41 protein-coding genes (2 of these 41 cut by a window edge) are annotated in these 57,671 nt (G+C 71.9%); 19 read left to right on the top strand and 22 right to left on the bottom strand.

What is annotated here, in order from left to right; translation table 11 throughout:
- Nucleotides 1-150: the end of an acyltransferase family protein gene (locus tag J421_RS00635; RefSeq protein WP_201773071.1), read on the top strand. It extends 1,023 nt beyond the left edge of the window; 150 of the gene's 1,173 nt are visible here — the last part of the coding sequence; its start codon lies beyond the left edge, outside the window; the stop codon is at nt 148-150.
- A gap of 81 nt (nt 151-231) precedes the next feature.
- Here the strand turns inward: J421_RS00635 and J421_RS00630 are convergent, their stop codons facing one another.
- Complete coding sequence (locus J421_RS00630) at nt 232-1,497, bottom strand: glycosyltransferase (protein WP_025409222.1); 1,266 nt, start codon at nt 1,495-1,497, stop codon at nt 232-234.
- Between the two features lie 47 nt (nt 1,498-1,544).
- Nucleotides 1,545-2,792: a glycosyltransferase family 4 protein gene (locus J421_RS00625; RefSeq protein ID WP_201773070.1), complete on the bottom strand. Its 1,248-nt coding sequence runs from the start codon at nt 2,790-2,792 to the stop codon at nt 1,545-1,547.
- Nucleotides 2,793-3,237: 445 nt separating this feature from the next.
- Between J421_RS00625 and J421_RS31905 the strand changes: the two genes are divergently transcribed.
- Genes J421_RS31905 through epsD form a run of 3 tightly spaced genes read left to right on the top strand, consistent with a single transcriptional unit; the run spans nt 3,238 to nt 6,712 of the window.
- A complete protein-coding gene (locus tag J421_RS31905; RefSeq protein WP_148306078.1) occupies nt 3,238-4,935 on the top strand; it encodes an O-antigen ligase family protein in 1,698 nt (565 codons plus the stop codon).
- 17 nt (nt 4,936-4,952) lie between these two features.
- Nucleotides 4,953-5,648 carry an acyltransferase gene (locus tag J421_RS34465; protein WP_312845228.1) on the top strand — a complete coding sequence of 232 codons (696 nt, stop codon included), beginning with the start codon at nt 4,953-4,955 and terminating at the stop codon, nt 5,646-5,648.
- Entirely contained in the window at nt 5,645-6,712 is a 1,068-nt protein-coding gene (epsD, locus tag J421_RS00615; RefSeq protein ID WP_025409218.1) for an exopolysaccharide biosynthesis glycosyltransferase EpsD, read from the top strand. The genes J421_RS34465 and epsD overlap by 4 nt, the downstream gene beginning before the upstream one ends.
- A 25-nt stretch (nt 6,713-6,737) precedes the next feature.
- On the opposite strand, the gene J421_RS00610 is transcribed toward epsD, so the two are convergent.
- The 6 genes from J421_RS00610 to J421_RS00585 form a co-directional block, all read right to left on the bottom strand.
- A complete protein-coding gene (locus J421_RS00610) occupies nt 6,738-8,498 on the bottom strand; it encodes a glycoside hydrolase family 44 protein (RefSeq protein WP_104022092.1) in 1,761 nt (586 codons plus the stop codon).
- 128 nt (nt 8,499-8,626) lie between these two features.
- Nucleotides 8,627-9,817, bottom strand: coding sequence for a glycoside hydrolase family 18 protein (locus J421_RS00605; protein ID WP_158508617.1), 1,191 nt, complete (start codon nt 9,815-9,817; stop codon nt 8,627-8,629).
- A 48-nt stretch (nt 9,818-9,865) separates the two neighbouring features.
- Nucleotides 9,866-11,653: a glycosyl hydrolase family 18 protein gene (locus J421_RS00600; protein ID WP_025409215.1), complete on the bottom strand. Its 1,788-nt coding sequence runs from the start codon at nt 11,651-11,653 to the stop codon at nt 9,866-9,868.
- A gap of 344 nt (nt 11,654-11,997) precedes the next feature.
- Nucleotides 11,998-13,794, bottom strand: coding sequence for a glycosyl hydrolase family 18 protein (locus tag J421_RS00595; protein WP_025409214.1), 1,797 nt, complete (start codon nt 13,792-13,794; stop codon nt 11,998-12,000).
- Between the two features lie 467 nt (nt 13,795-14,261).
- Nucleotides 14,262-16,043 carry a glycosyl hydrolase family 18 protein gene (locus tag J421_RS00590; protein ID WP_025409213.1) on the bottom strand — a complete coding sequence of 594 codons (1,782 nt, stop codon included), beginning with the start codon at nt 16,041-16,043 and terminating at the stop codon, nt 14,262-14,264.
- A 341-nt stretch (nt 16,044-16,384) separates the two neighbouring features.
- Entirely contained in the window at nt 16,385-18,166 is a 1,782-nt protein-coding gene (locus J421_RS00585) for a glycosyl hydrolase family 18 protein (RefSeq protein ID WP_104022089.1), read from the bottom strand.
- Nucleotides 18,167-18,349: 183 nt separating this feature from the next.
- Between J421_RS00585 and J421_RS00580 the strand changes: the two genes are divergently transcribed.
- The gene (locus tag J421_RS00580) at nt 18,350-18,874 is read left to right on the top strand and encodes a MarR family winged helix-turn-helix transcriptional regulator (protein WP_025409211.1); all 525 of its coding nucleotides are present in this window, start codon (nt 18,350-18,352) and stop codon (nt 18,872-18,874) included.
- Between the two features lie 9 nt (nt 18,875-18,883).
- On the opposite strand, the gene J421_RS00575 is transcribed toward J421_RS00580, so the two are convergent.
- The 3 genes from J421_RS00575 to J421_RS00565 all read right to left on the bottom strand — a co-directional run bounded on the left by J421_RS00575 (nt 18,884) and on the right by J421_RS00565 (nt 22,198).
- The gene (locus tag J421_RS00575; protein ID WP_025409210.1) at nt 18,884-19,540 is read right to left on the bottom strand and encodes a response regulator; all 657 of its coding nucleotides are present in this window, start codon (nt 19,538-19,540) and stop codon (nt 18,884-18,886) included.
- Nucleotides 19,537-21,267 carry a GAF domain-containing sensor histidine kinase gene (locus J421_RS00570; protein ID WP_025409209.1) on the bottom strand — a complete coding sequence of 577 codons (1,731 nt, stop codon included), beginning with the start codon at nt 21,265-21,267 and terminating at the stop codon, nt 19,537-19,539. Before J421_RS00570 ends, J421_RS00575 begins: the two co-directional genes overlap by 4 nt.
- Before the next feature lie 76 nt (nt 21,268-21,343).
- On the bottom strand, nt 21,344-22,198 hold the full coding sequence (locus tag J421_RS00565; protein ID WP_104022088.1) for a PEP-CTERM sorting domain-containing protein: 855 nt from the start codon (nt 22,196-22,198) through the stop codon (nt 21,344-21,346).
- A 152-nt stretch (nt 22,199-22,350) separates the two neighbouring features.
- On the opposite strand from J421_RS00565, the gene J421_RS00560 reads away from it, so the two are divergent.
- Together J421_RS00560 and J421_RS00555 are read left to right on the top strand one after the other, a co-directional pair.
- Nucleotides 22,351-22,605, top strand: coding sequence for a hypothetical protein (locus tag J421_RS00560; protein WP_025409207.1), 255 nt, complete (start codon nt 22,351-22,353; stop codon nt 22,603-22,605).
- Complete coding sequence (locus J421_RS00555; protein ID WP_025409206.1) at nt 22,598-23,632, top strand: prohibitin family protein; 1,035 nt, start codon at nt 22,598-22,600, stop codon at nt 23,630-23,632. The genes J421_RS00560 and J421_RS00555 overlap by 8 nt, the downstream gene beginning before the upstream one ends.
- Before the next feature lie 42 nt (nt 23,633-23,674).
- On the opposite strand, the gene J421_RS00550 is transcribed toward J421_RS00555, so the two are convergent.
- From J421_RS00550 to J421_RS00535, 4 genes are all read right to left on the bottom strand, one after another.
- The gene (locus J421_RS00550) at nt 23,675-24,862 is read right to left on the bottom strand and encodes a sensor histidine kinase (protein ID WP_025409205.1); all 1,188 of its coding nucleotides are present in this window, start codon (nt 24,860-24,862) and stop codon (nt 23,675-23,677) included.
- Nucleotides 24,863-25,080: 218 nt separating this feature from the next.
- Nucleotides 25,081-25,839 carry an AcvB/VirJ family lysyl-phosphatidylglycerol hydrolase gene (locus J421_RS00545; RefSeq protein WP_025409204.1) on the bottom strand — a complete coding sequence of 253 codons (759 nt, stop codon included), beginning with the start codon at nt 25,837-25,839 and terminating at the stop codon, nt 25,081-25,083.
- Between the two features lie 19 nt (nt 25,840-25,858).
- A complete protein-coding gene (gene mprF, locus J421_RS00540; protein WP_025409203.1) occupies nt 25,859-28,717 on the bottom strand; it encodes a bifunctional lysylphosphatidylglycerol flippase/synthetase MprF in 2,859 nt (952 codons plus the stop codon).
- The gene (locus J421_RS00535; RefSeq protein ID WP_025409202.1) at nt 28,714-32,262 is read right to left on the bottom strand and encodes a trifunctional glycoside hydrolase family 18/polysaccharide deacetylase/glycosyltransferase family 2 protein; all 3,549 of its coding nucleotides are present in this window, start codon (nt 32,260-32,262) and stop codon (nt 28,714-28,716) included. Before J421_RS00535 ends, mprF begins: the two co-directional genes overlap by 4 nt.
- 105 nt (nt 32,263-32,367) lie before the next feature.
- Here J421_RS00535 and J421_RS00530 point away from each other — a divergent pair, with 105 nt between their 5' ends.
- The 3 genes from J421_RS00530 to J421_RS00520 all read left to right on the top strand — a co-directional run bounded on the left by J421_RS00530 (nt 32,368) and on the right by J421_RS00520 (nt 34,764).
- Nucleotides 32,368-32,727 (top strand): DMT family protein, encoded by a 360-nt coding sequence (locus J421_RS00530; RefSeq protein ID WP_025409201.1) that lies wholly within the window; start codon nt 32,368-32,370, stop codon nt 32,725-32,727.
- Between the two features lie 367 nt (nt 32,728-33,094).
- A complete protein-coding gene (locus tag J421_RS34460; protein WP_025409200.1) occupies nt 33,095-33,586 on the top strand; it encodes a hypothetical protein in 492 nt (163 codons plus the stop codon).
- A 59-nt stretch (nt 33,587-33,645) separates the two neighbouring features.
- On the top strand, nt 33,646-34,764 hold the full coding sequence (locus J421_RS00520; protein WP_148306077.1) for an acyltransferase family protein: 1,119 nt from the start codon (nt 33,646-33,648) through the stop codon (nt 34,762-34,764).
- 61 nt (nt 34,765-34,825) lie between these two features.
- On the opposite strand, the gene J421_RS00515 is transcribed toward J421_RS00520, so the two are convergent.
- From J421_RS00515 to J421_RS00505, 3 genes are all read right to left on the bottom strand, one after another.
- Nucleotides 34,826-35,914 (bottom strand): glycosyltransferase family 4 protein, encoded by a 1,089-nt coding sequence (locus J421_RS00515; protein ID WP_025409198.1) that lies wholly within the window; start codon nt 35,912-35,914, stop codon nt 34,826-34,828.
- Between the two features lie 25 nt (nt 35,915-35,939).
- Entirely contained in the window at nt 35,940-37,106 is a 1,167-nt protein-coding gene (locus tag J421_RS00510; protein WP_025409197.1) for a hypothetical protein, read from the bottom strand.
- Between the two features lie 232 nt (nt 37,107-37,338).
- Complete coding sequence (locus tag J421_RS00505) at nt 37,339-38,598, bottom strand: VanZ family protein (protein ID WP_025409196.1); 1,260 nt, start codon at nt 38,596-38,598, stop codon at nt 37,339-37,341.
- 97 nt (nt 38,599-38,695) lie between these two features.
- Here J421_RS00505 and J421_RS00500 point away from each other — a divergent pair, with 97 nt between their 5' ends.
- A complete protein-coding gene (locus tag J421_RS00500; RefSeq protein WP_201773069.1) occupies nt 38,696-38,950 on the top strand; it encodes a hypothetical protein in 255 nt (84 codons plus the stop codon).
- Between the two features lie 145 nt (nt 38,951-39,095).
- The gene (locus J421_RS00495) at nt 39,096-40,862 is read left to right on the top strand and encodes an acyl-CoA dehydrogenase C-terminal domain-containing protein (RefSeq protein WP_025409194.1); all 1,767 of its coding nucleotides are present in this window, start codon (nt 39,096-39,098) and stop codon (nt 40,860-40,862) included.
- Nucleotides 40,863-40,908: 46 nt separating this feature from the next.
- On the opposite strand, the gene J421_RS00490 is transcribed toward J421_RS00495, so the two are convergent.
- Nucleotides 40,909-41,130, bottom strand: a complete 222-nt coding sequence (locus J421_RS00490; protein WP_148306076.1) for a hypothetical protein — start codon at nt 41,128-41,130, stop codon at nt 40,909-40,911.
- A 148-nt stretch (nt 41,131-41,278) separates the two neighbouring features.
- Between J421_RS00490 and J421_RS00485 the strand changes: the two genes are divergently transcribed.
- Together J421_RS00485 and J421_RS00480 are read left to right on the top strand one after the other, a co-directional pair.
- On the top strand, nt 41,279-41,701 hold the full coding sequence (locus J421_RS00485; RefSeq protein ID WP_025409192.1) for a hypothetical protein: 423 nt from the start codon (nt 41,279-41,281) through the stop codon (nt 41,699-41,701).
- On the top strand, nt 41,638-42,270 hold the full coding sequence (locus tag J421_RS00480) for a hypothetical protein (RefSeq protein WP_025409191.1): 633 nt from the start codon (nt 41,638-41,640) through the stop codon (nt 42,268-42,270). Before J421_RS00485 ends, J421_RS00480 begins: the two co-directional genes overlap by 64 nt.
- A 56-nt stretch (nt 42,271-42,326) precedes the next feature.
- Here the strand turns inward: J421_RS00480 and J421_RS00475 are convergent, their stop codons facing one another.
- Nucleotides 42,327-42,932 (bottom strand): YigZ family protein, encoded by a 606-nt coding sequence (locus J421_RS00475; RefSeq protein WP_025409190.1) that lies wholly within the window; start codon nt 42,930-42,932, stop codon nt 42,327-42,329.
- 159 nt (nt 42,933-43,091) lie between these two features.
- Between J421_RS00475 and J421_RS00470 the strand changes: the two genes are divergently transcribed.
- Entirely contained in the window at nt 43,092-44,384 is a 1,293-nt protein-coding gene (locus J421_RS00470) for an aminotransferase class V-fold PLP-dependent enzyme (RefSeq protein ID WP_025409189.1), read from the top strand.
- A gap of 80 nt (nt 44,385-44,464) precedes the next feature.
- On the opposite strand, the gene J421_RS00465 is transcribed toward J421_RS00470, so the two are convergent.
- Both J421_RS00465 and J421_RS00460 read right to left on the bottom strand, forming a co-directional pair.
- Entirely contained in the window at nt 44,465-45,475 is a 1,011-nt protein-coding gene (locus tag J421_RS00465) for a Vgb family protein (protein ID WP_025409188.1), read from the bottom strand.
- Nucleotides 45,476-45,576: 101 nt separating this feature from the next.
- The gene (locus J421_RS00460) at nt 45,577-47,481 is read right to left on the bottom strand and encodes a M2 family metallopeptidase (RefSeq protein WP_025409187.1); all 1,905 of its coding nucleotides are present in this window, start codon (nt 47,479-47,481) and stop codon (nt 45,577-45,579) included.
- Nucleotides 47,482-47,616: 135 nt separating this feature from the next.
- On the opposite strand from J421_RS00460, the gene J421_RS00455 reads away from it, so the two are divergent.
- The 4 genes from J421_RS00455 to J421_RS00440 all read left to right on the top strand — a co-directional run.
- On the top strand, nt 47,617-47,991 hold the full coding sequence (locus tag J421_RS00455; RefSeq protein WP_025409186.1) for a hypothetical protein: 375 nt from the start codon (nt 47,617-47,619) through the stop codon (nt 47,989-47,991).
- A gap of 115 nt (nt 47,992-48,106) precedes the next feature.
- A complete protein-coding gene (locus J421_RS00450) occupies nt 48,107-51,682 on the top strand; it encodes an FG-GAP repeat domain-containing protein (RefSeq protein WP_148306074.1) in 3,576 nt (1,191 codons plus the stop codon).
- A gap of 91 nt (nt 51,683-51,773) precedes the next feature.
- The gene (locus J421_RS00445) at nt 51,774-55,277 is read left to right on the top strand and encodes an FG-GAP repeat domain-containing protein (RefSeq protein ID WP_025409184.1); all 3,504 of its coding nucleotides are present in this window, start codon (nt 51,774-51,776) and stop codon (nt 55,275-55,277) included.
- Nucleotides 55,278-55,509: 232 nt separating this feature from the next.
- On the top strand, nt 55,510-57,671 hold the 5' portion of the coding sequence (locus J421_RS00440; protein ID WP_025409183.1) for an FG-GAP repeat domain-containing protein. Its footprint extends 208 nt past the window's final position; only the first 2,162 of its 2,370 coding nucleotides appear in the window; it begins with the start codon at nt 55,510-55,512; its stop codon lies beyond the right edge, outside the window.

Genomic DNA, 57,671 nt, shown 5'->3' with positions numbered 1-57,671 from the left:
CTCTCGTTAGGCCTCGCGCTCGTGAGCTGGAACCTGTTCGAGAAGCACTTCCTACGTCTCAAGGACCACTTCCCGTACGGGAAGGCGAGCGCAGCTGGCCCCGCCGCCGCCCCGATCGCCGCGACGCTCCAGTCGCCGGAGCCGGCCTGAGATCGGGCCACCGTCTCGGCCCATGAAGGAATCCGGTCGCCCCGTGCCACGGCACGGGCGACCGTTGTCGTGGGCCGGCGCTCAGGAGGCGAGGGACGGCTGCAACGCCGCGGCCCGATCGGGGACCGGATCGACGCGCTCCGGCGGCAGCAGACGCACCGCAGCGTGGCGCTCGATGAACCGCGCCACCCGGATAGTGGCGTCGCGAACCCCGAACTGCCGGACGGCGCGCGCCCGCGCAGCCGCACCCATACGACGCCGCAGGTCGGTGTCGCGAGCAAGGCGGCAGACCGCCTCCTCGATCGCGCGTTCATCGCCCTGTGCGGTGAGCACCCCTTCCGCGCCGTCGTCCACCATCACGGGTGTCGAGCCGATGATCGACGAGACCACGGGAAGGCCGCACGCCATCGCCTCCATGAGCGAGACCGGCGCGGCCTCGCCGAATCCGACGCTCGGCAGCACGAAGACGTCGGCGTCGTGCAGCACCTCGAGCACGCGTGATTCGCCGCACGTGCCGAGCAGCTCGACGCGGCCTTCCAGATCGAGGCGTCGCACCAGCGCCTCGATCTCGGCGCGTTCGGGCCCCTCGCCCACGAGCGTGTAGCGCACGTCCACTCCGCGCTCGACGGCGCGCGCCATGGCGGCGAGTGCATGTCGATGGCCCTTGCACGCGTCCAGCCGCGCCACGGTCACCATGTGCAGGCGGCCGGCGTCGAACGCGCGGCGCGCGGCATCGTGGAAATGATCGGTGTCGAGCCCCATCCACGTGGGCATGACTCGATCGGCGGGAAGGCCGACACGCTCCACGATCTGCGTCTTCAGGTGAGGGCCCGCGCAGGTCACGCACGACGCCTCCGCCATCTTGCTCGCGTGGTCGGTGCCGTAGACCGGTAGGTCGCCGTGCAGCGTGAGGCTGTACGTCGGTCCGCCGAGCAACCGGCAGAGCGCAACGACGTGCGCAGCATCGGCGCAGGAGTGCGCGTGGATGTGCCGGATCTCGTCTGCCGTCACGACCGCGAGGAGGTCCGCGGCGCAGGGGATCAGCCCGAGGTACTTCATCCGCTTGCGCAGCGGCGTCTCGCGCAATCCGAGGATGTACCGCACGCCGGCGAGCGTGCGCAGCGGGCGCGCGGCAAGTGTCGCCGCAGCGCGTGCCCACCGCGGGGGAAAGACGTAATGCGTCTCCGCCGTCGCGTCCGACGCGAAGGCGTGGCGACACGCGTCCGTTGCGGGCCGCCGCGTCGACAGCACGCGAACGGGCACACCCAGTCGACGGAACTCCGAGATCTCCCGCCAGAAGAAGATGTGCGTCTGCGTCGGGAACTCGGGGATCAGGATGCCGAGCATGATGCGTCCGGTGGAAGGAATCGTGGGGTGGCCTCGGCTCCCGAGGGTCAGTCGGGGTCGGGTAGCGGCATGCCGAAGTCGGGCTTCTCGCGCTGGCCGAGCACCCAGCGGTAGACCTCGACCGTCTGCGTCGCCTTCGCGTCCCACGTGAAGTGATGGAAGACGCGCTCGCGCGCGCGCCTTCCCATCGGCCGGATGCGTTCGGGGTCGGCGACCAGCTCGTCGAGCGTGGCCCGCAGCCGCGCGACGATCTCCGCGCGTCGACCGATCGGAAGCGCGTAGCCGGTGCGTTCGCTCACGAGCTCTCCGGGGCCGCCGTAGTTCACCACGATCGGCACGAGGCCGAGCGCCATCGCCTCGAGCACCACCGCGCCGCCGAACTCGCGGATGCTCGGGAACGCGAACACATGCGACTGCGAGAGGCGCTGCTTCAGCTCCGTGTGCTTCACCCAGCCCGCGAAGCTGCTCTCCGGCACCCCCTCGCGAGCGGCGAGCGCGCGCAGTTCCGGTGCCTGCGGGCCGTCGCCGATCAGGTCGAGCGTGAGCTTGCCGGCTCGCACCAGCGGGGCCGCCGCCTCGATCAGCATGTCGCAGCCCTTGTAGATCGTGAACCGACCGACGAACGCGACGCGCAGCGGAAGCTCCACCTCGCCGCTCACCGTGACGTCGAAGCGCGCCGGGTCGATCGCGTTCTCGGGGATGTAGACCGTCTTGTCCTGGTACGCCGGCGCGATCTGGGCGCGCGTGGCCATGGACCCGCAGATGATCGCCGCCGCGTGCCGGCGCGTGCCGCGGTAGCCTGGCAGCAGCTTGTACGCGTCGCGCACGTACGTGAGCCACTCGCGCTCCTTGAGCCGTGCGTGGTCGAAGCCGGGCGGCCATGGCAGGCCGCCGTTGAGCGGGCCGAGCACGAACGGCACGCCGGCCCGCGCGCACTTCGCCGCGAGGACGCTCGGCGTCGTCGGGGAGAGCGGTGTGAGTCGGTGGACGAGATCGAACTCACCGGCCTGGATGCGCGGCCCGAACTCCCGCCACAGCGCGCGCTCGAACGCGTAGTACGGGACCGCGCTGAACGCGGTGAGCGTGGTGAGTCCGCCTTGTCCGCCGGGACGCAGGAGCGCGGCTGCCCGGTCCATCATCCGTTCCACCGGCCGGGTGTCGATCGTCGTCAGTCGGCGCTCCGGGACGCCCTTCCGGAGGATCTGCTCCCGATTCCGGATCTGCGTCACGAGGTGGGCGTCGGTCCGACGTGACAGCGCCTCCCAGTGATTCCACCCCTCGAGCGGCACGGACACCCACTCGGGGTTTGCCAGCTCCGCGACGATCAGCGCCCGGATCTTCCGGTCGGGAGAGGTGGCAAAAAAGCGTTTGTCTCGCTGGACGCGGGAGACTACTTTGGCCGGCAAGATCGATACGGCTCGGGGCGGGGCTCGCACGGACGCCCTACGGCGCCAAGCGGTGGTCGCGATGGGGCGCAGACGTGAGCGCGGCGACCGGGCGGAAGGACCAGCTGGAGTCAATTAGTGCGTAAGCTGATTCTTATGTCAATACTGTTGGTGAGCGTCGGCCTCCCCATGGTCGCCGCTCGGGACCGCATGGCGCTGCGCGGGCTTCGTCGTACGGTCGTGGGCTTCGCCGCCTTCGTGGCGATTTACGTGTTCCTGCTCGTGCTCGTCCTACCGCGGCTGTAGCCGCGTCCAGCGGCGCCCGCCGCGCGCATCTCCCCTCAGACAGCACCCGATGCACACGACGCTGCCGCCTGTCGGTTCGACGGGCGATGGCTGGTCGACCCCGCCCGCCGTCCCCGCCCGTCGGCTGTTCGGCGGCCGCCGGCGCCCGGCACCCGCGGCGGGCGGGCGCGCGTCGCGGGCTCGTTGGGTCGTGGCCGCCGTGGCGGTGGCATCCGCGCTCGCCCTGCTCGCCACCGACAACCCGGCGGCGGCGGCCGGCCCCGCCGTGCTGGCCATGGTCGCGTACGCGCTGTGGACGCTCCCGCTGCGGTACGTCGTGTTCACGCTGCTGGTGCCCACGGCGGTGGCCTTCACGCCGCCTCGAAGCGTCACCGAGCAATACGAGATCCAAGCGAGCGGCATCCTGTACGAGCATTTCCTGAAGCCGCTCGAAGAGCTGTTGAATGGATACCTCAGTCGCGTCACGGGCGTCGGCGCGCTCGCGATCAGCGGCACCGAGATGCTCTACGTGGTGCTCATCGGCCTGGCGGCGCTGCGTGCGCTGCGCGGTCAGCGGATCGACACGGAAGGGTGGGCGCCGAGCGTGCGCATTCTGCTCGTGTCCGGGATCGCATCGCTCGTGGTCCTCGCGGTGCTCGAGGTGTCCGGGGTGTTGCGCGGAGGCGACGCGCGCTCGTCGCTGTTCCAGATCCGCCACCTCGCGCTGATGCCCCTGCAACTGGCGCTGTTCACGTACGCATTCCGCGACCGGCGCGACTTCGTGATCGCGGCGCTGCTCGTGACGGCGGGCGCGTGCCTGAAGATCTTCTTCGGCTCGTACTTCCTCCTCCACGATGCATGGCCGCGCGGCATCGAGCCCGAGGCGATGACCGACCACGAGGACTCGGTGCTGTATGTCGTCGTGATGTTCATGTGGTGTGCGGCGTGGATCCACCGGCCGCGGCGCCGTCTGGTCCTGCCGACGCTCGCCATCGTCGCGTGGACCTTCACCGGCATCGTCCTCAACGACCGGCGTATCGCGTACGTGAGTGTGGCTGCGAGCTTCGGCCTGCTCTATGTGTTGCTGCGCGGGCCGATCAAGCGCCGGATGACGCGCGGGGCCGTCGCGATGCTGCCGCTGCTCGCCGCCTATCTCGTGATCGCCAAGTCGCACGAGGGCGGCATCTTCAAGCCGGGGCACGAGTTCATGTCCGTGAGCGACGTGAACGACCCGTCGAACATGTGGCGCGAGATGGAGAACTTCAATCTGCTCGCGACGCTGAAGGTGAACCCGGTCATTGGGTCGGGGTGGGGACACGAGTACCTCGAGATCGTGAAGGCGGCCGACATCTCCGTCTACATGCCGCAGTACCGCCTCACGGCGCACAACAGTCTGCTCTGGCTGCTCGGCGTCAGCGGCATCGTTGGTTTCACTTTCATATGGATGCCGATTCCCATCGGCGTCTTCCTCGCCGCACGCAGCTATCGAAACGCGCGCGATCCGGTCGATCGCACTATCGCGGTCACGGTGCTCGCTGTCATCGTGTCGTACATCAATCTCGCCTGGGGCGACATGGGCACGCAGGCGAGCTACGCCACCACGCTGCTGGCGCTCGCACTCGCGGCGAGCGGCAAGCTCGCGCGCGCCACTGGCGCGTGGCCGGCCTCCGCGCGGCTGCTCGGTGCCCAGCATGTCGCGCGCCGCGCCCCGGCCGACGACCGCCTAACGGCAGGCGCGCCCGCGTCCGCCGGCGAGCCCCCGCTGTGAGCCCCACCGTGCACTCGATGTCGACCTCGCGGCTGGCCGGGCCATCCGCGCCCCCGGCGGCGCCTGTCGACCGCGACGCTGCGCGCGCGGTGCCCGGCCGGTGGGCCCGCGTGCGGCAGTACCTCGCCGCGCAGCGCGAGGAGCTGCACCCGCGCCTCGCGCTCGCCCGCGTGCTCGAGCGTCGGATCCCGTTCGGCGCGTTCAACGTCGTCCGTGGCACGCTGTACCGCCTCGCGGGCTTCGACGTCGCGCCACGTGTGCGCGTCGCCGGGCCGCTCACGCTCTGGGGCACGGGGAACATCTACGAGCGCCTCTCCGTCGGCACGCGCACGTTCATCAACTCGCCCGCACACATCGAGCTGAACGCGCCGGTCCGCATCGGCGCGCACTGCGCGTTGGGCCACCACGTCGTCATCATCACGACGAACCACGAGATGGGGCCGAGCACCCAGCGCGCGGGCGACATCTATCACGCGCCGGTAACCATCGGCGACGGCGTCTGGATCGGCGCGTGCGCGACGATCCTGCCGGGCGTCACCATCGGCGACGGCGCGTTCGTCGGCGCCGGCGCCGTGGTCACGCGCGACGTGCCGCCTAACGCGCGCGTGGCCGGCCCGCGGGGCGAGGTCATCGGCATCATGGGCGAAGACGCGCCGCCGCGCCGTCGGCACGACCGTCTCCGCGACCCCGCCAGCCAATCTCCGGCGACATGACCACCGCCCCCACGCCGGCGGTGAGCGTCGTCATCGCGACGTACAACCGCGCCGACTCCGTCGCACGCCTCCTCGGCGAGCTCGCGACGCAGACGATCGGGCCCGACCGCTTCGAGGTCGTCGTCGTCGACGACGGATCCGCGGAGCCGGTCGCGCTGCAGCTCGAGGCGCTCGGGCTGCCGTACGTGCTGCGAGCGCTCACGCAGCCTAACGCGGGGCCGGCGGCGGCTCGCCACCGCGCGTTGGGGCAGGCGCGGGGCGATCTCGTCGTGATCGTCGACGACGACATGCATGTCGCACCGACGTTCCTCGCCGAACACCTCGCGGCCCATCCCCCCGGCACGCGGCGCGTGGTCCTCGGCCGCATCCGCATCGAGTCGGCGGAGACGCAGCCGCTGTTCGAGCGCTGCCACATGTACCTGTTCGAGAAGCTCGAGCGGAACGTGCGCGCCGGCCGCGTCGCGCTGCGCGGCACGAACCTCTATACCGGCAACGTCTCGTTCGCGCGCGCCGAGTACTTCGCCGTCGGCGGCTTCGACCCGGCGTTCCGGCTCTCCGAGGACGCGGAGCTCGGTGTGCGCCTCGACCTCGCCGGCTGCGAGCTCGCGTTCGCCGATGGCGCGACCGCGCTGAGCGCCTCGGACCACCGCAGCACGAGCGCGTGGATGCGCCGTTCCGCGGCGTACGGCGTGGCCGACATGCGCGTCTGGCAGAAGCACCCGCAGGCGACGTGGGCGAACCCGTGGCGCTTCCTGTTCCTCATGAATCCCGCGTCGCGCCCGATGCTGCTCGCCAGCGCGCTCGCGCCGCGCTTCGGGCGCGCGCTCGCGTGGCTCGCCATGGGCGCCTCGCTCGCCCTTGCCACACTCGGCGCGGAACGCGTGGCGATCGCGGGCGCCACGTTCGTCTACGGGCTCCAGTACTTCTCCGGCGTCGGTACGCACGCGGGGTCGTTGGGCGGCCGCGTGCGCTCGCTCGCGCGCTACGTGCGGGCACGGCGGGCGGAGCGCGATGCGTCGCGCGTGATGGCGGCGCGCCCGGAGCTGCGATCCGCGTCGCGCTGAGCCGCGACGCGGAGCATCGCGCGCGTCAGCGACGCAGCACGAGCGTGCTCACGCTCAGCGGCGGCATCGTGTAGGGCACCGCGCTGCCGCCGTCGAGCGGCACGACCGCGGCCCGTTGTGGGCCGGGCGCGTCGGCCGTCAACGTGTAGACCTCCATCGTGCGCCAGCCGCTGACGCCGGCGACCTCGATCACAGCGGGCCGCGGCCGCGCGAGCTTGTTGATCGCGACCAGCACCACACGCGACGCGTCGCCGTCGTCGGTGCTCGCGTAGACCGACGTCGTGCGCGGCGTGGACGTGTGCGCCGCGAGCCCCACGCCGCCGAACCCGCCGCCGCGGCCGTCGTAGTCGCGGTACATCCGGAACGCGCCCACGATGTAGCGGTAGGCGCGGTCCGCGTTGCCGCCGTACGGCACCGCCGCCGTGTTCGCGGTCGGCCAGAGCGTCGCGGCGAACACACCCTCGCGCCCGAAGATGCCTAACACGTCGGCCTGCGCGATGCCGCCGGAGATGTCGCCCCCGCGGCCGTAGAAGTACTCCGAGATGGCGATCTTCGTCCCCGGGTAGTGGGCCGCGATCTTCTCGCGCAGCAGCGGCAGCAGCCGGATCGGCCCGCCCCGCACGCCGCTCACCCAGCTCTTCTCGTCGTACGTCGAGTCCCATAGCGACCGCGGCGCCTGCAGGCGCGCCTGCACCATGGCGGGCGTCTGCGTCGCCATGTCGTCGTCGATCTTCGAGCCGTCGACCTGGATCTCGGGATACCAGTGGAGGTCGAGCACGTCGAGCAGGCGCCGGCCGCCGGCGCGCTCCGCGTCGCGCATGCGGTCGAGGTACACGTCGAGGAAGTCCTGCCGACCGTACTTCGGGTCCGGGGTGGGGTAGCGAGCGAACGTCGTTGCGCCGGTCCACGTCGCGGTGCCGGGCCCGAACACGAGCGCGTCGGGGGCGACCGCCTTGACGGCGCGCGCGTACGAGATCGTCCGATCGATGAACTCGTCGTACGTCAGCGTCGCCATCTTGCCGCCGACCTTCGGCATGATCTCCTCGTGCGTCGCGCCCCACACGTCCGGCTCGTTGTCGAGCGCGAAGAACAGCGGGGTCGTATCGCTGCGCGCCACGCGCGGCGCGCGGTGGGTGAGCCAGTACACGAACTCGTCCTGGTACACCGCGCTGTCGTCCACGTCGGGCGCGAGCGCGAGCGTCCCACGCTTGCTCGGGAGGCTCCGGACGAACCGCGCCGCGAGGCGCGCATGTAGCGTTGTGGGGTCGGTGCCCACGCTCGTCTCGTCCATGTCGCGCGCCACGTAGCCGATCATCGGCACCGTGACGATCGTGCCCGCACCGCGTGCCGCCGCGCCGTCCACACGCACGCGCACCGCCTCGCCAGGCGTCGTGCCGCCGCCGAGGTAGTCGTCGTTCTGGTAGTTCCAGTCGCGCCCCGCGTTGCTCGCGTTGTTCTCCCAGTTGTACGCGGTCAGCCGGTTGCCGCCGAAGCGGCTCAGCGTCACACCACTCGGCCACTCCGGCGCGCTGGAGTCGTGTGGTGCACCGTAGCCGTTGATCCCGTAGATGTACCGCGAGATCGGGAAGCGCGTCGACGCGTCGATCGCGAAGCGCGCGGGCTGCGAGTCGGCGGCGGTCTCACGGAGGGTGCCGTCGCTCCGTTCCTCCGCGTCGCCCACGCGGCACGCCGCGATCGCGGCGGCGGCGACGACCAAGGCGAGGGGGACGATGCGCCGCGCGAGCGCACGACGGGTACGGCGGGGGGAGGGGGACTGCTGACGCATCTTCGGCGAACGGCGTGGCCGGCGCGCGGGGTCCGAGATGTCCAACGGGACCCGGGCGGCAGAGAAGGGAGGGCGGACCGAATATAGGATCCGCCTACCGTCCGCGCAGCATTCGGTTGCGTCCTGCGCTACGGGAAGAGTGCGCCGTACGCGGCGCGCAGCAGCGGATCCTGCTGCCCGCTCGCCGCCGATGGGACGTGCTGCTCGTTGATCGTCCACATCATCACGCCGCCGAGGCCCTGGCTCCGCACGTACGCCGCCTTGTCGGCCACCGAGCGGGGGTCCTCGTAGGAGATCATCGTGCACCGCGCGGGCCCCGTCGCCGTGGCGTAGCTCAGATAGCTCGCGTGCGCCGTGCTGTCCCACCGATACGCGGTCGCGTTGTAGTAGCTCCCGACGATGTGCGCGTACGAGATGTCGTTGTCTCCGGCGACGACCCCCGCGCGGGTGCCGTCGAGCGGCTGCAGCATGGTGGAGACGCCCTGCCAGCAGGAGCCGTACGCGCCGACACCGACGCCGAGCTTCGCGGCGGGCACGCCGATGCGCCGATAGGCGGCCACCGTACCGGCGATGGAGCTCGGGCGGTTGCCGGCCTCGCCGGAGAGCGCCGCGAAGTGCCAGCTCACCCAGCCGCCCCAGTTGTCGGCCATCTCGTACGTCATGAGGTTGAACTGGTCGACGAGCGGCGCGAGCTGCGCATACCACGCGTCGGCGCCGAAGTTCGTGTTCACCCATCCCGCCGGGAACGTGATCACCATCCCCGGCTTCGCGGCGCGCAGATCCTTCAGGAACTGCAGCACCACCGGCTTGTCCGCGTCGTCCACCGGCTCCCAGTCGACGTCGACCCCGTCGAAGCCGAGGGTGTTCATGGTCTGCACGAGGTTCGCGACGAAGCGCGCGCGGTTCGCAGTCGACGCCGCGCTCGCGAGCTGGTCGTGGAACCCGTCGCCGCCGATCATGACGATGGCCTTGCGGCCCGCCGCGTGCGCGCGGGCCGTGAGCGCCTTCGCCATCACCGGCCCGTTCACGTCGTCGATGAAGAAATGGGTCTCCACGCCGCCCGCGGGCGTCGGGATCGCCGCGCCGACCACGATGTGCGTGAGATTCGTGAAGTCGACGGCGGTCTCCGGGTACAGCTCGCGCTGGTAGCCGACGTAGTAGCCGGTGACCCAGCGCTCGCCCGCCGACACCGGGCCCGGGGGCGACGGCTCCTCGGGCCCGACGGCGGCGGACGAGTGGTCGGACAGACACCCCTGCGCCCCGAGGAGGAGCAGCGTCGCCGCGGCGCGCACCGCGGCCGACGAGGCGCGAAGAGACACGAAACTACCCTCGACTCTGATGGACGGTGGGCGCCGACGATGCCCGGCTCACTGCATGGCGGTGTACGCCGCGCGGAGGAGGGGGTCGCGCTGGCCGGCGGCGGCGTTCGGCAGGTACTGCTGATTGATCGTCCACATCATCGCGCCGCCGACACCCTGGCTCTTCACGTACGCGCCCTTGGCGGCAACGGATTGCGGATCGTCGTAGGACACCATTGTACAACGGTCCGGCCCCGTTGGCGACGAGAAGCTGAGGTACCCGACCTGCGCGGTCGCGTCCCACCGATACGCGCTCGCCTTGTAGTACAGCGTCATGATGTTCGTGAAGCTCATGTCGTTGTCGCTCGCCACGACCGTCGCCGGCGTGTTGTCGATGTTCGTGAGCATGGTGCTCACCCCCTGCCAGCACGAGCCGTACGCCCCGATCCCCGCTCCGAGCTTCGAGAGCGGGATGCCGAGCCCGTGGTACATGGCGATCGTGCTGGAGACCGAGCTCGGTCGGTTGCCCGCGCTGCCGAACAGCGCGCTGGAGTGCCAGCTCACCCAGCCGCCCCAGTTGTCGGCCATCTCGTAGCTCATCACGTTCATCTGGTCGACGAGCGGGGCGACCTGGGCGTACCAGGGGTCGGCGTCGCCGGGGAAGTTCGTGTTGAGCCACCCCACCGGGAACGTGATGATCGCGTTCGGCTTCGCCGCGCGGATGTCCCTCAGCAGCTGCAGCACGCGCGGCTTGTCCGCCGCGTCGATCGGCTCCCAGTCGACGTCCACGCCGTCGAAGCCGAGGGCGTTCATCGCGGCGACGAGGTTCGTGATGAACTTCGTGCGGTTCGCGCTCGACGTCGCGCTCACGAGCTGCGCGTGCCAGCCGTCGCCGCCGATCATCATGATCGCCTTACGCCCCGCCGCGTGCGCGCGCGTCGTGAGCGCCTTCGCCATGATCGGCCCGTTCACCGGGTCGACGTAGAAGTGCGTGTCCAACCCGCCGCTGAAGTTCGGCTGTGCCGCTGCGACGATGAGGTGCGTGATGTACGAGAAGTCGACGTTCGCCACCGGGTACTCCGCCTGCTGGTAGCCGGCGTAGTAGCCGGTCATCCACCGCCCGCTCGGCGGCGGGGGCGGCGGTGGCGCGGCGGTGATCGTGATCGACCGCGTCGCGGTGGCCGTCGCGCCCTTCGAGTCGGTGGCAGTCAGCGTGATCGTATGCGCGCCCACGGTGAGCGTCGTCTTCGTGAGCGACGCACCGGTGCCGAGCTGGCCGTCCCGGGAGCTGGTCCACACGAGCGACGCGCCCGACAGCACGCCGTCTTCGGGGTCCGCCCCGGCGCCCGTGAACGTCACGGTCGAGCCCTGCGCGAACGTGGCGTTGTTCGCCGGCGCGGAGATCGCGGCCGTCGGCGGCTGATTCGTCGGCGCGGCCACGCCGACGGGCACCTGCTTCGACACGGACCCGGTCAGTCCCTTCGCGTCCGTCACGGTGAGCGTCACCGTGTACACGCCGGTGCTCGGCCATGTGTTCTTCGTCGTCGGCACTTGCTTCGTCTCGGAGCGACCGTCGCCCCAGGTCCACGTGTACGAGACGATCGCGACGCCCGTCGCGCTCGCGGTGCTCGTGCTCCCGTCGAACGCGCACTGGCGCGGCTTGAGCCCGGCGGCGGTGCACGTCCAGGTGAAGGCCGCCCCGGGCGTCGCGCTGGCCGCCACTCCCTGGGTCAGACTGGCGCGCTCGCGCGGCGACGTGACGGCGGGCCCGCCGTCGGGCGAGCAGGCGAGCGCGCCGAGGAGCAGCAGCAGCGCGGATGCGGCGCGAGCGGGTCCGGCCCATGCGCGATGGGGCACGACGTTCCTCCTGTGCGTGGTGACGGTCGCCGCGGGAAGGAGGCCGACCGCGCCGGTGGCAGCGGCGGTGCGGCGGGGGACCGGGCGGCGGCCGGCCGGTGCAGCGGTGGACGACGGCGTCGGCGGACGTCGACTGCAGAGGCGCTCGTGCGGCTCGCGGCCGGCGCCGGCGAGGGCACACGGCGGACCGAACAATGGCGGGAAAGGCGGGCGAAGTATGTCACGACGCCCCCGCTCTGTCACCAGGCCGAATCGCGCCGGCCGGTGATCCCGGGCACAGAAACGCGACGGACGCCGCGAGGCCTCGCGGCGTCCGTCGCTGTCATGTCACGGCCGAGCGTCGGTCACTGCATCGCGCCGAACAGCGCCTGCAGCAACGGGTCCTGCTGACCACTTGCCGCGCTCGGGAGATGCCCCTCGCCGATCGTCCACACGATCGCGCCGCCGAGTCCCGCGCTCTTCACGTAGGCGCCCTTCGCGGCGACCGAGCGCGCGTCCTCGTACGAGATCATCGTGCACTGATTCGGGCCCGTCGGCGACGCGAAGCTGAGGTAGCCCGCCTGCGCGGTCGCGTCCCATCGGTATGCGGCCGAGTTGTAGTACAGGCTCATGATGTTCGCGAAGCTCATGTCGTTGTCGTTCGCCGTCACGGTCGCCGGCGTGCCGTCGATGGACGCGAGCATGGAGCTCACGCCCTGCCAGCAGGAGCCGTAGGAGCCGACGCCGACGCCGATCTTCGCCGCGGGCACGCCGGCCTGGATGTACGCCTTCGCCGACCCGGCGATGGAGCTCGGATGGTTGCCCGCCTCGCCCGACAGCGCGGCCTGGTGCCAGCTCGTCCAGCCGCCCCAGTTATCGGCCATGCCGTACGTCATCATGTTGAACTGGTCGACGAGCGGCGCGAGCTGCGCGTACCACGGGTCGGCGCCGAAGTTCGTGTTCACCCAGCCGACCGGGAACGTGAGGATGATCCCGGGCTTCGCCGCGCGGAGGTCCTTCAGGAACTGCAGCACGGCCGGCTTGTCCACGTCGTCCACCGGCTCCCAGTCCACGTCGATGCCGTCGAAGCCGAGCGTGTTCACGACCTTCACGAGGTTCGCGACGAACGTGGCCCGGTACGTCGACGACGTGGCGCTCACGAGCTGGCTGTGGAAGCCGTCGCCGCCGAGCATCATGATCGCCTTGCGACCGTACTGGTGGGCACGCGCCGTGAGGTTCCGCGCCATCTTCGGCCCGTTCACGTTGTCGACGAAGAACGCGGTGTCCACGCCGCCCGCCGACTTGGGCAGCGCAGCGCCGACGATGACGTGCGTCATGTACGTGAAGTCGACGCTCGTCTCGGGGTAGAGATCGCGCTGGTACCCGGTGTAGTAGCCGCTGACCCACCGGCTGCTCGGCGCCGGCGCCGGCGCGGTGGTGGTCGGCGCGACGACCGTGATGGAGCGCGTCGTCGTGACGCTCGCACCCTTCGAGTCGGTCGCCTTCAGCGTGATGGTGTGCGTGCCCGCCGAGAGCGTCGTGGTGCTGAACGACGCGCCGGTGCCGATCTGCCCGTTGATGGAGCTCGTCCAGACGAGCGACGCACCGGAGAGCGTGCCGTCCTCCGGATCCGTGCCGGCGCCGGTGAACGTCACGCTCGCGCCCTGCGCGACGCTCGCGCCGCTGGTCGGCGCGCTGATCGTCGCCGTCGGCGCGGCGTTAGGCACCGTCAGGGCCTTCGGCGTCACGGCGTTCGAGCGCGACGACGCGGGCCCGCTGCCCGACGCGTTGGTCGCGACGACGGTGAACGTGTACTTGGTGCCGTTCGTCAGCCCCGTGACGGTGGCGGCGGTCGTCGGCGCCGTCACGGTGACCTTGATGCCGCCTGGCGACGACGTCACGGTGTAGCTCGCGAGCGCGCTCGTGCCGCTGCTCGTCGGCGGCTGCCACGCGACCGTGGCCTGCGCGTCCCCCGCCGTCGCCTGCACGCTCTGCGGTGCGGACGGCAGCACGCGCGACGCCTTCTCGGCGCTCGCCGACGTGGTGGGCGCGGTGAGCGTGTGGCCGTCCGGGCCGCACGCGGCCAGGGCGACGAGCGCGGTGAGCGCGACGGCGTGCGCAGATGTGCGAACGACGGCTGCTGCGACTCGACGATGAGGCACGACGATCCTCCGATGTTGCGACGTGCCGCGATCGGTGACGTTGGTCTCGACCGATCGAGCGCCCGATGGCGCCGGCCCGACGAGGGCCGCGAGGCGACACGCATGACCAGGCGTCCTGCGGCGCCGGACCGTTCCGGGCGCCGCCGAGACGCTGCCTGTTCCTGCCGTACGACGTACTGCACGACAACGGCTGCGTCGGGGCGCCGAGCGCGTGCGTCAACGCTCGATCGCTTCCCCCCACCGGTCGACTCGGTGGCGCCGTTATGACGCCCCGGTCATTCGCGCGGTAACAACGCGAGCACGTGTGGCGCGCGTGCGACACGTGCGCTCCCGTGTCGGCGCTGCGCCACGCCGAGCCGCCTGCCTAACGATCGATAGATGCCTAACGCGACGCGGGCGCCCCGGCAGTCCCGGAGCGCCCGCGTCGCGCCATATCGCGCGATGTCGCGCGATGTCGCGCGAACGACCTACTGCATCGACGTGTACAGCGCCTGCAGCAGCGGATCCTGCTGGCCGGCCGCGGCGGTCGGCACGTGCCCCTGCTGCACGGTCCACACGATCGCGCCGCCCAGCCCCTGGCTCTTCACGTACGACCCCTTCGCCGTCAGCGAGCGCGGATCCTCGTACGAGACCAGCGTGCACTGCTGCGGCCCCGTCGGCACCGCGAAGCTGAGGTACCCAGCCTGGGCCGCGGCATCCCACTTGTACGCCGTGGAGTTGTAGTACGAGCTCATGATGTTCGCGTAGCTCATCGCGTTGTCGCTCGCGGTCACCGACGCCGGCGTGTTGTCGATCGTCGCGTACATCGTGCTCACGCCCTGCCAGCACGAGCCGTAGGTGCCCGCCCCGATGCCGATCTTCGACGCCGGCACGCCGGCGCTGACGTACGCGCTCGCCGACCCGGCGATGGAGCTCGGGTGGTTGCCGGCGTGGCCCGTCAGCGCGCCCTGGTGCCAGCTCACCCAGCCGCCCCAGTTGTCGGCCATCTGGTACGTCATGAGGTTGAACTGGTCGACCAGCGGCGCCACCTGCGCGTACCACGCGTCGGCGCCGAAGTTCGTGTTCACCCAGCCCGCGGGGAACGTGATGATGAGCCCGGGCTTCGCCGCGCGCAGATCCTTCAGGAACTGCAGCACGACGGGCTTGTCGGCGGTGTTGATCGGCTCCCAGTCGACGTCGATGCCGTCGAAGCCGAACGCGTTCATCGCCTTCACGAGGTTCGACACGAACGCCGCGCGGTACGTCGAGTTCGTCGCGGTGACGAGCTGATTGTGCCAGCCCGCGCCGCCGAGCATCATGATCGCCTTGCGGCCGAAGGAGTGCGCGCGCGCCGTGAGATTGCGGGCCATGCGCGGGCCGTTGACGTTGTCGATGAAGAACGCCGTGTCGAGCCCCGCGCCCGTTCCGGTCGGCAGCGCCGCGCCCACGACGATGTGCGTCATGTACGTGAAGTCGACGCTCGTCTCGGGATACAGCGAGCGCTGATAGCCGACGTAGTAGCCCGTCAGCCAGCGCGAGCTCGTGGTCGGCGGCGGCGTCGGCGCGTTGATCGTGATCGAGCGCGTGACCGTCCCCTTCGCGCCCTTCGAGTCGGTCGCGGTGAGCGTGATGGTGTGCGTGCCGGCGGAGAGCGTCGTGGTGCTGAACGACGTGCCGGTGCCGATCTGGCCGTTGATGGAGCTCGTCCAGACGAGCGACGCACCGGAGAGCGCGCCGTCCTCCGGATCCGTGCCGGCGCCGGTGAACGTCACGCTCGCGCCCTGCGTGTATGTCGCGCCGCTCGTCGGCGCCGAGATCGATGCGGTGGGCGCCTGGTTCGTCGTCGTCGTGCCCGGCGGCGTCACCGCGTTCGACGGCGCCGAGGCGGGGCTCCAGTAGCGGGTGCCGGCGGCGTCGTGGACCGTGACCGCGTACACGACGAACGTGTACGTCGTGCCGTTGGTCAGCCCCGTCATCGTCGTCTTGAGCTGCGACGCCGCGACGAACAGCGCCTTGCCGCTCGGCGACGCCACGACGCGGTAGTACTCGATGGCGTACGTGCCCGAGCTCGCGGGCGCCTGCCACGTCACCGTGGCCGACGTGTTGCCGGCCGTCGCCGTCACGCTCTGCGGCGCCGACGGCGCCTGAACGGTGCCGGTCGCGAGACGCGGCGACGACGGCTCGAGCACGCGCGACGCGTCCGTATCGCTGCTGCACGCCAGCGCCGCGAGAACGAGCGCCGAGGAGATGGTGGTGACGATCGCACGCACGGCTACGGCTGCTCTGCTGATACGGTGATGCACGCCTTTCCTCCGGGGGTTCGACGCGGTCGACTGTCGACAGACTCCGGAGGAGCCGGCGACCGCAGGCGGCTCGCGTGCGGCGCCTTGGCGACGCACGTGCCATCGTGACGGGTGGGTCACGAAGTCTTACCCGATCGCGGCCTTGATTGTCATGCGAGCTCCCGCGGTGTGTGGCCCAGGTCACGCACGCGCGAGATTCGTCGCGTTAGGGGCCTAACACGCCCGCCGGCGGACGCGGACGACGCCGATCGCTCCGGGTCGTCCACGCCCGCCGGCGGGCGCCGGCGTGTGCCGCGAGACGCGGCGCGCTACTGCATGGCGCCGTACAGCGCTTGCAGGAGCGGGTCCTGCTGACCGGCCGCGGCCGTAGTCAGGTGCCCCTGGCCGATCGTCCAGACGATGGCGCCGCCGAGGCCCTGGCTCTTCGCATAGGCGCCCTTCGCGCTCACCGACTGCGGATCCTCGTAGGAGACCATCGTGCACCCCTGCGGCCCGGTCGCCGACGCGAAGCTCAGGTAGCCCATCTGTGCCGTCGCGTCCCACTTGTAGGCCGTCGACGAGTAGTACGAGCTCATGATGTTCGCGTAGCTCATCACGTTGTCGCTCGCCACGACACCGGCGGTCGAGCCGAGCGTCTGCAGCACCGCGTTCGTGCCGCTCCAGCACGAGCCGTACGCGCCGATGCCCACGCCGAGCTTCGCCGCCGGCACGCCGACAGCGACGTACGCGCGCACGCTGCTCGACACGGAGCTCGGGTGGTTGGCGGCCTCGCCGTACAGCGCCGCGGAGTGCCAGCTCAGCCAGCCGCCCCAGTTGTCGGCCATCTGATACGACATGACGTTGATCTGATCGACGTACGGCGCGATCTGCGCAGCGAAGGTGTCGGACAGACCGAAGTTCGCGTTCACCCAGCCGACGGGGAACGTGATGATGATCCCCGGCTTCGCCGCGCGCAGATCCTTCAGGAACTGCAGGGCCTGCGGCTCGTCGGCGCTGTTCACCGGCTCCCAGTCGACGTCGATGCCGTCGAAGCCGAACGCGTTCATCGCCTTCACGAGGTTCGACACGAACGCCGCGCGGTACGTCGAGTTCGTCGCGGTGACGAGCTGATTGTGCCAGCCCGCGCCGCCGAGCATCATGATTGCCTTGCGGCCGAAGGAGTGCGCCCGTGCGGTGAGGTTGCGCGCCATCTTCGGGCCGTTCGTGTTGTCGATGAAGAACGTCGTGTCGAGCCCCGCGCCGCTCCCCGTCGGCTCCGCGGCGCCGACGATGACGTGCGTCATGTACGTGAAGTCGACGCTCGTCTCGGGGTACAGCGACCGCTGATAGCCGACGTAGTACCCGCTCACCCAACGCGCGCTCGGCGCCGGCGCCGACGCGGTCACCGTGATGGTCACGGTCGCGCTCCCTTTCGCGCCCTTCGAGTCGGTCGCGGTGAGCGTGATGGTGTGCGTGCCCGCCGAGAGCGTCGTCGTGCTGAACGACGTGCCGGTGCCGATCTGCCCGTTGATGGAGCTCGTCCAGACGAGCGACGCACCGGAGAGCGCGCCGTCCTCCGGATCGCTGCCGGCGCCGGTGAACGTCACGCTCGCGCCCTGCGCGACGCTCGCGCCGCTCGTCGGCGCGCTGATCGTCGCCGTCGGCGACGCGTTAGGCGCGGTCGCGGCCTTCGGCGTCACCGCATTCGACGGGCTCGACGCGGGACCAGAGCCGGACGCGTTCGTCGCGACCACGGTGAACGTGTACGTCGTGCCGTTCGTGAGCCCCGCGACGGTGGCAGTGGTCGCCGACGCGGCCACGGTCGCCGTGATGCCGCCCGGCGACGACGTCACGGTGTAGCTCACGAGCGCGCTCGTGCCGGTGCTTCTCGGCGGCTGCCACGCGACCGTGGCCTGCGCATCGCCCGCCGTCGCCTGCACGCTCTGCGGCGCGGACGGGAGGTTCCTCTTGTTCTTGTCGAGCCGAGCGGCGTCCGACGGCGCGGTGATCGAGCGCTGGTCGGTCGAGCACGCGAGCGCCCCGGCGAGCAGCACCAGCGGAACGAAACGAACGACGGTGGCGACTGCGGCAGCTCTTGCACGATGACTCACGACGGTCCTCCTGAAATGTCGACGCGGTCGTCTGGTCGATCAGTTCGGGAGCCGGTGACCGCCCGCGGCTCGCGGGACGGCGCGCTTGGCGACCCTCGTGCCATCGCGACGCCGACGACGGGGGCTTTCGGTGACGCGGGTCACTCGTGCCGGAGTCTCGGCGGTGAGCTATCTTTCGACACGATGACCGCCACCCCTCGACGCCTCTCCGAGCCCGACGTCGGCGCCCACGAGCGCGACGCGCTGAAGCTGTGGGTCGTGCTCTCGCGCGCGCACGCCGCGATCACCGACCGCGCGAGCGAGCACATCGCCCAGTACGGGATGACCCTCGCCGAGTTCGGCGTGCTCGAGGCGCTCTACCACAAAGGCCCGCTGCTCCTCGGCGAGGTGCAGCGCAAGCTGCTCGTCTCGAGCGGCGGCGTGACGTACCTGGTCGACCGACTCGAGCGCCGCGGCTTCGTGCGCCGCGACGCCTGCCTGGAGGACCGGCGGGCCCGCTACGCCGTGCTCACCGACGAGGGTACCGCGTTCGTCCGCCGCGTATTCCCCGAGCACGCCGCGGCCATCCGCGAGGCGGTCGCGGGCCTCGACGGCGAGGAGCAGCTCGTCGCCACGCGTCTCATCCGCAAGCTGGGCCTCGCCGCGGCGGGGCGCGCCGACGGCTACGCCACCGAGGGCACGAACGCCGGCGACGCGACGGAAGGCTGACGCGTCGCGTCAGGACGCGAGGCCGTTCCGCACCGCCCACAGCACCGCCTGCGCGCGGTCGCGCGCGCCAATCTTCTCGTACGCGGCGCTGACGTAGCCCTTCACGGTCCCCTCGCTCAGCCCGAGCGTGCCGGCGATGCGCTTGTTGCTCTCCCCGGACGCGACGAGCGCCAGCACCTCGCGCTCGCGACGCGTGAGCGTGGGCATCGGCGCGCGCTTCGCCTCGGGCGGACGGCGGCCGAGGCGGTCGCGCCGGAGCTGCTCGCGCGCCACGGGGTGCAGCGTCGCGCGGCCCACGGCGGCGTCGCGCACGGCCTGCAGCAGCTCGCGGCGCGCCACGTCCTTCAGCAGGTAGCCCACCGCGCCGGCCCGCACGGCGTCGGCCGCGCGCTCCTCCTCGCCGTAGCTCGTGAGGATCACGACGCGGCACGGCGCGCCCGCGCTGCGGAGTCGCCGCGTGGCCTCGATGCCGTCGAGCGCGGGCATGCGCAGGTCCATGAGCACCACGTCGGGGCGCAGCGCGAGCGCGAGACGCACGGCCTCCGCGCCGTCGGCCGCCTCGCCGACGACCTGCACCTCGCGCTCGGTGAGGAACGTGCGCAGCCCCTCGCGCACGAGCGGATGGTCGTCGGCCACGACGACGCGGATGCGGTCGACGGGGCTCACGTCCGCACGAACGCGCTGACCACCGTGCCGCCCCCCCGCGCGCGCTGCACGCGCACGCGGCCGCCGAGCCGCTCGGCGCGCTCGCGCATCGACAGCAGGCCGAACCCGCGGCGCACGTCGCCCGGCGTGAAGCCCGCGCCGTCGTCGGTCACGGTCAGGCGCACGCCGCGGCGCGATCGGCCGAGCCGCACCGTCAGGCGTTCCGCGCTCGCGTGCTTCACAACGTTCGCCGTCGCTTCCTGCGCGATGCGGAACAGCGCCTCCTCCACCGGGGCGGGGGCCCGCCGCGCGCCGTAGCGCGCGGTGTCGAGCGAAGTCTCCAGCGCCGGCCGGTCGCGGCGCAGCTCCGCGAGATGGTGCGCGAGCGCCGCCGCGAGTCCCTCGCGCGCGACGCGGGCGAGCGGCGGCTCGCCGCCGCCTAACGGATCCGAGACGCGCACCTCCGGCCGCAGCTCCACGAGCAGCGCGCGCATCTCGGCGAGCGCGGAGCCGCTCAGCTCCAGCAGCCGGCCGCACCGGCGCGCGCCCTCCGCCGCGTCGCGCCGCCACGCGCTCTCCAGCGACTCGGCGATCAGCGTGAGGCTGAACAGCGTCTGCGTCACCGAGTCGTGCAGGTCGCGCGCGATGCGCTGCCGCTCCTCGAGCGCGGCGGCGCGCTGCGCGGCCTCGTAGAGGCGCGCGTTCTCCACCGCGGCCGCCAGCTGGTCGGCGACGATCGTGAGCGTCGCCGCGTCCTCGTCGTCGAACGGCCCGCTCCCCTCCACGTTCACGAGCCCCGCCACGCGGCCGCCGGCGAGGATCGGCACCGCGAGCTCCGCGGTGATCCCGGTCGACCGCGACATGGGGACGTAGCGCGGGTCGCACCTGGCGTCGTTCACGAGCACCGCGCGCGCCTCGCGTGCCGCGGCGCCCATGACGCCCATCGTCACCGGCTGTCGATGCTCGCCGGCGAGCATCGCCTTGTAGTCCCCGCCGAACGCGCGCACGACGAGCGTCGGCGGATCGCCCGGCTCGAGCAGCGGGATCGCGACGTTCGGGTAGCCGAGGATCTCGTGGATCGCGTCGGCGGCGCGCTGCAGCACGTCGTCGAGCCGCACGCCGGCGGCGACGATGCGCCCCACGCGCGCGACGAGCGCGAACCGCTCGGTGCGCTGCTGCTCGCGCGCGTAGCGGCGCGCGTTCTCGATCGCGATCGCCGCGTGGCGGGCGAAGATCTCGAGCGTCGCCACGTCGCGCCGCGACAGCCGGTCGTTAGGCACCGGCGGCTGCACGCCGATGCCGAACACGCCGATCATCTCGCCACGGCGCACGATCGGCACGCCGATCACGACGTCGTCCGCGAGCGCGGGCTGCGGGGGGTCGGGCAGGTCGCCGTAGCGCGACAGCACCGCCTGCCGGTCGCGCAGCACCGCACCGGCGAGCCCGATGCCGGCCGCCGCCTCGGCGCCCACCTCGTCGGGCGGCATGTTGTGCGCCGCCTCCGTGCGCACCACGCCGCGCGCCGGGTCGAACAGGCCGATCGTGCCGCGATCGGCGCCGATGAGATCGCACGCCCGCACGAGGAGCTGCGTGAGCAGCGGCCGCAGATCCAGCTCGCCGCTGATCTCTTCCACGATCGCCCGCAGCGTCTCGAGCGTCTGCGCTTCTCGCGAGCCACGCCGCACGCCCGACGGTGTGGCCGGGTCGCGCCGACGCTGAACCGGAAGGGCCGACGCGGGCACGGGCATGAGAGAGGGCCGGGTGAGCGTGCCCTAACGTCCGCTCTCCCGGCCCCCGGCACAAGTCCTCGTCCGTCCTCGCCGATCACACCATCCGCCGTCTCCTGCGATGCGTGCCGCCGACGAGCGCGAGGAAGCCGCCGCCGACGAGCGCGAGCGTCGCCGGCTCCGGGACCACCGACCTCGCGTCGACCGGCTCGCCGTAGAGGAAGTCGTCCATCACCACGAGGTCGACGGGGTTCCCGTTCTGGTCGAGCACCCCCGCGCCGAGGGCTGCGTTGCCGTTCGTGATGCGCACGCGGCTCACGATCGGCGTCGCCCACGACACGCCGAGGAACGAGAACGATTGGCTCCCCACGAGGCTCGGCGCGTAGAACGTCCCGAGCGACACGCTCCCCGGCCCGAAGAACTGGATCGAGGTCGTGTTCGCGAGATCGACGTCGGAGAAGATCGCGCCGAAGCCGCGCACGAGCGCCGCCGTGCTCGTCCCCGCGACGAAGAAGTTCACGTCGACCACGTTGCTGCCGAGCGCGGTGAACAGCCGCTGCGGGCTGAACGCCTGGAACGTGCTCGAGTACGACGGGTCGATGTTGTCGAACGCGATCGGCGCTACGCCGGCGTTCGCGCTGAGCTGGAAGCCGGTACCGGCGGTGGCGAACACCGCGCCGCGCGGCGAGTTCGCGTTGAAGAAGTTCGCCGGCAGGTTGTTCGGGGCGGAGAACGCGTCGGGGACGGCGTCCCAGTTGATCTCGCGTCGGATCCCGCCGAACGAGCCGTTGGCCCCGGCGACGGTGCCGCCGCCGAGGTCCGCGCGGAAGGCGTCGCGGATGGCGGTGACGTCGGCGAGCGTGCCGGCGCCCGAGCGAACGACCTGGGCGTGCGCGGCCAGCGGCGCGAGGCCGACGGCGCAGAGCGACAGCATAGCGATGGAACGGTGCATGGGTGGATCTCCGGGAGGGAGGTGCGCACCAGGATCTCTGGTCCCGGCCGGCCGCACCACCCGGGAAAAGGTTGGGGCACCCGAACCCTGGATGCGTTCGGGCGGGCGAGGGTCGCAACCTTCCGGGCCCCGCACTCGTATGTTCCGGTACGATGGCCGGCATACTCATCGAGGGCGTCCTCTTCATCGCACTGGTTGCGGTGGCGGCCGCCCTCGTCGCATATGGGGTGTGGACGCTGACTCCACTCGGTCGGTGGGCGCGGCAACGCGCGAACCGCCAGCGTCTGGAGCGGCTCGCCGCCCTAACCTGTCCCATCCACGGCTATCACCCCGAGCGCGACATGGTGCGCCTGCCGAATGGCAGCGTGACCTGTCCCGAGTGCTACGCGGAGGCTTTCCGTGAGTGACCGTACCGACGACCGATCGACCGACCCCCTGCAGGCGCTGAACGACATGCGCGCGAGCCTCGGCGCGAAGCTCTCCCCGGAGAGCGACGCGCGCCGGCGGCGCGGGGCGGCATTCGACCCGATGGGAGGTGGGGGTGGGCGCTCGCGCGAGGAGAAGCTCGGCGCGGTGAAGCGCGGGCTCATGATCGTCGCCGCGCTGTTCGCGGTGCTCGTCCTCGCCCCGACCGCGTTCACCTACATCAACCCCGGCCACGTCGGCATCGTGATCCACCGCGCCGGCGGCGGTGTCGACCGCACGCCGTTAGGCCCGGGCATCCATATGCGCAACCCGCTCTTCACGCAGATCGAGGAGTACCCGACGTACATGCAGACGCTCGTCCTCACGAAGTCGACCGGCGAGGGCTCGACGAACAACGACGAGATCAACGTCAACTCGGTGGAGGGGCAGCCGCTGTCGCTCGACGTGTCGATGTCGTTCGAGCTCGACCCGTCGAAGGTGCCGCAGCTCTACCAGACGTTCCGCACGGACATCGCGGCGATCCAGCACAACTACGTCAAGCAGTCGATCCGCCAGTCGCTGCAGGAGGTGGTGGGTCAGGAGCCGATCGCCGACGTCATCGGGCCGAAAAAGGCGGAAGTCGTGAATCGCACCCAGCAGGGCATCGCGAAACGGCTCGAGCCCTACGGCATTCAGGTGAAGCAGTTCACGATCAACGAGCTCCGTGCGCCGCCGGCCGTGATCGAGGCGATCAACACGAAGAACGTGATGCAGCAGCAGGCGCTCACTGCGCAGAACGAGCTGCAGAAGAACACGTTCCAGGCGCAGGGCGACAGCATCAAGGCGGCCGGCCGCGCGAAGGCGATCACCGCGGAGGCCGAGGCGCAGGCGAAGGCGAACCAGCTCCTGTCCGCGAGCATCACGCCGACGCTCGTGCAGTACGAGATGATGAAGAAGTGGAACGGCCAGCTCCCGCAGGTGTCGGGCGGCGGCATCCCGATGATCCAGCTCCCCGGCGCGAAGCCGTGAGGCGAGCGCAGGAGGGCAGGAGGGCAGGAGGGCCGGAGCGGCCTAGTCGATCTCCTGCCCTCCTGCCCTCCTGCCCTCCTGCCCTCGCCGTTCCGGCAGCGCGAACGCGAACTCCGTCCCCACCTCCGGGAACGTCGCCCAGGCGCGGCCGCCTAACGCGCGCACGGTCTCCAGCACGATGCTGAGCCCGAGCCCCGTGCCCTCGACGTACTGCGCGCTGTGCTCGTGGGCGCGGAAGAAGCGGCCGAAGAGCCCCGCGCGCTGATCCGGCGGCACGCCGAGGCCGTTGTCGCGCACGTGGACCACGACCTCCTGCCGGCCGTCCGCGTCGACGGCGAGCTCGCCGCTCACCTCCACCCAGCGCGACGGCTTCGCGGGGTCGGAGTACTTCACGCCGTTCGCGATGAAGTTCGTGAGGCACAGCTCCACCGCGGCGGCGTTCACGTCCACGTCGGGGAGCGGCGCGAGGCGCACCTCCACGCCGTGCGCGCGCGCGAGGTCGCGCAGCTGCCGCGCCGCCTCCGCCGCCACCCTCGGCAGCCGCACGTGCCGCTGCTGCCGCACGTCCGAGGTGTCGACGCGCGAGAGCTCCAGCAGGTGCTCGAGCGTCGTGCGCATCGAGCCGACGTTGCGCGCGACGACGCCCGACATCGTCTTGCGCTCCTCGTCGCCCAGCTCCACCGACTCGAGCAGCTCGGCCGCGCCGGCCGCCGCGCCGATGCGGTTGCGCAGCTCGTGGGCGAGCGTGCGATGGAAGGAGCGCAGCCGCGCGTCGCGCTCGGAGAGCTTCTCGGTCACGCGACGCAGGTACTCCGTCGTCGTCGCCTGCTGCACGAGCGCGATCGCGTGATACACGCGGTGCGCGCAGCCGAACAGCTCCGCGCGCGAGCACCCGAGCGGGATCTCGTCCACGGTGCCGGCGAGGTACGTGAACAGGATCCCGCCGAGGATCTCGTACTCCTTCAGCACCTGGTAGGCGTCGAAGCCCTGGGCGTGGCGTAGCGCACCGAGCTCCATGGCCTTCGCGACGACCGCCGAGTCGGCGGTGATGGTGTTCGACCGGTCCTCGAGGTGGTCGGCGATGCCGTCGATGAGGATCGGGACGTGGTCGAGCAGCTCCTCGGTGGGGAAGACGTGGTTCGCGTCGATCGCCACGCGTTGCGCGATCCGGTCGAGCCAGCGGTGCGTCAGCTCGGTACTCGCGCCGCGCAGCCGGCGGGCGAGTGCCACTCCCAGCGGGCACGGTGCGCCGTCGTCCGCGGCGCGCGGTGGGCCGGGCACGCGCCCGGCGGCGGTAACGGGTGGCTCGGACATGGAAGCAGCGAGGGTACACCGCCTCCTAGTGCAACAGGGTTGCCAGCGCGCGCGCGCCTCGTTACCGCCGGTCCGGCGCGCGTGACTTCCGTCACCCGGTCGAGTCCGGTGCCGCGGGCGGCGTCACTGCCGCGTCAGCGCCGGCCGAGCCCCCGCAGCACGAGCGCGGCGAGCGCCGCGTAGTCCTTGTCGAAGTGATGCGCGCCGCCGCGCTCCACCCGCTCGATCAGCGACGCGTCCGCGAGGCGGCACGCGGAATCCTTCTCGTCGCTCCCGTACACGCACAGCATCGGCGTGCCGCGCAGCCGCGCCAGCTCCGGCGCGACGGCGAGGTCCGACGGCCGGTGCGTGTCGCGCACGATGTCCGACCAGTGGAACTCGAAGCTCGCCCACTGCTCCATGCCGAACATGCCGAGCAGCGCGACGCGTGCGCGCAGGTCGGCCGGCAGCCGGTTCGCCACGAACGGCACGAAGTCGGCGCCGCGCGAGTAGCCGAGCAGCACCACGCGGTCGCGCCCCCACAGCGGCAGGTAGTGCCGCAGCACGCGCTCCACGTCGCGCGCGAGCACGTCGGGGGAGCGCGGCTTCGCCTGCAGGTAGGTGCGCGACTTGAGCCCGACGACCGCCGCCCCCGCCGCCGAGAGCCCCTCGGCGATGCCCTTGTCGATGTCCGCCCAGTCGCCGTCGCCGGTCATGAGCACGACGAGCGTGCTGTCCGCCGCCGTGCGCGCGCGACCGGCCGCCGCGGTCGGCGGCAGCAGCTCGACGAGCGGGAGGTCGCGCACGTCGTAGTGCACCAGCGCCGGCGGCGGTGCCGCGCGCACCGGCGATGGAGCCTGCGCGGCGAGCAGCGACGGGACGAGCGCGAGAGCGAGCGGCAGCCGCAGCGACATGAGACGGATCGTTAGGCGCTCACCGCGCGATCACGCCGCGCAGGCCGCCCGAGATGAGGGTCGTGACGTTCGCGAGCACGCGCGGCAGCACGAGGCCGCCCGGCGACGCGAGGTACTTCGGCTCCCAGATGGGATCGAACTTCTCCTTGTACCGTCGAAGCCCCTGGAAGTTGTAGAAGTGCTCACCGTGCCGGTACAGCAGCGCGCCGGCGCGGCTCCACAGCGGCGCGAGGCTGCGGCTCTCGAAGCCGGAGAGCGGCGCCATGCCGAGGTTGAACTCCGCGTACCCCTGGGACTTGCCCCACAGCAGGAGCTGGACGAACAGGTACTCCATCACGCTCTCCGGCGCGTCCGACGCGTAGCGCATGAGATCCACCGACAGCTCGCTCCGGTCGGCGCCGCGCCACAGGTTCGCGAACGCCACCGGGTGCTCGCCGTCGCCGTCGCGGCGCAGCACGAGCGCGATCGGGAACTGCTGCAGGTAGCGCTCGTCGAAGTAGCCGAGCGAGAAGCCCTTCTCGCGCACGCTCTTCGTCGCCAGCCACTCGTCGGAGATGCGGCGCAGCTCGGGGAGCAGCGCGGGCACCGCGGACGCGTCGCGCACCTCGAAGCGCACGCCCTGCTTCTCGACCGCGTTCACGATGCGCCGCATGCCCTTGCGCGCCCCCCCGTCGAGCGAGAAGCGATCGAGCGGGACCCGCGCCTCCTCGCCGAGCTTGAGCAGCGTCAGCCCGAGGTCGATGTAGAGCGGCAGGTGGTCCACGCTCACCTGATAGAACACCGTCCATCCACCGTGCTCGTCGGCCGCCTCCTTGAATCGCCACGCGACCTCGGTGTGCTCCTCGGGCGGGCCCACCGGGTCGCCTAACGCCACCCAGCTCCGGCCGGCGACGCCGTACGCGACGAACGTGCGGCCGCTGTCGCTGAACAGCAGTGACTTGTCACCGAGCAGCGCGAGGTTCCCCTCCGTCGCCACCGCGCGCTCGAGGACGCACCGCGCGCGCGCGAGGTCCGCGTCGGTCGGCGGCTCGGGGTCGGCCGGCGCGTGGCGCAGCAGCCGCAGGAGCGCGAACACGAGCAGCGCGCCGAGCACGCCCACCGAGGCGCGCAGGAACCGCGGGGCGTCGCCGCGCGCGGTGAAGCGCCACCACAGGTCGCTCGAGTACTCCACGTGGTGGTACGAGAAGTAGCCGAGCCACGTCGTCACGCCGACGACCAGCAGCACGGCGAGCGTCCAGCCGGGGGTGAACGGCTCGTTCGTGAGCGCGGCGCGGCGGTAGAACGCGGGGCGCGCCGGGATGAGCAGCGACAGCACGCCGGTGAGCAGCAGCCCCTCCTCCCAGTCGAGCCCCTTCAGCAGCGAGCCGATGATGCCGACGACGAGTGCGACGATCGCGAGCCCCCACGCCGCATCGAGCCGGCGGCCCAGCGCCCACGCGAGCACGACGAGCGCCGCGCCCGCGAGGCTCGCCGCGAAGTGCGACAGCTCGATGACGCCTAACGGCAGCGCCGAGTGCAGCGCCGCGACGCGCGCGTGCACCGACGGCGTCGCGCCCGAGACGAGCAGCACCGTGCCGGCGGCGAACGTCGCGAAGCTGAGCGCGAGCGGCACGATGCGCGGCGCCACGCGCCCCACCACGCGCGCGCCCTGCACGACGCCGCCCGCGACCCGCGCCTGCACGTGCCGCGTCTCGTGCAGCGCGAGCGCGCCGAGCGCGGCGACGAACGGGAGCAGGTAGTACACCGCGCGGTACGCGACGAGCGCGCCGAGCACCGCCGCGGCGTTCGGCGCGTACGGCCGCAGCAGCCGCACGATGACCCACTCGAACACGCCGATCCCGCCCGGCACGTGGCTCACCACGCCGGCGAACTGCGCGAGCAGGAACGCGCCGAGGAACGTCAGGAACGGCACCGCCGCCGCCTGATGCGGCAGCAGCGCGTACAGCACGCTCCCGGCGACCGTCCAGTCGGCGGCCGCCAACACGAGCTGGGCCACCGCCAGCGTGGGCGATGGCACGGGGAACCGCCAACCTCCGACCGAAACGGCGGAAACCGAGACTGCCGAAGCCGAGACTGCGGGTGTGGCTACGGCGGCAGGTGCCGAGGGCGCGGATGCCGCGCCCGCCGCCTCACCCGCTGCCGTCGCCGCGTCCGCCGTCGCCGCGTCCGCCGTATCCGCTGCCGCCGCGTCGGCAGCCGCCGTCTCGAGGGCCAGCTCGGGTGTGAGGCCTGCGCCGGCGGTGGGCGACGCGACGAGCGCCGGGACCGACGGCGGCGTCGAGCGGCGGTCGATGGTGCCCCGGGCGCGGCGGCGCGCCGCCGACCGGACGCTCCACCCCACGTACGCGGCGACGAGCAGCAGCGCCACGGCGCCCAACGGTCGCACCGCGGCCGACAGGTGCACGAGCGCCATCTTGCTCGACGGCTCCAGCACGAGCACCAGCCCGCCCATGAGCACCATGCCGAGCGTGAACGTCGCGCCGGCGAAGCTGACCGCCTGCCCGATCTCCCCCGTCGACAGCCCCCACGCGGACCAGAAGCGCACGCGCACCGCGCCGCCCGTCAGCACCGGGAACCCGAGCGTGTGCGACACGGCGTACGACACGAACGACCCGAACGCGACGCGCCACGCGGCGATGCGGTGGCGCACGTAGCGGAGCGCCAGCGCGTCGTAGCCGACGAGGATCGCGTACGACAGCGCGGTGAGCGCGAGCGCCGTCGCGACCTGCGTCGTCGGGATCGCGTGCAGGCCCCGCGTGACGTCGCGGTAGCGGAACGCGTGCAGCTCGCGCTGCAGCGCGACGAGCGCCGCGGCGAAGATCACCACCGACAGCGCCGGCCCCGCCCACCGCCGGCGCGCGCCGGCGGGCTCGCTCATGCCGGCACCTCCACCGTGGCCTTTCGCTCCAGCTTCCCCCAACCCACGACGTGCCCGCGCAGCGCCGCCGCGAACGAGCGCAGCACCACCCAGTACATCACCTGTCGATACGCGAAGCGCTGGATCACGATGAGCCACGTCAGCCGCCGGTCCTCGCGCGGCTCCATGAGGAACGCCACCACGGCGGTGAACCAGTCCACGAACAGGAACAGCGCGTAGTACGCCAGCACCTTCTCGAGGTTCACGAGCGCGTACGTCGCGCCGTGCTGGATCTGGTCGAGCTTCACCGACACCAGCGCGTACACGAACATGAGATCCGTGATCGGGCCGAGCGCCGAGAGCAGCAGCTGGAACAGCCACACGTTCGGCATCGCGACGAAGCCCAGCGTGCCGTACTTCGGCCCGAACAGCGCGTCGCGGTGCTTCCACATGCACTGCAGCGTGCCGAACGACCAGCGGAAGCGCTGGCGCGCGAGGCCGCGCAGCGTGTCCGGCGCCTCCGTGTACGCGATCGCCTCGTCGGCGTACGCGATCGAGTGGCCGCGCCGGCGGATCTCCAGCGTGAGATCCTGGTCCTCGGCCAGCGTGTCGTCGCTGAAGCCGCCCGCCTCGATCACGAGCTCGCGCCGCCACGCGCCGACCGCGCCCGGCACGACCGTGATGCAGTCGAGGAGCGAGAACGCGCGGCGGTCGAGGTTCTGGCTCGTCACGTACTCCACCGCCTGCCACTGCGTCACGAGGTTCACGCGGTTGCCCACCTTCGCGTTGCCCGCCACCGCGCCGACCCTGGGATCGGCGAGCGGCGCGACGAGCTCCGCGACCGTGTGCGGCGTGAACACCGTGTCCGCGTCGAGGCCGATGACGACGTCACCCTGCGCCTGCGCGATGCCGAAGTTCAGCGCGCTCGCCTTGCCGCCGTTCGGCTTCCGGAACACGCGCACCTGTCCGTGCCCGCCGTACGCCTCGCTCGCGATCGCGTACGTGTCGTCGGGCGAGCCGTCGTCCACCACGACGATCTCCAGCGGTCCGGCGTACTCCTGCCGCAGCAGCGAGGCGATCGTCTTGATGATGACCTTCTCCTCGTTGTACGCCGGCACGATCACGCTCACCGACGGTGCGTACGCGTGTCCCGGCGTCGGGTGGCCCGCGGCCGCCGCGGCGTCGAGGCGCATCCCGCGGCGGTGCGAGCGCACGCGCTGCACGGCGGCGAGCGCCAGCACGAACACCAGCCGACCGACGCCGAGCACCACGGCGACCGTCATCACCCAGTAGAGCGCCCACTCCAGGAAGCCGACCGACCCGAACGCCGCGAGCTCCGCGGCGCGCAGCAGGAAGCTCGATCCCGGGAGCTCCGGCATCGCCTGGTCGCGTGTGCGCCCGATGAGCTGCGACAGCGGCACGAGCGTGTCGCCGCGCGCGCGCAGCGAGTCGATGAGCGGGCCTAACGCTTCCACCGTGCGGGCCCGGTTGCCGCCGCCGTCGTGCAGCAGGATCACGTTCCCCGTATGCGTCGGGTCGTCGTGCTGCTCGAGCGTCGTGTCGATGATCGCGCGCGCCGTCATGCGCGGCTGATCCCAGTCGTGCGAGTCGATCTCCAGGCCGGCCGTCACGAAGCCGAGCCGCGTCGCGATCGCGACGGGGACCTGCTCGTCGGCCGTCGACGGTGTCGCGTCGCCGAACAGCGGCGGGCGGAAGAACGCGGTGCGCCGGTTGAGCACCGCCTCGAGCAGGCGCTCCGTCGCGTCGAGCTGCAGCCGCGTGATGAAGCCGGGGACGAGCGAGAGGTTCGGGTGCGTGAAGGTGTGGTTCCCGATCTCGTGCCCCTCGTTGTAGATGCGTCGCGTGAGCGCGATGTGCGCCTGCACGTTCTGTCCGATGAGGAAGAACGTGGCCGGCACGCCGTGCGCGCGGAGCGTGTCGAGGATGACCGGCGTCCACCGTCCGTCGGGCCCGTCGTCGAACGTGAGCGCGATCTTGCGCCCCGCGAGCCCGCCGTGTCCGTCGGAGCGCGCCGTGTCGACGCCGGCGCGCACCACGACGAACGGCGACGGCAGCTCCGTCACGCGCTCCGACGTCACGAGCCCCGTCGTGGGATCGGTGCGCAGCGCGCGGCGCCCGCGGCGCGGCACGTCGGGGATGCGCAGCAGCTCGCCGTCGCCGACGAACTGCGTCTGGTACAGCGTGTCGATGTCGGCGAGCCGCGACGGCGGGCCGTCGAGCCCATGCCGACCGAGCACGTTCCACAGCGACGGGTCCTCGTCGCCGAGGTGCCAGATCCCCACGCCCGCGGCGCCCATCGACTCGGCGGCCTTCGCCTGGTTGTACGCGGTCACGCCGTCGAGGAACCACATCACGTGGTCCGTCGAGTCGGGGTCGGTCCACGTCACGTACGGGTTCAACGCCACCGAGTCCCACGAGATCGCGACGTGCTTGCTGCGCGCGGAGTCGACGGCCGCCTCGAAGTTCACGCCGGAGGCCGCGACGCCCGGCGCGTCGCTCCAGTGGTAGCCGTACGCGCCCATGGCGAAGATCGCCTTGTTCGCCGGGATGTACTGCAGGTAGTCGCGCGCCCACTTCTCGTACCACGCCTGGCTCGCCACCGGCCCCGCCTCGCTCTTCCCGTAGTGCTCGTCGTACAGCATGAGGAAGACGTAGTCGTTCGGCGCGGCGAGCCGTCCCGCGCGCGCCGGGTCGATGTCGGTGGCGAGCGTCTGCGCGACGATCGCGCCTAACGGTTGCAGCGCGGCGCGCAGCTCGGCGGCGAACGCGATCACGGCCGGGTCGAGCGACTCCGGATATTCCTCGAGGTCGATCGTGATGCCGCCGACGCCGTACGGCCGGTACGCGCGCACGAAGTCGCGCAGCTGCGCCACGGCGCGCGCGCGATTCGCCGGCGTGCCGATGAGCCGCGTGAGCCACGACGGCGACGAGAAGCGTCCCGCGCGCGAGTCGTAGTTCGTGAGCATGGCGACGACGTGCGGTCGGCGCTCGGCGGGCACCGTGCCCAGGCTCTGGAAGAGCTGCTGCGCCGCGCCGGGCGGCTGGTCGAGTCGGAACTCGAGCGAGTCGCCGCCGCGCGCCACGAACACCCACTCCGGCACGACCCAGTCGAGCCGCTCCTTGTGAAACTCGAGCGAGACGCGGGAGTTCTCGTCCCAGTTCACGTAGAACCCCGCCACGATCGCATCGCGCCGCTCGGCCGCCGGCGGGATCGGGCGAAACGCGGGCGCGGGGCGCACGGCGATGCGCGCGGGCCGTTGCGCGGGCGGGGCGGGCGTGTGCGACAGCGCGCCGAACAGCTTGCGGCGCGCGTTCAGCAGCGCGCGCGTCTTGCGAGTGATCGCGAACCGTGCCGGCTGGCCCAGCGCGCGCTGCGGCGGCATGAGCGTCTCGCTCAGCGCACCGAGGTTCGGGAGCACCAGTGCAGCGATGATGACCGTGAGCGCGACGATCGACGTGGCGACGGCGGCAGCGCGGACGGCGAGGCGCACGCGGCGCCACCGGAGCCCCGACTCGTCGAGGAAGACCGGAACGCGTTCGGGCATGGAGAAGGGAAACGGCGACGCACTGACCCCGGCTGTCGCTCAGCCTTTCATCTTACTCCGGCCGTACCGCGGAAGTTGCCGCATTAACGTTTCGCAATGTCCTCCATGCCCATCGCGCTGCGCACCGCACTCCTTCTCACGGCGTCGAACCTGTTCATGACGTATGCGTGGTACGGCCACCTGCGCACGCTGGCCGACCGGAAGTGGTACGTCGCGGCGGTCATCAGTTGGGGGATCGCGCTGTTCGAGTACCTGCTCCAGGTCCCGGCGAACCGCATCGGCTTCACGGCGCTGACGCTGCCGCAGCTGAAGATGATGCAGGAGGTCATCACGCTCCTCGTGTTCGTGCCGTTCAGCGTGTACTACATGAAGCAGCCGTTGCGGCTGGACTTCGTGTGGGCGGCGCTGTGCCTGCTGGGGGCGGTGTACTTCGTGTTTCGCGGGCACGGGGTGGGGGCTGGATGAGGCGGGACGACTGACGGCGGGGACGACTGACGGCGGGGACGACTTACTGCGGGACGACGGACGGCGGGACGATCGACGGCGGGACGATCGACGGCGGGACGATCGACGGCGGGACGATCGACGGCGGGACGATCGACCGCGGGACGTCCAACGGCGGGCGCGGGTACCTAGGTCCCAGGGGGCTCCCCCCCTTCGCCCAAGGTGCTATGCGCCGAACGAGTCGCGGCACCAATCCGACGCGCACCGGATCCCGCTCAACGGAGCAAGCTCCCGCCGTCAGGCATCCCGCCGTCAGGCATCCCGCCGTCAGTCGTCCCGCCGTCAGGCATCCCGCAGTAAGTCGTCCCGCCGTTGTAGTTTCCCCTTCATGCCCTCCGTCCCCTTCGATACCCTCCCCGACGACGCCCGCCTCTGGGTGTTTGCCAGCGCCGAGCCCCTCGACGGCGAGCAGTCCGCGCGGCTGCTCCACGAAGTCGATGCCTTTCTCGCGACCTGGGCCGCGCATGGCGACCCGCTGCGCGCCGGCCGCGATTGGCGCGACGACCGGTTCCTCGCCGTCGGCGTCGACCAGTCCACCGCCGGCGCCTCCGGCTGCTCCATCGACGGGCTGTTCCGTCGCCTGCAGGCGCTCGAGCCGGCGCTCGGCACGTCGCTGCTCGGCGGTGCGGGGCGCGTGTACTGGCGTGACGCCGCCGGCCGCGTGCAGGCGGCGCCGCGCCCCGACGCGAGGGCGCACGCGGCGAGGGGCGCGTGGGGTCCCGACTCCCCGGTGTTCGACCTCGGCGTGACGACCGCGGGCGAGTGGCGGCGCCGGTTCGAGCGGCCGGCGCGCGACTCCTGGCACGCCGCGCTCCTCTGAGCGAGCGCGCCGACCGCATCGCCGCGATCGACGTCTTCCGCGGCCTCACGATCGCCGGGATGCTGCTGGTCAACGATCCCGGCGACGCGGACACCGTCTTCGCACCGCTACGCCACAGTGCGTGGCACGGGTGGACGCCGACCGACCTCGTCTTCCCGTTCTTCCTGTTCGTCGTCGGCATCACCACGCACCTGTCGCTCACGCGGCGCGCGTCGCTCGGTGCCGACGACGCGGCGATCCGCCGACAGGTGCTGCGCCGCGCCGCGATCCTGTTCGGGATCGGCGTCGTGCTGAACTGGTTCCCGTTCTACCAGTCCGGCGCGATCACCGGCCATCCCTCGCCCGACGTCGGCGACCGCGTGCTCGAGCGCTTGCGGCAGCTCCGCGTGCTCGGCGTGCTGCAGCGCATCGCGCTCGCGTACCTCGCCGCCGCGCTGCTGACGTGGCGCGCGCCGGCGCGGCGCGTCGTCGCCGTCATCGCCGTGCTGCTCGTCGGCTACTGGGCCGTGCTTGCCCTTGGCAGCGAGACGCTCGACGACCGGTCGCGCACCCTCGCCGCATGGGTGGACCGCGCGACGCTCGACTGGTCGCGCTGGGGACTCGGGAACCACCTGTGGGACGCAGGCGTGACCTACGACCCGGAAGGGCTGCTCTCGACCGTTCCCGCCGTCGCCACCGCGGCGCTCGGGGTGCTCGCCGGCCGGTGGCTCGCGGCGCGCCGCGTGACCGTCGAGCGACTGAGCGCGCTCGGCGCCGCGGGCGCGTTAGGCATGATGGCCGGACTGGTGTGGGGCTGGTGGTTCCCGATCAACAAGGCCCTGTGGACGAGCTCCTACGTGCTGTTCACCGCGGGCACCGCCTGCCTCACGCTCGCGACGGTCTCGTGGCTCGTCGACGTCGCGCGGTGGGATGCGTGGGCGCGGCCGTTCCGCGCGTTCGGCGCGAACGCGATCCTCGCCTACGTCGGCGCGGAGCTCTCGTCGCACGTGCTGCACTCCACCATCAAATGGAAGGTGGACGGCCGCCGGCTCGGCACCGAGGTCCCCGCAACGCGCGCCCTGACATCGTTGGGCCTCGATCCGCGCGTCGCATCGCTCGCCTGGGCCCTGCTGTTCGTCGCCGCCTGGTGGGCCGTGCTCGCTCGGCTCGAGCGGAAGGGGATCCAGTGGCGCGTGTGACGCGCCTAACGCGCCGCGCCTGACGCGCCGCGCCTGACGCGCCGCGCCTGACGCGCCGCGCCTAACGCCACGCGCGGAGCTGCTCGACGAAGCGCTCCGTGACGCGCGGTGCGGCGAACTCGCGCTCCACGAACGCGCGTCCCTCGCGCCCCATCCGCGCGCGCAGCTCGGCGTCCGCGGCCAGCGCGCGGATCGCGACGGTCCACGCCGGCACGTCCGCGGGGGGAAGCAGTCGCCCGGTCACGCCGTCGCGCATCGCCTCGGGGATGCCGCCGAGCGCACTGCCCAACACCGGCACGCCGCACGCCTGCGCCTCGGCGAGCACGCGGCCGAACGTCTCCGGGCCGATCGACGGCAGCGTGCACACGTCCATCGCCGCGAAGTACGGCGCGACGTCGGCGGTCCACGGCTCCCACGCGTGCCGCGCGGCATGCGGCGAGCGCTCCACCACCTCGCGCAGCTCCGTGCGCTCGTCGCCGGGATGGCCGACCCACAGCATGCGCACGCGCGGGTCGGCGTCCATCGCCGCGTGCACCGAGTCGGCGAGTGCCATCACGCCCTTGCCGCGCTCCTGTCGGCCGACGAAGCCCACGACCACGTCGTCGTCGTCGAAGCGGAGCCGCGTGCGCATCTCGGCGCGCGCCACGCGGTCGGGGCGGAAGTGCGCCGTATCCACCGGGTTCGGGAGCACGGCGAGCTTCGCCGCCGGCATGCCGCGCTCGACGAGCCGGCGGCGCAGGTACTCCGTCGGCGCCACGATGCGCCGCACGAGCCGCGGCAGCGCGAACGTCATCGTCGGGTGGAAGCGCTGGTCGAGGTGCGAGAACAGCACGACCGGCACGCGACGCCGTCGCCCCACGACCGCCACCGGCCAGTACTCGCGCTTGAACGCGCCGACGAGCCACTCGGGGCGTACCGCGCGCACGATGCGCGACAGCTCCAGCGCGCCGCGCACGTCGTACCGCGCGACGAGCTGCAGCGGGAACAGTCGCACGCGCGGGTGACGCGCCAGCGCGCGATGGATGAACTCCTCCGGCCACACGGCCGCCGACACGTCGTGTCCGGCGTCGGCGAGCGCCGCGGCGAGCGTGATGAAGTGACTCTCCGTGCCGCCGCCGCCGCGATTCGTGCCGACGAGGAGCAGCTTCATCGCCGCCCTCGTCGTGGGGGATGCCTCAGGGCTCCGCCTCGGAGTGCCCGAAGACCACGCGCGCGCTCGGCGGACGCGATGCCAGCGCCGGGGCGCTGCCGAGCTCCGCGAGCAGCCGCTCGTAGCGGAAGTGCGCGAAGCCGAGCCGCCACTTCGCGTCCGACCCGCGCGCCGAGAGCCACACGCGCAGCTCGTCGGTGGCCGCGTCGTACAGGAAGGAGCTGCGGTAGATGGCGGCGGCGGTCCATGCGCGGTCCTCGTGGCGCAGGATCGGCGCCGCGAACGTGCGCCAGTGGACGCCGTCGGTGCTCCGCGCGAGGAACAGGTCGTCGATGTCGCACCCGGCCGGCCCGACGGGGAACGCCGAGTACAGCGCCCAGTACTCGCCCTTGCTCGGCACGTAGCGGACCTTCATGTGCCAGATCACGTAACCGGGCTGCGCGAGGTCCGTCTCCACCGGCTCCGACCACCGTGCACCGGTGACGCGCGCGCCCGAGTCCTCCACCGCGCGCACGAGCACGCGGCTCGACGACGTCTTGCATCCCGCCTTGCCGGCGTCGACGTACCACATGCGCGTCGGGTTCGCGCCGGCGCGCAGCGAGACCGTGGGCGACACCGCCGAGTGCGTGCGGGCCCAGAACGCCTTCGGCTCCGGGCGCCACGTGACGCCGTCGATCGAGCTCGAGACGAGGATCGTGTTCGTGCGTCGGTCGACGAACCGGTAGAACAGCAGCAGCCGGTTCGACTCGGGGTTGTAGACCAGCTCCGGGTCGGAGTTGTAGTCCTTCGCGTGGCCGCGCCGCCGGATCACCGGGTTCGTGAGTCCCTGCGGCACCTGCAGGTGCACGCCGTCGCCGCTCACGAGGATCGACGGGTTCTCGACGTGGTAGTCCGACTTCGGGTACGGCGTCATCGTCAGCCAGTACCGCCACCCGTTCCACTCCCGCGGGAACTCCACCACGTCAGGGTGGACGCTCTCTCCGGAGTTCTCGTAGGTGGGGGTCGTCAGCTCGACCGGCTCCTCGATGAGCGCGGGGAGGGTGACCGACGCGGACGTTCGACGGCCAGCGCCGATCGTCTCGGGGGAGACGGGGTCGGTCGCGTGGTCGCCGGCGCACGCGGCGACGAGCAGCAGGGCCGCGCAGAGGCGAGCGGCGATCGAGCGGTCAGGCACGAGGTCGGGGGCGGACATTCGCGCTGAGACGGCGGACCGGGCCTTCCTTCGACGGACTCGGCGATTGGGCGCCGGGCCGTGAAGAGCGCCATGGATCGACCGGGGGGGCCGAATCCACGACGATGGCGGGTGGGCGATCGGGGACGACGCGAGCGCTTACCGCCGACTCCGGCTGCAATCGCTACGGCCGCGAATGTAATTCGTCACGTGGAGTCACGACAACGGTGACCCGCGTCACGCAAGGAATTATTTACGCTGCCGCGTGGACTTGCACGGGTTGTCCGCGGACGTCTCGCCCGGCCACGAGCGCGCGGACGTGGGCGCGCTGCAGGTGGTACATCCAGCCGCCGTACGCGGCGGACACGACGTGGGCCGCGATCCACGGGGCCGCCGCAATCGGCGGGAGTGCCATGCGGCGGAGCGCCTCGCTCAGCGCCGCGCCGACGACCGCCACGAGCCCCACGCGCCACGACGTGTAGCGGTACCGTAGCTCCAGACGTCCCCACGCCTCGGCGAGCACGTAGCCGAGGACCGTGAACGCGGCGAGCGACTCCACCGCGTGCAGCAGGTCGAGCTGGCTCATGACCTTGGGGCGCCGCACCGGCTCGGTGAGCGGCATGAGCAGCAGATAGGCGACGAGCCACGGCACCGCGCGGCCGAGCGCAGCGAGCTCGAAGCGCCGGTTGATCGGGATGGCGCCGTCGGGGGCTCGGCCGTGGGCCCACGCGACCACGGCCGCCGTGACGGTGCCCGCCACGAACGTGCGCGGCGCAGTGGCGAGCGCGGGGAGCGCCCCGACGGCGAACCAGCCGGCCGCGGCGAGCGCCGTCTGCGCCGCCGTCATCGTCCGCGCCGGCCCGAAGTGGCGGCGCTGGACGTGGCCGAGGAGCGTGCCCCCGAACAGCGCGAGCGCGACCAGCCCCCAGCCGCGCGGCAGTGGCACGACCGCCCCGCGGACGACCGCGCCCGCCGCGACCGTCATCGCGGCGAGGGAGCAGAGCGGCACGAGCACGTAGACGAGCCCCATCAGCGGGAGCTCGAGCGCGAGCCGGCCGACGAGCGCCGAGTCGGCGCGCAGCCGCCGCGCCGCGCGCGTGAACGCCCACGCCCCGAGCGCCGCGCCGAGCCCGTTCGTGGCGATGTCGATCGGCGACGGGTAGCGCGCCGGCTCGAACACCTGGGTGATCTCGACCGCCGCGCTCGCGGCGAGGCCGAGCAGGGTGGCCGCGCGGATCGTGCGCCAGCGGGCGACGCCGGTCGCCCGGTCGGTGGCCGAGCGGGAGAGTGCGTACAGGAAGCCGGGCGGCACGAACAGCACCACGTTCGCGAACGGATCGAGCCAGTTGTACCGGTCGAACAGCACGATCCGGATCTGCGCCGGCGCGCGGAACACGAACGGCTCCAGCGTGATGATGGCGATCACGCCGAGCACGTAGGCGAGCACCGCGCGCCCGAGCTTGCGTCCGGTGAAGGCGTGCGGCGGCAGGAGGGCGTCGTGGGTGGGCGTCACCCTGCCGAGTGTCGGCCCGTCGCGCGTGCGGCTGGAGTCGCGGCGTAACCTGGCGCCAGGTGGTTCCGTAGGGAGTGCTGCGCGCGGCGGGTGCCGCGTGCACGACAGCTCGACGCACACTCGCCGCGCGGAGGCTCAAGTGGCCGGAAAGGGATCGACCGCCAACGTCATCGCCGCGATCTGCTCCCTGATCGCGCCGGGGCTCGGCCAGCTCACGCAGGGTCGCCTGGGGAAGGCGCTCTGGCACTTCGTCCTGGCCATCGCCTTCTGGGCGCTTTCGTTCGGCACGCTCGGCTGGGTGATGCACCTCTGGTCGGCCTTCGAGGCAGCGACCTGGGATCCGTACAAGTAAGAGAGCAGAGGGCACGAGGGCAGGAGGGGGACCGGGCGACGCGAGCCGGTCCCCCTCTTGCTCTCTTGCCCTCCCGGACCCCCGCAGACAGCTTTCAGCCGAACAGTGTTCGGCTCTCACTGACCGCGCTCAACGGATTCCCTCCATGCCCAGCTACAAGGCTCCGCTCGACGACATTCGCTTCATCCTCACCGAGGTGCTGGACGTCGAACAGCTTTCGCGGCTCCCCGGCTACGAGGAAGCGACACCGGACGTGCTGCTCGCCGTGCTCGAGGAGGGGGGGAAGCTGTGCGAGGAGGTGCTCGCGCCGCTCAACCAGTCGGGCGACGCGGAGGGGTGCCACTACGAGAACGGCGTCGTCCGCACGCCGGCCGGCTTCAAGGAGGCGTACGCGCAGTTCGTGAGCGGCGGCTGGCCCGCCATGACCGCGCCGGCCGAGTGGGGCGGGCAGGGGCTGCCGCACCTCGCGCGCTTCGTGTTCGACGAGCTGCTCTGCTCGGCCAACCTCTCGTTCAGCATGTACCCGGAGCTCGGCCACGGCGCGACGATCGCGCTCGAGCGCTGGGGCGACGAGGAGCTGAAGCGGCGCTTCCTGCCGAAGATCGTCGACGGCACGTGGTGCGGCACGATGTGCCTCACCGAGCCGCACGCGGGCACGGATCTCGGCATCATCCGCACGAAGGCGGTGCCCGCCGGCGACGGCGCGTATCACGTCACGGGAACGAAGATCTTCATCTCCGCGGGCGAGCACGACCTCGCCGAGAACATCGTCCACCTCGTGCTCGCGAAGCTGCCCGACGCGCCGCCGGGGACGAAGGGGATCTCGCTGTTCCTCGTGCCGAAGTTCCTGCCGACGGAGGAGGGAGGCATCGGCACGCCCAACGGCGTACGGTGCGGCTCCATCGAGCACAAGATGGGGATCAAGGCGAACGCCACCTGCGTGATGAACTTCGACAACGCGACCGGGTGGCTCGTCGGCGAGCCGCACAAGGGCATGCGCGCCATGTTCACGATGATGAACGGCGCGCGACTCGGCGTGGGGATGCAGGGGCTGGGGCTCGCGGAGGTCGCGTACCAGAACGCGCTCGCCTACGCGAAGGAGCGGCTGCAGGGCCGCGCGCTCACCGGCACGAAGAACCCGCAGGGCGAGGCCGATCCGATCGTCGTGCACCCCGACGTGCGCCGCATGCTGCTCACGGCGAAGGCGTACATCGAGGGGGAGCGCGCGCTCGCGTACTGGGTGGGGCAGCTCATCGACGTCGAGGACAAGCACCCCGACGAGACCGTTAGGCAGGAAGCGTCGGACCTCGTCGCGCTCATGACGCCGATCATCAAGGCGTTCCTCACCGACACCGGCTTCGAGGTGACGAACCTCGCGCTGCAGTGCCTCGGCGGACACGGGTACATCCGCGAGTTCGGCATCGAGCAGTTCGTGCGCGACGCGCGCATCGCGCAGATCTACGAGGGCACGAACGGCATCCAGGCGATGGACCTCATCGGCCGCAAGGTGCCGGAGGGTGGCGGCCGGCTGCTGCGCCGGTTCCTGCCGATGGTGCAGCGCACGGCGAAGGAAGCGGCGGCCGAGCCGCGCCTCGCGGAGTTCGCCCAGCCGCTGCTCGACGCGCTGCGCAAGCTGCAGGAGTCGACGATGACGGTGATGAACAAGGCGATGCAGAACCCCGACGAAGCGGGCGCCGCGGCGGTGGATTACCTGCGGCTGTTCGGTCTCGTCGCCACGGGGTGGATGTGGCTGCGCATGGCGCAGGTCGCCGTGGCGAAGGAGGGCGACGCGTTCTACGACGCGAAGGTGAAGACGGCGCGGTTCTACTTCACGAAGCTGCTGCCGCAGACGTCGGCGCTCGCGGCGACGATCGCGGCGGGGGCGGCGCCGGTGATGGACGCGATGATCTAGGACGGCAGGACGGCAGGGGCAGGAGGGCAGGAGGGCAGGAGAGGCGTCAGCTCCTGCCCTCCTGCCCTCCCGCTCTCCTGCCCTTTCCGACGCGCGCGAGCGCGGTGGCCACTGCGAGCCCGGCGAGGCCCATGACGGCGTACAGGAGCGCGAACGGGTACGACTTCACGCGCAGCGCGATGCCGGCCACGAAGAGCTGATAGAGCCCGAAGCCGCCCGTGACGAGGACGAGCACCGGGACGAGGACGCGGAGCAGGCGGGGGGACACGACGGAGGCAGTGGACTCGGGATGGCGCGAACGCGGGGCGTGGTGGCAACATAGCGGTGAGTGGACGCGCGCGGCGTGCTCCGTGCGTCACTCCACGGCACAGCCGCCGGTCGCCGCATCCGCGTCCCCCGTTCCCGAGGTCAGACTCGTGTACGCCACCTGCCTGTTCTGCGACACGCCGTTCGGCGGCAACGACGTCCTCGAGTCCATGCCGGTGGGGCGGCGCGTCGCGTTCGACGCGGACAAGGGCCGGCTGTGGGTCGTCTGCCGGAGCTGCGAGCGGTGGAACCTGACGCCGCTCGACGAGCGGTGGGAGGCGATCGAGGACGCGGAGCGGATGTTCCGCTCGACGCGGGTGCGCGTGTCGACGGACAACATCGGGCTCGCGAAGCTCTCCGAAGGGCTCGAGCTGGTGCGCATCGGCGCGCCGCTGCGGCCGGAGTTCGCGGCGTGGCGCTACGGCGACCAGTTCGGCCGCCGTCGCCGTCGCGCGATCGCCGCGGGGGCGTGGGCGCGGTCGCGGTGGTGGCCGCGGCGCCGGTGGCGGTGCCGGCGATGGCGACGGCGCTGATGTCGGGCGGGATCTACTTCTCCGGCTGGGTCGCGGGCGGCGTGCAGGTGCCCTACCAGATGGCGAAGGACTGGCTGCTGTCCGAGCGCGTGGTGGCGCACGTGCCCGACGGCACGGGCCACATGCTGAACGTGCGCGTGCGGCACCTGCGCGAGTCGGCGCTGCTCTACGACGGCGGCGCGCCGGCGATCCACCTGCAGCAGGACGACGGCGTGCGCGTGCTCACCGGCGCCGCCGCGCAGCGCGGGCTCGGCGTGCTGCTCGCGCGCTCGAACGCGTGGGGCGCGAGCGCGTCGCAGGTGCGCGCGGCGGTGCAGCGCATCGGCGAGCGCGGCGACGTCACGGGCTGGTTGCGCGCCGCGTCTCGGCTGTCCGCGCGACCGGGCGGCCGCGTGATGGCGAAGATGCGCAAGGTCGGCGCGTTAGGCCTCACGCCGGTGGAGCGCCTCGCGGTGGAGATGGCCCTGCACGAGGACGCCGAGCGGAAGATCCTCGAGGGGGAGCTGGCGCACCTCGCCGAGGCGTGGAAGGCGGCGGAGGAGATCGCGGCGATCGCGGACGTGCTGTGACGCGGCGTCGCTGCGTGGCTGCGTGACATCGACGCGCTCGCGCCGCCACGCCGCCGTCACGGACGCTCGACGATCGCGGCGCCGCGCGTGGCGTCGCGCAGCGCGGCCACGAACGGCTCGACGTCGGGGGCGGGAAGCCTAACGGTGTAGGTCACATCGGCGCCGTACTCCTCGTGCAGGATCTCTCCACGGTGCGCCGCGACGAGCTGGCGCACCGGCGTCACGTCGGCGTACGACACGAGCGCCTGCACGGCGACCCACTCCACGCGCTCGCCGCGTGGCAGCGTCTCGAGCGCGCGCTGCAGGCAGCCGCCGTACGCGCGCACGAGCCCGCCCGTGCCGAGCTTGATGCCGCCGTAGTAGCGCGTGACGACCGCGGCGACGTCGCCCACGCCGCCGTGGAGCAGCGCGGTGAGCATCGGCCGTCCGGCGGTGCCGTGCGGCTCGCCGTCGTCGCTGAGACCGATGCGCGCCGTGCTCCCCGGCGGGCCGACGACGTACGCCCAGCAGTTGTGCGTCGCGTCGGGGAACTCGTCGCGGATCGATTGGATGAACGCCTGCGCCTCGTCGATGGTGGCCGCCGGTGCCACGGTCGTGATGAAGCGGCTGCGCTCGATCTCGTCCTTCTCGCGATGGACGCCGGCAGGGATGGGGTACCGCATCAGCGCGTCATTTCCACGGCGTTACCATCATATGCATGGGCGCTCGCCACTCGGCACGCGGGCCCGTGGACATGATGGTAACGCAATGGCGAGGACGTGTCCTGGCTTGTGCCGAGCCGCCGTCGCCGTAGAATCTCCGCGTTCACACCGGAGCGTTCAATGCCGAGCCGCCGCACGTTCGTGTCGAGCATGGTCGCCGCCGCGCTGCCGACGTTCTCGCCCCACGCGGGGCGCGCGATCCGGCGGGCGAGCGAGATCGCGGGACCGCGCGCCGCGGACGCGCTCGCGGCGGACGAGGACTACTGGGCGGAGATCACGCGCGCGTTCGATCTCGACCGCACGCTCGTGAACCTGAACAACGGCGGCGTGAGCCCGACGCCGACGCACGTGCTCGAGGCGATGATCCGCGACCTCCGGTTCTCGAACGAGATCCCGGTGGACCACATGTGGCGCGTGCTCGAGCCGCGGATCGAGAGCGTGCGCCGCGAGCTGGCGCGGGAGTTCGGGTGCGACCCCGAGGAGATGGCGATCGTCCGCAACGCGAGCGAGGCGAACGAGACGATGATCCTCGGCCTCGACCTGCAGCGGGGCGACGAGGTGATCGTCGCGACGCAGAACTACCCGCGCATGCTCACGACGTGGGACCAGCGCGCGCGGCGCGACGGCATCGTCGTGAAGTCGATCACGTTCACCGTGCCGCCGCCGAGCGACGACCATGTCGTGGAGCGGTTCCGCGCCGCGATCACGCCGCGTACGCGGGCGATCGAGGTCACGCACATCACGAACCTCACGGGGCAGATCCTGCCCGTGCGCCGCATCGTGGAGCTGGCGCGCCCGTTGGGCATCGAGGTGCTCGTCGACGGCGCGCACGCGTTCGCGCACTTCCCGTTCACGCGCGACGCGCTGGGGGCCGACTACTACGGCACGAGCCTGCACAAGTGGCTGCTCGCGCCGGTCGGGACGGGGTTCCTCTACGTGCGGCGCGACAAGATCGCGACGCTCTGGCCGCTCATGGCCGCGCCGGCGACGATGACGGCTGACGTGCGCAAGTACGAGGAGATCGGCACGCATCCAGCGGCGAACCACAACGCGATCGCCGCCGCGCTCGCCTTCCACCGCGCGATCGGCGCGGAGCGGAAGGCGGCGCGGCTGCGCTGGCTGCGCGACCGGTGGGCGAAGCGGCTGCTCGCCGAGAGCGACCGCGTGAAGGTGCTGACCGATCTGCGCGACCCGACGAAGGCGGGCGCGATCGGCTACTTCCTCGTCGACGGGATGGACCCGGGGAAGCTGGGCGCGTGGCTGTACGACAAGCATCGCATCGTCACGACGCCGATCATCCGCGACGACATCCCGTCCGGTATCCGCATCACGCCGAACGTGTACACGACGCCGGACGACGTCGACCTGTTCGCCGAGAAGGTGCTGGAGGCGATCCGGAGGGGAATCGCGTGAGTGGCTGCGTGGCTGCGTGGCTGCGTGGCTGCGTCACGACCCACGCGCAGCCACGCAGCCACGCAGCCACGCAGCGGCCGTCACGAGATCGGTTTGTTCCTGGACCCGACCGCCGCCCTGCCGATGGTGCCGAGGTCGGTGCCGAACCAGATGACGCCCGTGGCCTTGTCGAACGTCATGTGCCTAACGGTGTTGGGCTGGTCGCCGCCGCCGATGTTGGTCATGCCGAAGAACTTCTCGGCCTTCGGGTCGAAGCCGACGAGGCGGTTCGGCTTCAGCCCGGTCTCGACGAACCAGAGGCGGTCCTGGTCGTCGACCGTCATGGCGTAGGGGAGCGACGCGGCGCCGCCGGGGTTCTGCCACTCCTTCACGGCGCCCGACCGGGGGTCGAGCCGGCCGATGTAGCCGCGCACGTAGTCGACGTACCACACCATGTCGTCGGTCGTCACGGCGATGCGGCGCGGGCGCGCGCGGTCGCTCGGGAGCGGGAACGTCTTCAGCTGCATCGTCGCCGGGTCGATCGTGCCGATGCGGTTCGTGCCGAACAGATCGAACCACGGCCGGCCCTTCGAGTCCATGGCGATGCCGTACGGGCGCCAGTTCGCCTCCGGCATCTTCACGACGCGCATCTGCCCGGTGGCCGCGTTCAGGCGCGTCACCGCGTTCCCGAACTGCGCGGTGAACCAGAGGTCCCCGTTCGGCGCGACGGCGATCGTGTGCGGGTCGCGCACCGACGAGTCGGGAACGGCGAAGCGCGTGATCTTGCCCGACGCCGCGTCGATGCGGTACACCGAGCCGTTGCGGTTGCCGGTGAACCACGCGTTGCCGCGCGCGTCGAGGTTCACGGTGTGCGGGAACGCATCGGCGTCGATGGCGAAGCGGTGGAACTGGCCGGTGGCGGGGTCGAGTCGCGCGACGAAGTTGCCCGCCTGACCGACGAACCACACGCGCCCCTGCCGGTCGGCGATCGGGTCGCGCGGGCGCGCGTTCTTCCACGGCACCTCCCACTCGTGCACGGGGACCGGCTGCGACACGCCCACCGCCGGCGCCAGCGCGACCAACAATCCGATGACTCGAATGCCCGTGCGCATGCATCCCTCCGTGTGAAGTAGCTGCGTAGCTGCGTAGCTGCGTGGCCGCGTAGCTGCCTAACGACTCTCGCAGCCACGCAGCCACGCAGCAGGTCGTCGACTCATCGAGTCGCGGTGCGCGGCGTCCAGCCGACGGGATGCCCGGCGTTCTGCCGGTCGAGCCACGCCTTCAGCGGCGCGAAGTACTCCAGCATCGCGCCGGCGTCCATGTCGCGCTCGCCCGTCATCTCGTACAGCGTCTCCTGCCACGGCTTGCTCTGGCCCGCCTCCAGCATGCGCGCCAGCTTCGCCCCCGCCTCCTTGCTGCCGTAGAACGAGCACCGATACAGCGGCCCGGTGTGGCCGGCCGCGCGGCACATCGCGCGATAGAACTGGAACTGCAGCACGCGGGCGAGGAAGTAGCGCATGTACGGCGTGTTCGCCGGGACGTGGTACTTCGCGCCGGGGTCGAAGTCCGCCTCGCTGCGCGCCACCGGCGGCACGACGCCCTGGTAGCGCGCGCGCAGGTCCCACCACGCCTTGTTGTACTCCGACGGCTTGATCGCGCCGCTGAACACGCCCCACCGCCACTGGTCGATCATGAGGCCGAACGGGAGGAACGCGACCTTGTCGAGCGCCTGGCGCAGCAGCAGCGCGGTGTCGGCCGCTGCGCTCGGCGGCGTCGCGAGCAGACCGGCCTGCTGCAGGTAGCCCGGCGTGATCGACAGCGCGATCGCGTCGCCGATGGCCTCGTGGAAGCCGTCGTTCGCGCCGTTCTGGAACAGGTACGGCTGCGACGAGTACGCGCGCTGGTAGAAGTTGTGCCCCTCCTCGTGGTGGATCGTGACGAAGTCGTCGGCGGTCGGCTCGAGGCACGCCTTGATGCGGACGTCGTTCTTGTTGTCGATCGTCCACGCGCTCGCGTGGCACACCACCTCGCGATCGCGCGGCTTCACGAGCATCGACCGCTCCCAGAACGTCGCCGGCAGCGGCGCGAACCCCATCGACGTGAAGAAGCCCTCCGCGTACTTCGCCATCCCTTTCGCGTCGACGTTCTTCGCCTTCAAGAGCGCCGTGAGGTCGTACGTGGGCGACGCGTTCGGCGGCGCGACGATCGGGTAGACGTTGCCCCACTCCTGCGCCCACATGTTGCCGAGCAGATGGGCCGGGATCATCCCGTCCTTCGCGACGACGGCGTCGCCGTACTGCTGGTTGAGCCGCGTGCGCACGTAGGCGTGCAGCGCCACGTACAGCGGCTCCACCTGCTTCCACAACCGCTCGACCTCGCGCGGGAACTGGTCGGCGGGCATGTCGTAGTTCGCGCGCCACATCGCGCCGAGGTCCGCGAACCCGAGCTCGCGTGCACCCTCGTTCGACAGCGCGACGAAGCGCTCGTACTTCGGGCGCAGCGGCGCGCCGATCGCGTGCCATCCGCGCCACGCGTCGAGCAGCACCGCGGGGTCGTGGCTCTCGGCGAGCGCGCGCGACAGATCGTTGATCTGATAGCAGGTGGAGTCGCCGGTGGTGGCCGCGGGCTGGCCGAGCGCTCCGCGACGGCAGTACGTGCCGCGGCCGTACGCGCCCTCCATGCCGGTCGTGAGGCGCACGAGCTCCGCGCCCTTCGCCGGGTCGCTCGGCGGCGGCGCCGTGAACGCGAGCTTCAGCAGCGTGAGCTTGCGCCGCAGATCGGGTGGGACGGTCACGCCGTCGAAGCGGCGCGCGGCGAGCGCGAAGCGCTGCGCGGCGGCGTCGTATCGCTGCTGCGCGTCGGCGGAGAGCGCCTCGGTATCGTCGGTGATGTACGTCGCGGCGACCCACTCGGCCTGGTTCACGGTCACGCTCAGCGCATCGAGCCGGCGCTCGACGGAGTCGACGAACAGGCGCGCCGCGGCGGCGGTCGGCGTGGTGCCGATGGAGCGCGCGGCGGCGACCGCGGGCGCGTCCTTCGTCACGGGCTGTTGCGCGCGTGCCACGGTCGCGAGCACGGTCGCGAGGGCGAGCGCGGCGAGAGGGAGGTAACGCGTCACACGACGCCTCCAACGGGTAGCGGAAGACGGCGCGCCGGGTGGGCGGCGCCGCGGCGAGCTTCGCGGTAATCTACCCGCAGGGAGGGGCGCCGTTCGCCCCGCACATCGCGCGACAACCCACGTCCTCACGCACCCATGGGACCACTCTCGTCGTCCATCGGCCGCCGCGGCTTCGTGACCGCGGCCGTCGCCACGCTCGTCGCCGGCGCGTCGGCGTGCTACGGCAAGGGGAAGAACGCGCCGGAGCCGGTCGCGCGGACGACCGTGCGTGTCGTCAATCAGGGATTCCTCGACCGCAACATCTACGTCGTCCGCGGCTCGGAGCGCGTGCGGCTCGGCACCGTGTCGGGCAACTCCACGCAGGTGCTGACGATTCCCGCGTCGATCGTGCAGTCGCTCATGACGCTGCGGTTCATCGCCGATCCGATCGGCGGGCGCACGCCGCCGGCATCGGAGGAGATCAGCGTGGCGCCCGGCGACCAGGTCGTGCTGACGATCCCGCCGGGGTGAGGCCGCGCACGCGGGCGGTCGCGGCCCGTTAGGCAGTCAGGCGAACTCAGCCTTGCGGCGTCGGGGGACGTGCGACATCGTGCGCCGGCCGCACGAATCCCCCGACATCCCCGCCGTGACTCGCCACGACGCCCTTCCTCGAGCCATCGCCGCGGCCGCGCTGCTCGCCGCTCTCGCCTGTCAGGATACGCCGTCGACGCCGCACGATTCGTCGCGCGCGGCGCCGACCATGCCCGCCTCGCCGGGCGCGCTCGTGATGCCCGCCGCGTCGGTGGGCGACGTGTCGGCGCGCATGGTCGCGCCGCTCGCGCCGAGGGAGACGCCGAGCGAGGCACCGGCGCTCGCGAGCGCCGTCGCGCCCGACCTGCAGTTCATCTTCCAGCACCCGGTCACGGGCAGCCACGCGTGGTGGCGCATGCACGCCAGCGCGCACACGGGCGACGGTGCGTACGGCATCGTACCGACGGCGTGGAGCATCGTCGGCGTCGGCGACCTGACGAACGACGGGATCGACGACATCTACTGGCAGCAGACGCCTACGAACGCGCTCGTCGTGTGGACGATGGACGCGTCGGACGCACACGCCGGCACGGTGGCGCTCAGCGCGTACGCGCCGACCCCGTGGAAGGTGGCTGCGGTCGCGGACTTCGACCGCGACGGCAGGGCCGACCTGCTGTGGCGCCACCCGACGACGGGCGAGGTGGTGATCTGGCTCATGAATGGCCCCACGTACGCGTCGTCGGTGGCGTTAGGCAGCGTGCCGCCCGCGTGGCGCGTGTCGACGGCGGGTGACCTGGACGGCAACGGCAGCGCGGACGTGTTCTGGGAGCATACGACGACGGGGCAGCGCGTCGTGTGGTTCATGAACGGCACGGCGGTCACCGGCTCGGCGGACCTCGGCGTCGTGCCGCCGGCGTGGACGATCGTCGGCATCGCGGACTACGACGGCGACGCGCACAACGACATCCTGTGGGTGAACCCGGGCACGGGCGCGCTCTCGGGGTGGGGCATGATCGGCGCGACGTACGTGCGCAGCGTCCTCGGTGGCGCCTCCGACGTGCCGTGGGTGCTGCGCGCCGTGCGGCGCATGGGCAGCGGCGGGGGCGCGTCCACGGGTCCGGTGCGCATCACCGTGCAGGGGTACTCGACGCCGAACGCCTTCGGCGGGCTCGCGCCGGCGAACCTGTCGAGCGTGCGCGGCGACCTCACCGCGAGCATCACGGTGGATCCGGGCACCGTGCACGTCGACAGCGTGCAGATGCGCCTCGGCAGCCGGAGCGCGCGCTGCCTGACGAGCCTGCGCGGCGCGCCGATCGCCGTGTCGTGCACCGTGCAGACGGCGGCGTTCAACGCGTCGACGGGCGCCGCATTCGTGCCCAACGGCGCGCAGACGCTGGTGTTCGAGGCGTTCTACCGGCCGACGAGCGGCGGCGCGCAGCAGGTCGCGTCGCTCGTGCAGCAGCCGGTGACGACGGCGAACGTGTCCGGTGTGTACGCGCAGGTGACGACCGCGCCGTCGGTCGCGCAGGCGGCGGTGAACGCGACGGGGCAGACGACGGGACCGCAGGGCGTGACGTGGCACGCCGGCGCGGTGACGGTGCGGCTGCTGCCGGTGAGCTATGGCAGCCCCGCGCCCGCGCCGCCGTACACGGTGTCGCTGCACGACGCGCACGGGGTGCTGGCGACGCGCACCGCGACGCAGGACCCGTTCGCCCCGACGTACGCGGCGACGTTCCCCGGCGCGACCGCGGACGCGTTCGACGCGACGCAGGCGCCGGCGACGGCGCGGCTCGACGGCTACACGTCGCCCAACGCGGGGCTGAACGCCACGGGCCCGACGGGCGCGCTGCAGGCGGGCACGTTCGTGGTGCTCGGCGCCGCACCGAGCACCACCGGCGCCACGGTGCTCGACGGCGACGGTCACGTGACGAGCCTCGTGGCGGGCGGCACGACGTACACCAACACGCTCGGCACGCCGCTGTTCCTCGACGACCAGGCGCCGCAGCCGGCGGTGAACTTCGGCGTCGCGGGCCCGCCGACGACGAACTTCGCGAGCACCGGCACGGCGTGGGTCGGCTTCGTCGGAAGCGCGTTCGACTTCCAGGCGACGCTCGCGCCGCGGTTCCTGAACACGGCGAGCGTCGCGCTCTCCGGCACGTCGACGTCGAACTACGACTACGGCGGCGTGGGGCGAGTCGCGACGCAGTTCTTCGCCGGCGCGGCCGCGAGCGTGGCGGCGCTCACGAGCGGCACGCCGGTGAAGACCGGCGCGGACCTCGCGCCTAACGGGTCCAACACCGCGTACAATCTCGCGGCCACGTTCACCGACGCGCTCGGCAACGCACGCAGCCAGCGCGTGGCGAGCGGCGCGGGCGGCGGCCAGCTCGCGATCGGCGCCGGCGGCACCTCGGTGAGCGGCGGCCAGCCCGTGTCGTTCGGCGTCGACGTCGCCGCGCCGACGCTCGCGCAGACGAGCGGCTTCGCGCAGAACACGGTGACGAGCTCCCTCGCCGCGCAGAGCTTCGCGTTCGCCGGCGCGGACGACCAGGGCTTCGGCGTGAACCCCATCCTCGTCACGGTCACGCGCACCGCGCGCATCGCGTCCACGACAAACCCCGTCGGCGGCCAACCGGACGTCCCGAGCAACCACTCGTACGCGGCGTTCTGGCCGAGCACCTACTGCGCGGTGGCGGTGGACGCGCACGGTGCGCTGGTGTTCGACTACGGCTACTACGGCTGTCAGCCGATCGCGGTCGCCGGCAGCGTGCGGATTCCGGCGGGGCTGCAGGGGCAGTATCAGATCACGGCGCAGGCGCGCGACATGGCGGGGAACCTCTCGCCGGCGATCAAGCGCACGCTCGTCATCGACGCCACGGCGCCGTTCGTCGCCGGCCTAACGATGCCGGCCGCGATCGCGGGCGGCGGATCGGCCACGTTCTACACCTCGGCGTCGGACAATCTGGAGCTCGGGTGGGTGTCGGGCGCCGTGGGGTACGCGGGCACGCCGTACGCGCTCCAGTACCCGGACGCGATCCTCGGCACCGCGTTCGACGCCATCTTCGGCGCGAGCTCGACGTCCATCCCCGTGGTCGTGCCGCGCTTCGTGCGGTCGATCGCCACGATGACGGGGACGGGCGCGCAGAGCGCACCGGCGGCGGCGAGCACGTTCACCGCGTTCGTGACGGACGTCGTCTACAACACGCAGTCGCTGTCGATCGTGATGCCGTCGGGGATCGTGATCGGTGCGCCGGTGCCGATCACGACGCCGAACCCGGTGACGAACCTGCAGACGTTCGTCGTGCACACGACGAACGACGCGAGCCCCACCATCTCGGCCGGGGCGACCGCGGGCGTGCCGACGACGATCTCGGCGCGCGTGGAGCAGACGGGCCCCTACGGCCAGTTCGTGTCGCCGTTCGAGCGGATCGAGATCTGGGTGCGCACGGGGACGGCGCCTAACGGGCAGGCGCTGCACCGGCTGGTGGGAACCGTGCTGCCGGGTGCGGTGACGGACCGCGCGGTGAACGGCGACCGGCTCGTCGCGACGGAGCTGCCGATCGCTGTGGGGTCGCCCGACATCGCGGCGCCGACCGGCGGCGGCTCGCGCACGTACGACCTGCTCGCCATCGGCGTGACGGTGGCGGGGGACGCGATCGTGGCCGGCTACACGACGGTGACGGTGGTGCCCTGACGAGCAGCCGAAGCGTTAGGCCTTGCCGGTCGGTCGGGGGCGGTGCATGGTTGCTCGCCGCGTCACCGTCCACCCCCGGCTCACCACATTCATGACCAACGTCGTTCGTACCCTGGCCGCGGCCGCGCTGCTCGCCGCGGTGGCCTGCGGTGACACCCCCGCGGCGCCGCGGGCGACGTCCGCCGTGCGCGCGATGCCCGTCGGGTCGTTAGGCGACGTCTCGGCGCGCATGGTCGCGGCGCGGGGCGAGACCGTGTACGCGACGGCGTCCGGCGTCACCGGACGCGACCTGCAGCTCGTGTTCGAGCACCCGGGATCGGGCGACCACGCGTTCTGGCGCGTCGGCGCGGGGGGCGTGACGAGCACCGGATCGTACGGTGTCGTACCGACGACGTGGAGCATCGTCGGGGCGGGGGACGTATCGGGCGACGGGATCGACGACATCTACTGGCAGAACGCGCCGACGAACTCGCTCGTCGCGTGGCGGCTCGACGCGAACGACGCGCTCTCGGCGAGCGTGCCGCTCGCGTCGTACGCGCCGGCGCCGTGGAAGGTGGTCGCCGTGGCGGACTTCGACCGAAACGGGAGCGCGGACCTGCTGTGGCGCAACGCGACGAGCGGGGATCTCGTGCTCTGGCGGATGAACGGCGCCGCGCTCTCGTCGTCGGCGGCCGTGGGGAGCGTGCCGACGGCGTGGCAGGTGGCCGCAATCGGTGACCTCGACGGCGACGGCACGCCCGACGTGTTCTGGCAGAACACGACGACCGGCGCGCGCGTGGCGTGGCGCATGGCCGCGGGCGGGATCGCGATCGCGAGCACGATCGACCTCGGCGTGGTGCCGACGAGCTGGTCGATCGCCGCGGTCGGTGACTACGACGACGACGGGCACGCGGACATCTTCTGGCAGCAGCCGGCGACGGGCGTGCTCGTGGTGTGGCGGATGAACGGCGCGACGTACCTCGGCACGATCGCGCCGGGGAGCCCGCCGGCGCCGTGGCTGCTGAAGGCAGTGCGCCGCGCGGGCGGCAACGGGCCGGGCACGGTGCAGGTCACGGTGCAGAGCCTCGTCGCGACGGGGCCCTCAGGCACCCCGGTGCCCGCCGATCTCTCGGCGGTGCGCGGGCCGCTCGTCGCGACCGTGACGGTGAACCCGGCCGGGACACAGGTCGACAGCGTGCGCATGGAGATCGGCGGCACGCACACGAAGTGCGCCGCGCTGAACGTCGTCGGTGCGGCGGTGCAGACGACGTGCACGCTCCAGACGTCGGAGTTCGACGCGACGACCGGCGTGCCGCTCGCGCTGAACGGCCCGGGGGTGCTGCAGTTCCGCGCGTACTACCATCCGTTAGGCAGCTTCGTCGGCCAGGTGGTCACGGCGTCGCAGCAGGCGGTGACGCTGGCGAACGTGTCGGGGGTGTACGCGAAGGTGACGAACACGCCGTCCGCCGCGCAGGCGTCGGTGAACGCCGCGGGGCAGACGACGGGGCCGCAGGGGGTGCTGTGGCGCGCGGGCTCGGTGCGCGTCACGCTGCTCCCCGTGTCGTACGGCACGCCCGCGCCGACGGCGCCGTTCGTCGTCACGCTGCAGGACGCGAACGGTGCGGTCGCGCAGCGGCCGGCGGCGCAGGACGCGGGCGCGCCGACGTACTCGGCGACGTTCCCCGGCGCGACGGCGGGCGCGTACGACGGGACGCCGGGACCGGCCGCGGCGACGCTCGACGGGTACACGTCGCCCAACGCGGGCGCCCCGCCGACGAGCCCCACCGGCCAGCTCCAGGCGGGGACGTTCGTCGTGGTGACGTCGCCGGCTGGCCCCGCCGGAACGACGGTGCTCGACGCGGTCGGCCGAGTGGCGAGCCTCGTCGCGAACGGCGTCACGACGGCGAATGTGCTCGGCGCGCCGATCTACGTCGACGACCAGGCGCCGCAGCCGGCGGCGCAGTTCGGGACGGCGGGCATCCCGGCCTCGAACTTCGCGTTCACGGGCAGCGCGTACGTCGGCTTCGTGAACGCCACGTTCGCGTTCGCGACGCAGCTCACGCCGATGTTCGCGGTGGTGCCGTCGAACGCGGGCCTCGGACTCACGCCGGTGAACGGCGACTTCGGCGGCGTGGACCGCACCAGCACGCTGTTCTACGCCGGGAGCTCGACCAACGCGGGTGTGTTGACGAGCGGCACGCCCGTCACCACCGGCGTGCAGCTGGCGCCGAACGGGTCGAACACCGGCTACAACCTCGCCGTCGCGCTCTTCGACGCGTTAGGCAACGTGCGCGTGCAGCGCGTGGGCGGCGCGGTGACGCTCGGCGCGAGCGGCACCGCGGCGACGGTGACGCTGCCGGTGAGCTTCGGCACCGACTTCTTGGCGCCAACGGTGCTGCAGACCGCCGGATTCACGACGAACACCGCGACCAGCGGGGCCGGCCCGTCCGTGTACCAGTACGCGGGGACCGACGAGACGGGCTTCGGCATCAACCCGATCCTCGTGACCCTCTCGCGCACGGCGCGCATCACGTCCGCGACGTCGCCCGTCGGCGGCCAGGCCGACGTGTCGAGCAGCGATCCCGCCACGGCCGGGCCGACCGGCACCTACTGCGCGGTGAGCGTCGACTTCTCCGGCGTCCCGACGTTCGCCAACACGCCGGGCGGCGTCTGCCAAGCGATTCCCACCATCGGCACCGTCGTCATCCCGGCGGGGCTCAACGGCCAGTACCAGATCGTCGCGCAGGCGCGCGATCAGTCGGGCAACCTCTCGGCGCCGCTGGCCCGCACGCTGGTCGTGGACACGAAGTCTCCCGTGTTCGGCGGCCTCGCGATCCCGCAGGTGATGATGGGCGGCGCGCCGGTGCCGTTCTTCGCCGCCGCGAGCGACAACCTGGAGCTCGGGTCGGCGTCGGGCGCGATCGGCTACGGCGCGACGCCGTACGCGCTCCAGTACCCCGATCTGGTGCTCGGCACGCCGTTCGACGGCGCGTTCGTCGCCTCCAGCAACCCGTTCCAGATCACGGTGCCGTCGTTCATCCGCTCCCTCGCGGTGTACCTCGCGCCGGCGCTGCAGTCCTCGCCAGTGGTGGCGAGCGTGTTCACGGGGTTCGTGAGCGACGTGGCGGGCGGCGTCACGAGCCTGTCGGTCCCGCTGCCGAGCGCGAACATCCCGGGCACGCCGGCGACGTTCGTGTCGCTCGATCCGGCGACGAATCTCGAGACGTTCGCGCTCGCGCCGGTGGGCGCCGCGGCGCCCACGATCTCCGGCGGCGCCGCGCCGGCCACGCCGACGTTCGTCGACCTGAAGGTGACGTGGACGGGGGCGAAGGGGGTCTACCTGTCGCCGTTCCAGCGGGTGGAGATCTGGGTGCGCACGGGCACCGCGCCTAACGGCCAGAGCCTCCACCGACTCGTCGGCGTGCTTCCGGGCGCGGTCGTGACGGACGGTGCCAGCGACCGCTCCTACACGTCGACGCTGCGGGTCGCCGTCGGGTCTCCGTACGTCACCGCACCGAGCGGTGGCAGCCGCGCTTACGACTTCCTCGCCGTCGGCGTGTCCGCGGCCGGAGACGCGATCGTGAGCGGCTACGTCACCGTGACCGTGGTGCCGTGAGGCGGCGTTAGGCGGGGGATCTCACTTTGCGGGGATCCCCTGGAAATTCGCCGAACCAGGCTCGGGCGTGGTCCTTGCAGACCTCGGTACTCATAGACATAGTGGTCCGTTCGCGACCGCTGCACTTACGCCGCCGTAGCCGCCGTACTTCCATGCGCCACCTCCAGTGGGCAACTGGGAGCATCGTCTCGGTCTCGCGGAGGCGTGCCGACGTTGTACCCAGGTGCCTACTGTGAATCGATCCGTCGTACGACCCCGCGCGCTCGGCGCGGCCACGCTGCTCATCGCCGCGGCGTGTCACGACACCCCCGTCGCGCCCCCTGCGGCGCCGACGATGCCGACCACCTCGACGCTGCAGGCGCCGGCGTCGATGACGCCCGATCATCTCGTCGGCGACGTCTCCGCGCGCATGATCGCGGTGCCCGGCCGCCCGCGCTTCCTCACCGGTGGGTTGGGACGCGACGCGCAGCTCGTGTTCGAGAATCCGTCGAACGGCGACCACGCGTACTGGCGCATCCGCAACGGCGCGATCAACAGCACCGGATCGTACGGTGTCGTGCCGACGTCGTGGACCATCGTCGGCGGGGCGGACATCTCGAACGACGCGATCGACGACATCTACTGGCAGAACACGCCGTCGAACGGGATCGTCGCGTGGCGCCTCGACGGAAGCGATGCGATCAGCGCGACGCTCGCGATGGCGGTCACCGCGCCGTCGCCGTGGAAGGTCTCCACGGTCGCGGATCTGAACAAGGACGGCTCGGGCGACCTGCTGTGGCGCAACACGACGACGGGCGATCTCGTCGTGTGGCTCATGACCGGCGGCACGAACCTCGGCACGTCGGCGCTGCTCTCGAACGTGCCCACCGCGTGGCAGCTCGCGGCGGCGGGTGATCTCGACGGCGACGGCAACGTCGATCTGTTCTGGCAGAACACGGCGAACGGCGCGCGCGTCGTGTGGAAGATGACGGGCACGAACCACACGAGCACCATCGACCTCGGCGTCGTCCCGACGAACTGGACGATCGCGGCGATCGGCGACTACGACGACGACGGGCACAACGACATCTTCTGGCAGGATCCGACGACGGGCGTGCTCGTGATCTGGCGCATGAACGGCACGACGTGGCTCGGCACCGTCACGCCGGGCAGCCCGCCGGCGCCGTGGCTCCTGAAGGTCGTGCGCCGCTCGGGCGGCAACACGCCGGCGCCGGTGCAGGTCACGCTGCAGAGCATCACGACGCCGAACGCGATCGGCCTGCCGGTCGCCGCGAACACGTCCGACATCCACGGCAACATCACCGCGAACGTCACGGTGAACACCGGCGGCTACCAGGTGGACTCGGTGCGGGCGACGGTCAGCGGCGTGCGTCTCCGCTGCGCGAACGCGATCTCCGGCTCCGCGGTGCCGGTGGCGTGCACGCTCAGCACGTCGTCGTTCAACGCGACGACCGGCGCCGCGCTCGCGCTGAACGGCGCGCGGTCGCTCGTCATCGAGACGTTCTACCGGCCGCAGGGCGGCGGCGCGTCGCAGACGGCGACGCTCACGCAGCCGCTCACGCTGAACAACACGTCCGGCGTGTACCTCGCCGTGACGACGGCGCCGTCGGCGGCGCAGGCCGCGGTGAACGCGTTCGGCGCGGCGACGAGCAACACGGGCCTCCTGTGGCGTGCCGGCTCGGTGACGGTGAGCGCGCTGCCGGTGAGCTTCGGCGCCGCGGTGCCGGCCGGTCCCTACACCATCTCGCTGCAGGACGCGACCGGCGTCATCGCGCAGCACACGACGACCGCGTCGGGGTCGGCCTTCACGACGACGTTCTCCGGCACCACGGGCGACGCGTTCGACCTGAACAGCGGCGTGACGTCGCGCACGCTGGACGGCTACACCACGCCGGGCGCCGGGCAGGCGACGCTCAGCAACCTGAACGAGATCCAGAGCGGCACGTTCGTCGTGCTCGGCACCGGCGCGAGCACCTCGGGCACCCCGGTCCTGAACTCCGACGGCACCGTGGCGAGCCTCGTCGGCAACGGCGGCGTGACGTTCGTGAACACCCTCAACGCGCCGCTCTACATCGACAACCAGTCGCCGCAGCCCGTCGCGCAGTTCGGCACCACAGGCCTCCCGGCGGCGAACTTCTCGAGCACCGGCACCGCGTATCAGGGGCTCATCAATCCCGCGTTCACGTTCGCGTCGCGGCTCACGCCGATGTTCCGCAGCACGGCGTCGAACAACGCCTCCGCGCTGACGGCGACGAACCCCGACTACAACGGCGTCGACCGCATCAGCATCGCGTTCTACGGCGGCAACGCGCCGCAGACGGCGACGGCGCTGACGACCAGCGGCACCGTGCTCACGACGGGCGCCCAGCTCCCGCTGAACTCGAGCCCCACGGC

The sequence above is a fragment of the Gemmatirosa kalamazoonensis genome, assembly GCF_000522985.1.
Classification (GTDB): Bacteria; Gemmatimonadota; Gemmatimonadetes; order Gemmatimonadales; family Gemmatimonadaceae; genus Gemmatirosa; species Gemmatirosa kalamazoonensis.
The sequence above is the reverse complement of the archived record's forward strand: the minus strand, read 5'-3'. Positions and strand labels throughout refer to the sequence as shown.

What these genes read in the sequence shown, in the direction of transcription:
- J421_RS00630 (WP_025409222.1), bottom strand. Translation starts at nt 1,497, where the DNA reads ATGCTCGGCATCCTGATCCCCGAGTTCCCGACGCAGACGCACATCTTC.
- J421_RS31905 (WP_148306078.1), top strand. Translation starts at nt 3,238, where the DNA reads ATGCACACGACGCTGCCGCCTGTCGGTTCGACGGGCGATGGCTGGTCG.
- J421_RS34465 (WP_312845228.1), top strand. Translation starts at nt 4,953, where the DNA reads ATGTCGACCTCGCGGCTGGCCGGGCCATCCGCGCCCCCGGCGGCGCCT.
- epsD (WP_025409218.1), top strand. Translation starts at nt 5,645, where the DNA reads ATGACCACCGCCCCCACGCCGGCGGTGAGCGTCGTCATCGCGACGTAC.
- J421_RS00610 (WP_104022092.1), bottom strand. Translation starts at nt 8,498, where the DNA reads ATGCGTCAGCAGTCCCCCTCCCCCCGCCGTACCCGTCGTGCGCTCGCG.
- J421_RS00580 (WP_025409211.1), top strand. Translation starts at nt 18,350, where the DNA reads ATGACCGCCACCCCTCGACGCCTCTCCGAGCCCGACGTCGGCGCCCAC.
- J421_RS00570 (WP_025409209.1), bottom strand. Translation starts at nt 21,267, where the DNA reads ATGCCCGTGCCCGCGTCGGCCCTTCCGGTTCAGCGTCGGCGCGACCCG.
- J421_RS00565 (WP_104022088.1), bottom strand. Translation starts at nt 22,198, where the DNA reads ATGCACCGTTCCATCGCTATGCTGTCGCTCTGCGCCGTCGGCCTCGCG.
- J421_RS00560 (WP_025409207.1), top strand. Translation starts at nt 22,351, where the DNA reads ATGGCCGGCATACTCATCGAGGGCGTCCTCTTCATCGCACTGGTTGCG.
- J421_RS00545 (WP_025409204.1), bottom strand. Translation starts at nt 25,839, where the DNA reads ATGTCGCTGCGGCTGCCGCTCGCTCTCGCGCTCGTCCCGTCGCTGCTC.
- mprF (WP_025409203.1), bottom strand. Translation starts at nt 28,717, where the DNA reads ATGAGCGAGCCCGCCGGCGCGCGCCGGCGGTGGGCGGGGCCGGCGCTG.
- J421_RS00535 (WP_025409202.1), bottom strand. Translation starts at nt 32,262, where the DNA reads ATGCCCGAACGCGTTCCGGTCTTCCTCGACGAGTCGGGGCTCCGGTGG.
- J421_RS00530 (WP_025409201.1), top strand. Translation starts at nt 32,368, where the DNA reads ATGCCCATCGCGCTGCGCACCGCACTCCTTCTCACGGCGTCGAACCTG.
- J421_RS34460 (WP_025409200.1), top strand. Translation starts at nt 33,095, where the DNA reads ATGCCCTCCGTCCCCTTCGATACCCTCCCCGACGACGCCCGCCTCTGG.
- J421_RS00520 (WP_148306077.1), top strand. Translation starts at nt 33,646, where the DNA reads ATGCTGCTGGTCAACGATCCCGGCGACGCGGACACCGTCTTCGCACCG.
- J421_RS00515 (WP_025409198.1), bottom strand. Translation starts at nt 35,914, where the DNA reads ATGAAGCTGCTCCTCGTCGGCACGAATCGCGGCGGCGGCGGCACGGAG.
- J421_RS00510 (WP_025409197.1), bottom strand. Translation starts at nt 37,106, where the DNA reads ATGTCCGCCCCCGACCTCGTGCCTGACCGCTCGATCGCCGCTCGCCTC.
- J421_RS00495 (WP_025409194.1), top strand. Translation starts at nt 39,096, where the DNA reads ATGCCCAGCTACAAGGCTCCGCTCGACGACATTCGCTTCATCCTCACC.
- J421_RS00475 (WP_025409190.1), bottom strand. Translation starts at nt 42,932, where the DNA reads ATGCGGTACCCCATCCCTGCCGGCGTCCATCGCGAGAAGGACGAGATC.
- J421_RS00470 (WP_025409189.1), top strand. Translation starts at nt 43,092, where the DNA reads ATGCCGAGCCGCCGCACGTTCGTGTCGAGCATGGTCGCCGCCGCGCTG.
- J421_RS00465 (WP_025409188.1), bottom strand. Translation starts at nt 45,475, where the DNA reads ATGCGCACGGGCATTCGAGTCATCGGATTGTTGGTCGCGCTGGCGCCG.
- J421_RS00455 (WP_025409186.1), top strand. Translation starts at nt 47,617, where the DNA reads ATGGGACCACTCTCGTCGTCCATCGGCCGCCGCGGCTTCGTGACCGCG.
- J421_RS00445 (WP_025409184.1), top strand. Translation starts at nt 51,774, where the DNA reads ATGACCAACGTCGTTCGTACCCTGGCCGCGGCCGCGCTGCTCGCCGCG.